The organism is Bradyrhizobium denitrificans (assembly GCF_013179005.1).
Lineage (GTDB): Bacteria > Pseudomonadota > Alphaproteobacteria > Rhizobiales > Xanthobacteraceae > Bradyrhizobium > Bradyrhizobium denitrificans.
Genome location: NZ_JABFDP010000025.1, coordinates 1 through 55,947 on the forward strand (window position 1 = coordinate 1; position 55,947 = coordinate 55,947).

General features: G+C 60.5%; 61 protein-coding genes and 3 pseudogenes (1 of these 64 only partly in view). 33 read left to right on the plus strand and 31 right to left on the minus strand.

Going from position 1 to position 55,947, the window contains the following annotated elements; translation table 11 throughout:
* Positions 1–38: 38 nt before the first annotated feature.
* From HL671_RS26400 to HL671_RS26445, 10 genes and pseudogenes are all read right to left on the minus strand, one after another.
* Positions 39–344, minus strand: a pseudogene (locus HL671_RS26400) (ParB N-terminal domain-containing protein); the annotation flags it as partial.
* A gap of 295 nt (positions 345–639) precedes the next feature.
* Positions 640–5,739 (minus strand): helicase-related protein, encoded by a 5,100-nt coding sequence (locus HL671_RS26405; protein WP_172240165.1) that lies wholly within the window; start codon positions 5,737–5,739, stop codon positions 640–642.
* 102 nt (positions 5,740–5,841) lie between these two features.
* Positions 5,842–6,036 carry a hypothetical protein gene (locus tag HL671_RS26410; protein ID WP_172240168.1) on the minus strand — a complete coding sequence of 65 codons (195 nt, stop codon included), beginning with the start codon at positions 6,034–6,036 and terminating at the stop codon, positions 5,842–5,844.
* A gap of 16 nt (positions 6,037–6,052) precedes the next feature.
* Entirely contained in the window at positions 6,053–6,655 is a 603-nt protein-coding gene (locus tag HL671_RS26415; protein WP_172240171.1) for a DUF1419 domain-containing protein, read from the minus strand.
* 224 nt (positions 6,656–6,879) lie between these two features.
* Positions 6,880–7,188 carry a DUF4326 domain-containing protein gene (locus tag HL671_RS26420; RefSeq protein ID WP_172240174.1) on the minus strand — a complete coding sequence of 103 codons (309 nt, stop codon included), beginning with the start codon at positions 7,186–7,188 and terminating at the stop codon, positions 6,880–6,882.
* 195 nt (positions 7,189–7,383) lie between these two features.
* Positions 7,384–7,557: a hypothetical protein gene (locus HL671_RS26425; RefSeq protein WP_205733541.1), complete on the minus strand. Its 174-nt coding sequence runs from the start codon at positions 7,555–7,557 to the stop codon at positions 7,384–7,386.
* A gap of 112 nt (positions 7,558–7,669) precedes the next feature.
* Complete coding sequence (locus HL671_RS26430) at positions 7,670–8,083, minus strand: hypothetical protein (RefSeq protein WP_172240177.1); 414 nt, start codon at positions 8,081–8,083, stop codon at positions 7,670–7,672.
* A 126-nt stretch (positions 8,084–8,209) separates the two neighbouring features.
* The gene (locus HL671_RS26435) at positions 8,210–9,136 is read right to left on the minus strand and encodes a DUF3991 and toprim domain-containing protein (RefSeq protein ID WP_172240380.1); all 927 of its coding nucleotides are present in this window, start codon (positions 9,134–9,136) and stop codon (positions 8,210–8,212) included.
* A 202-nt stretch (positions 9,137–9,338) separates the two neighbouring features.
* Entirely contained in the window at positions 9,339–9,515 is a 177-nt protein-coding gene (locus HL671_RS26440; RefSeq protein ID WP_172240180.1) for a hypothetical protein, read from the minus strand.
* Positions 9,516–9,872: 357 nt separating this feature from the next.
* A complete protein-coding gene (locus HL671_RS26445) occupies positions 9,873–11,363 on the minus strand; it encodes a replicative DNA helicase (RefSeq protein WP_172240183.1) in 1,491 nt (496 codons plus the stop codon).
* A 303-nt stretch (positions 11,364–11,666) separates the two neighbouring features.
* Between HL671_RS26445 and HL671_RS26450 the strand changes: the two genes are divergently transcribed.
* The 8 genes from HL671_RS26450 to HL671_RS26485 all read left to right on the plus strand — a co-directional run bounded on the left by HL671_RS26450 (position 11,667) and on the right by HL671_RS26485 (position 16,349).
* Positions 11,667–12,275, plus strand: a complete 609-nt coding sequence (locus tag HL671_RS26450; RefSeq protein ID WP_172240186.1) for an SOS response-associated peptidase — start codon at positions 11,667–11,669, stop codon at positions 12,273–12,275.
* A gap of 478 nt (positions 12,276–12,753) precedes the next feature.
* A complete protein-coding gene (locus HL671_RS26455) occupies positions 12,754–13,062 on the plus strand; it encodes a hypothetical protein (RefSeq protein WP_172240189.1) in 309 nt (102 codons plus the stop codon).
* Between the two features lie 86 nt (positions 13,063–13,148).
* The gene (locus HL671_RS26460) at positions 13,149–13,811 is read left to right on the plus strand and encodes a hypothetical protein (protein WP_172240192.1); all 663 of its coding nucleotides are present in this window, start codon (positions 13,149–13,151) and stop codon (positions 13,809–13,811) included.
* Between the two features lie 80 nt (positions 13,812–13,891).
* Positions 13,892–14,434, plus strand: coding sequence for an RES family NAD+ phosphorylase (locus HL671_RS26465; RefSeq protein WP_246705970.1), 543 nt, complete (start codon positions 13,892–13,894; stop codon positions 14,432–14,434).
* Between the two features lie 45 nt (positions 14,435–14,479).
* Positions 14,480–14,932: a hypothetical protein gene (locus HL671_RS26470; RefSeq protein WP_172240195.1), complete on the plus strand. Its 453-nt coding sequence runs from the start codon at positions 14,480–14,482 to the stop codon at positions 14,930–14,932.
* Positions 14,933–15,128: 196 nt separating this feature from the next.
* On the plus strand, positions 15,129–15,329 hold the full coding sequence (locus HL671_RS26475; protein WP_246705971.1) for a WGR domain-containing protein: 201 nt from the start codon (positions 15,129–15,131) through the stop codon (positions 15,327–15,329).
* Positions 15,330–15,448: 119 nt separating this feature from the next.
* Positions 15,449–16,072, plus strand: a complete 624-nt coding sequence (locus HL671_RS26480) for an acyl-homoserine-lactone synthase (protein WP_172240201.1) — start codon at positions 15,449–15,451, stop codon at positions 16,070–16,072.
* 31 nt (positions 16,073–16,103) lie between these two features.
* A complete protein-coding gene (locus HL671_RS26485) occupies positions 16,104–16,349 on the plus strand; it encodes a hypothetical protein (protein ID WP_172240204.1) in 246 nt (81 codons plus the stop codon).
* A 5-nt stretch (positions 16,350–16,354) separates the two neighbouring features.
* Here HL671_RS26485 and HL671_RS26490 read toward each other — a convergent pair whose 3' ends face one another.
* From HL671_RS26490 to HL671_RS26525, 8 genes are all read right to left on the minus strand, one after another.
* Positions 16,355–17,047 carry an acyltransferase gene (locus tag HL671_RS26490; RefSeq protein WP_172240207.1) on the minus strand — a complete coding sequence of 231 codons (693 nt, stop codon included), beginning with the start codon at positions 17,045–17,047 and terminating at the stop codon, positions 16,355–16,357.
* Positions 17,044–17,526 carry a hypothetical protein gene (locus HL671_RS26495; RefSeq protein ID WP_172240210.1) on the minus strand — a complete coding sequence of 161 codons (483 nt, stop codon included), beginning with the start codon at positions 17,524–17,526 and terminating at the stop codon, positions 17,044–17,046. The genes HL671_RS26490 and HL671_RS26495 overlap by 4 nt, the downstream gene beginning before the upstream one ends.
* Before the next feature lie 43 nt (positions 17,527–17,569).
* Complete coding sequence (locus tag HL671_RS26500; protein WP_246705961.1) at positions 17,570–18,112, minus strand: hypothetical protein; 543 nt, start codon at positions 18,110–18,112, stop codon at positions 17,570–17,572.
* A gap of 111 nt (positions 18,113–18,223) precedes the next feature.
* Entirely contained in the window at positions 18,224–18,694 is a 471-nt protein-coding gene (locus HL671_RS26505) for a hypothetical protein (RefSeq protein WP_246705962.1), read from the minus strand.
* Between the two features lie 80 nt (positions 18,695–18,774).
* On the minus strand, positions 18,775–19,356 hold the full coding sequence (locus HL671_RS26510; RefSeq protein WP_172240219.1) for a nuclease: 582 nt from the start codon (positions 19,354–19,356) through the stop codon (positions 18,775–18,777).
* Positions 19,343–19,678 (minus strand): single-stranded DNA-binding protein, encoded by a 336-nt coding sequence (locus HL671_RS26515; protein WP_172240222.1) that lies wholly within the window; start codon positions 19,676–19,678, stop codon positions 19,343–19,345. Before HL671_RS26515 ends, HL671_RS26510 begins: the two co-directional genes overlap by 14 nt.
* A gap of 9 nt (positions 19,679–19,687) precedes the next feature.
* Positions 19,688–20,311, minus strand: coding sequence for a thermonuclease family protein (locus HL671_RS26520; protein WP_409862235.1), 624 nt, complete (start codon positions 20,309–20,311; stop codon positions 19,688–19,690).
* 1 nt (position 20,312) lies between these two features.
* Positions 20,313–20,810 carry a hypothetical protein gene (locus tag HL671_RS26525; RefSeq protein WP_172240225.1) on the minus strand — a complete coding sequence of 166 codons (498 nt, stop codon included), beginning with the start codon at positions 20,808–20,810 and terminating at the stop codon, positions 20,313–20,315.
* A gap of 102 nt (positions 20,811–20,912) precedes the next feature.
* On the opposite strand from HL671_RS26525, the gene HL671_RS26530 reads away from it, so the two are divergent.
* The 15 genes and pseudogenes from HL671_RS26530 to HL671_RS26600 form a co-directional block, all read left to right on the plus strand.
* Complete coding sequence (locus tag HL671_RS26530; RefSeq protein WP_172240227.1) at positions 20,913–21,641, plus strand: lytic transglycosylase domain-containing protein; 729 nt, start codon at positions 20,913–20,915, stop codon at positions 21,639–21,641.
* Positions 21,642–21,654: 13 nt separating this feature from the next.
* Entirely contained in the window at positions 21,655–21,960 is a 306-nt protein-coding gene (locus HL671_RS26535; protein ID WP_172240229.1) for a TrbC/VirB2 family type IV secretion system protein, read from the plus strand.
* Complete coding sequence (locus HL671_RS26540) at positions 21,957–22,253, plus strand: VirB3 family type IV secretion system protein (RefSeq protein WP_172240231.1); 297 nt, start codon at positions 21,957–21,959, stop codon at positions 22,251–22,253. The genes HL671_RS26535 and HL671_RS26540 overlap by 4 nt, the downstream gene beginning before the upstream one ends.
* A 10-nt stretch (positions 22,254–22,263) precedes the next feature.
* Positions 22,264–24,675, plus strand: coding sequence for a VirB4 family type IV secretion/conjugal transfer ATPase (locus HL671_RS26545; protein ID WP_172240233.1), 2,412 nt, complete (start codon positions 22,264–22,266; stop codon positions 24,673–24,675).
* A complete protein-coding gene (locus HL671_RS26550; protein ID WP_172240235.1) occupies positions 24,672–25,520 on the plus strand; it encodes a hypothetical protein in 849 nt (282 codons plus the stop codon). Before HL671_RS26545 ends, HL671_RS26550 begins: the two co-directional genes overlap by 4 nt.
* Positions 25,521–25,530: 10 nt before the next feature.
* Positions 25,531–26,244, plus strand: a complete 714-nt coding sequence (locus HL671_RS26555) for a type IV secretion system protein (RefSeq protein ID WP_172240237.1) — start codon at positions 25,531–25,533, stop codon at positions 26,242–26,244.
* Positions 26,245–26,263: 19 nt separating this feature from the next.
* Positions 26,264–26,458 carry a hypothetical protein gene (locus HL671_RS26560; RefSeq protein WP_172240239.1) on the plus strand — a complete coding sequence of 65 codons (195 nt, stop codon included), beginning with the start codon at positions 26,264–26,266 and terminating at the stop codon, positions 26,456–26,458.
* Positions 26,455–26,649, plus strand: coding sequence for a hypothetical protein (locus HL671_RS26565; RefSeq protein WP_136655280.1), 195 nt, complete (start codon positions 26,455–26,457; stop codon positions 26,647–26,649). Before HL671_RS26560 ends, HL671_RS26565 begins: the two co-directional genes overlap by 4 nt.
* 9 nt (positions 26,650–26,658) lie before the next feature.
* Complete coding sequence (locus HL671_RS26570; RefSeq protein ID WP_172240241.1) at positions 26,659–27,789, plus strand: TrbL/VirB6 family protein; 1,131 nt, start codon at positions 26,659–26,661, stop codon at positions 27,787–27,789.
* Complete coding sequence (locus tag HL671_RS26575; protein ID WP_172240243.1) at positions 27,786–28,502, plus strand: VirB8 family type IV secretion system protein; 717 nt, start codon at positions 27,786–27,788, stop codon at positions 28,500–28,502. Before HL671_RS26570 ends, HL671_RS26575 begins: the two co-directional genes overlap by 4 nt.
* A complete protein-coding gene (virB9, locus tag HL671_RS26580; RefSeq protein ID WP_172240245.1) occupies positions 28,499–29,302 on the plus strand; it encodes a P-type conjugative transfer protein VirB9 in 804 nt (267 codons plus the stop codon). Before HL671_RS26575 ends, virB9 begins: the two co-directional genes overlap by 4 nt.
* Positions 29,303–29,307: 5 nt before the next feature.
* Positions 29,308–30,651 (plus strand): type IV secretion system protein VirB10, encoded by a 1,344-nt coding sequence (gene virB10 / locus HL671_RS26585; RefSeq protein WP_172240247.1) that lies wholly within the window; start codon positions 29,308–29,310, stop codon positions 30,649–30,651.
* Complete coding sequence (gene virB11, locus HL671_RS26590; RefSeq protein WP_210264114.1) at positions 30,623–31,687, plus strand: P-type DNA transfer ATPase VirB11; 1,065 nt, start codon at positions 30,623–30,625, stop codon at positions 31,685–31,687. Before virB10 ends, virB11 begins: the two co-directional genes overlap by 29 nt.
* Positions 31,665–33,821: a type IV secretory system conjugative DNA transfer family protein gene (locus HL671_RS26595; RefSeq protein WP_172240251.1), complete on the plus strand. Its 2,157-nt coding sequence runs from the start codon at positions 31,665–31,667 to the stop codon at positions 33,819–33,821. The genes virB11 and HL671_RS26595 overlap by 23 nt, the downstream gene beginning before the upstream one ends.
* A 292-nt stretch (positions 33,822–34,113) precedes the next feature.
* Positions 34,114–34,945 (plus strand): annotated as a pseudogene (locus tag HL671_RS26600) (ISNCY family transposase); the annotation flags it as partial.
* A 246-nt stretch (positions 34,946–35,191) separates the two neighbouring features.
* On the opposite strand, the gene HL671_RS26605 reads toward HL671_RS26600, so the two are convergent.
* Both HL671_RS26605 and HL671_RS26610 read right to left on the minus strand, forming a co-directional pair.
* Positions 35,192–35,650, minus strand: a complete 459-nt coding sequence (locus tag HL671_RS26605; protein WP_172240253.1) for a host attachment protein — start codon at positions 35,648–35,650, stop codon at positions 35,192–35,194.
* A 483-nt stretch (positions 35,651–36,133) separates the two neighbouring features.
* A complete protein-coding gene (locus HL671_RS26610) occupies positions 36,134–36,904 on the minus strand; it encodes an SDR family NAD(P)-dependent oxidoreductase (RefSeq protein ID WP_172240255.1) in 771 nt (256 codons plus the stop codon).
* Positions 36,905–37,081: 177 nt separating this feature from the next.
* Here HL671_RS26610 and HL671_RS26615 point away from each other — a divergent pair, with 177 nt between their 5' ends.
* Positions 37,082–37,735, plus strand: coding sequence for a BON domain-containing protein (locus tag HL671_RS26615; RefSeq protein ID WP_172240257.1), 654 nt, complete (start codon positions 37,082–37,084; stop codon positions 37,733–37,735).
* A gap of 268 nt (positions 37,736–38,003) precedes the next feature.
* Here HL671_RS26615 and HL671_RS26620 read toward each other — a convergent pair whose 3' ends face one another.
* Positions 38,004–38,444 carry a helix-turn-helix domain-containing protein gene (locus tag HL671_RS26620; RefSeq protein WP_109269543.1) on the minus strand — a complete coding sequence of 147 codons (441 nt, stop codon included), beginning with the start codon at positions 38,442–38,444 and terminating at the stop codon, positions 38,004–38,006.
* Positions 38,445–38,457: 13 nt separating this feature from the next.
* Between HL671_RS26620 and HL671_RS26625 the strand changes: the two genes are divergently transcribed.
* Positions 38,458–39,066, plus strand: a complete 609-nt coding sequence (locus HL671_RS26625) for an adenylate kinase (protein ID WP_172240259.1) — start codon at positions 38,458–38,460, stop codon at positions 39,064–39,066.
* Positions 39,067–39,123: 57 nt separating this feature from the next.
* On the opposite strand, the gene HL671_RS26630 is transcribed toward HL671_RS26625, so the two are convergent.
* Entirely contained in the window at positions 39,124–39,831 is a 708-nt protein-coding gene (locus HL671_RS26630; protein WP_172240261.1) for a helix-turn-helix domain-containing protein, read from the minus strand.
* 239 nt (positions 39,832–40,070) lie between these two features.
* On the opposite strand from HL671_RS26630, the gene HL671_RS26635 reads away from it, so the two are divergent.
* Positions 40,071–40,337 (plus strand): hypothetical protein, encoded by a 267-nt coding sequence (locus HL671_RS26635; protein WP_172240263.1) that lies wholly within the window; start codon positions 40,071–40,073, stop codon positions 40,335–40,337.
* A 241-nt stretch (positions 40,338–40,578) separates the two neighbouring features.
* On the opposite strand, the pseudogene HL671_RS26640 reads toward HL671_RS26635, so the two are convergent.
* A pseudogene (locus HL671_RS26640) lies at positions 40,579–41,244 on the minus strand (HAD-IC family P-type ATPase); the annotation flags it as partial.
* Between the two features lie 89 nt (positions 41,245–41,333).
* A complete protein-coding gene (locus HL671_RS26645; protein WP_172240265.1) occupies positions 41,334–41,945 on the minus strand; it encodes a BON domain-containing protein in 612 nt (203 codons plus the stop codon).
* A 257-nt stretch (positions 41,946–42,202) separates the two neighbouring features.
* Between HL671_RS26645 and HL671_RS26650 the strand changes: the two genes are divergently transcribed.
* The 4 genes from HL671_RS26650 (at position 42,203) to HL671_RS26665 (ending at position 46,232) form a co-directional block, all read left to right on the plus strand.
* On the plus strand, positions 42,203–42,688 hold the full coding sequence (locus HL671_RS26650; protein ID WP_172240267.1) for a hypothetical protein: 486 nt from the start codon (positions 42,203–42,205) through the stop codon (positions 42,686–42,688).
* Between the two features lie 181 nt (positions 42,689–42,869).
* Entirely contained in the window at positions 42,870–43,526 is a 657-nt protein-coding gene (locus HL671_RS26655) for a hypothetical protein (RefSeq protein WP_058756978.1), read from the plus strand.
* A gap of 184 nt (positions 43,527–43,710) precedes the next feature.
* Positions 43,711–44,259: an NADPH-dependent FMN reductase gene (locus tag HL671_RS26660; RefSeq protein ID WP_172240269.1), complete on the plus strand. Its 549-nt coding sequence runs from the start codon at positions 43,711–43,713 to the stop codon at positions 44,257–44,259.
* Between the two features lie 134 nt (positions 44,260–44,393).
* Positions 44,394–46,232: a PHA/PHB synthase family protein gene (locus HL671_RS26665; RefSeq protein WP_246705964.1), complete on the plus strand. Its 1,839-nt coding sequence runs from the start codon at positions 44,394–44,396 to the stop codon at positions 46,230–46,232.
* 79 nt (positions 46,233–46,311) lie between these two features.
* Here the strand turns inward: HL671_RS26665 and HL671_RS26670 are convergent, their stop codons facing one another.
* The 4 genes from HL671_RS26670 to ligD (HL671_RS26685) form a co-directional block, all read right to left on the minus strand.
* Complete coding sequence (locus tag HL671_RS26670) at positions 46,312–47,145, minus strand: universal stress protein (protein ID WP_041751148.1); 834 nt, start codon at positions 47,143–47,145, stop codon at positions 46,312–46,314.
* A 164-nt stretch (positions 47,146–47,309) separates the two neighbouring features.
* A complete protein-coding gene (locus tag HL671_RS26675) occupies positions 47,310–47,912 on the minus strand; it encodes a DNA polymerase ligase N-terminal domain-containing protein (protein ID WP_083780747.1) in 603 nt (200 codons plus the stop codon).
* Entirely contained in the window at positions 47,872–48,825 is a 954-nt protein-coding gene (gene ligD, locus HL671_RS26680; protein WP_210264108.1) for a non-homologous end-joining DNA ligase, read from the minus strand. The genes HL671_RS26675 and ligD (HL671_RS26680) overlap by 41 nt, the downstream gene beginning before the upstream one ends.
* A complete protein-coding gene (gene ligD / locus HL671_RS26685) occupies positions 48,826–49,824 on the minus strand; it encodes a non-homologous end-joining DNA ligase (protein WP_172240271.1) in 999 nt (332 codons plus the stop codon).
* A 205-nt stretch (positions 49,825–50,029) separates the two neighbouring features.
* Between ligD (HL671_RS26685) and HL671_RS26690 the strand changes: the two genes are divergently transcribed.
* From HL671_RS26690 to HL671_RS26700, 3 genes are all read left to right on the plus strand, one after another.
* Positions 50,030–50,692 (plus strand): BON domain-containing protein, encoded by a 663-nt coding sequence (locus HL671_RS26690; RefSeq protein ID WP_172240273.1) that lies wholly within the window; start codon positions 50,030–50,032, stop codon positions 50,690–50,692.
* A 265-nt stretch (positions 50,693–50,957) separates the two neighbouring features.
* Positions 50,958–51,611, plus strand: a complete 654-nt coding sequence (locus HL671_RS26695; RefSeq protein ID WP_172240276.1) for a BON domain-containing protein — start codon at positions 50,958–50,960, stop codon at positions 51,609–51,611.
* A 103-nt stretch (positions 51,612–51,714) separates the two neighbouring features.
* Positions 51,715–52,257 (plus strand): Hsp20/alpha crystallin family protein, encoded by a 543-nt coding sequence (locus tag HL671_RS26700; RefSeq protein ID WP_172240279.1) that lies wholly within the window; start codon positions 51,715–51,717, stop codon positions 52,255–52,257.
* 295 nt (positions 52,258–52,552) lie between these two features.
* On the opposite strand, the gene HL671_RS26705 is transcribed toward HL671_RS26700, so the two are convergent.
* The 3 genes in view from HL671_RS26705 to clpB are tightly spaced (at most 11 nt apart) and all read right to left on the minus strand, a layout consistent with a single transcriptional unit that may run on beyond the window.
* The gene (locus tag HL671_RS26705) at positions 52,553–53,017 is read right to left on the minus strand and encodes an ETC complex I subunit (protein ID WP_172240282.1); all 465 of its coding nucleotides are present in this window, start codon (positions 53,015–53,017) and stop codon (positions 52,553–52,555) included.
* Between the two features lie 6 nt (positions 53,018–53,023).
* Positions 53,024–53,563, minus strand: coding sequence for a nucleotide exchange factor GrpE (locus tag HL671_RS26710; RefSeq protein WP_210264110.1), 540 nt, complete (start codon positions 53,561–53,563; stop codon positions 53,024–53,026).
* Positions 53,564–53,574: 11 nt separating this feature from the next.
* Positions 53,575–55,947, minus strand: the 3' portion of a protein-coding gene (gene clpB, locus HL671_RS26715) for an ATP-dependent chaperone ClpB (protein ID WP_172240288.1). 216 nt of this gene lie beyond the right edge of the window; the window shows 2,373 of its 2,589 coding nt (coding positions 217–2,589); its start codon lies beyond the right edge, outside the window; the stop codon is at positions 53,575–53,577.

Consider the following 55,947-nt stretch of genomic DNA (forward strand, 5'->3'; position numbering starts at 1 on the left):
CTACGACTCTAAGAGGACAGTTGCGATACAGAACCTAACAGCGGTTCGCGCGCAACGTTTTCAATCAGGCTGCGCAGCGCGTCCTTCTCCTCGTCGGGATCGGCGACAAGCACTTCAATCTCGTCGAGCTTCGCGGCAATCGCCTGCGCAACGCGGCGATGACCGATCTCAATGGTGAAGCCATTGCCCCGACCGCGCTGCGCGGTGACGATCGGCGGCTGGATGATACCCACGGCCTTCACGGTTGCGAGCAGCAACGCGTCGCTTTGCGGCGTGGACTTGGTGCGGCGCGTCGGATCGGGATTCTCCGTGAGCGCACGCGGGTCGACCTTGATCAGTTTCATGGGATGATCTCCATTTCAGGGCTTGCGGACCGCGCCATTTCGCCGGTCCTTCTTCGTCTTCTTCTCGAAGACCCCTGCGCCGCCGCAGGGCGCGAGTGGCCGGCGCAACTGCCGGCGAGCATCCCTGCCCGGCGACCAAGCGGGGCTGACAGCCCTGCGCCGGGCGCCGCGGCCGGGATCGCGGAGGCGGCGGTTGAGGCTGCGTCGGCGGCCCGAGTGCCCTGCGAGGCCTTTTTCCTTTTTCGGTTCGATTGCTTTTTGCGACGCCGGCGCAACGCCGCGCGCGGAGGCTCGCCTAGGCCGCGATCGCTTTCGCTTCGTCCGCGCCCGCGACGTCCGAGGCGAGTGCCTTCTCCACCTCGGCAAGCTGCCTTCGCTTGTCGGTAAGCTCGGCGGCGAAGGCGAAGTCGCCGCCTTCCCGCGACTGGTAGGCGGCCAGGCGGCGGCGCGCATCCGTGAGACGTTGGCGAAGACGTTCCTGCTCACCCTCGAAATCGGCCACTGCATGCTCGAGCCGCGAGATCGCGCCGAGCGGCGTCACCGTCACCGGAAGATCGATCTCATCATCGGTGCCGGTGCGCATCAGCGCAGTCGCGTAGCGGTAGCTGTCGCGGCCGACGCGCGCGCCGGAATATTGGAGATCGAAGCCGCCGATCGAAGCGATCATGGTCTCGCCCTCCTGCTGAAGCTGGACCAGGGTGAGGATCTCTTTCAGCAGCGCACGTCCCGCCTCTTTGCGCTCGGCGTAGCGCCTGCCCGTCACGCTCATTGCGAAGGCCTCGCCCGTGGTCGGGACGAGACGCGCAATATCGTGGCCGATCTCCGCGATGCGCCGGGTCGAGAATTCGATGTCGCGCTCCGCGTCGCGAATTTGGCGTCGGATCGCGTGCTGGCCGTCGATATGGGCGGCGCGGAGACGTTCGAGCCGCGCGATGTCGGCCTCGAGACCCGCCTTCAGCATCAGTCTCGGATCCCCCGAGGCGATTGCCTTGGCCATGGCGAACTGGTTCGCCTGGGTTTCGCCCATATCCTCTAGCCGACGGATCGAGGTGTCGCCGGACAATGCGGCCGCGATGAAGCGCGCCTTCCGCTCGTTGTTCTGCCACATCTGCGCATCGAGACTGCCTTCGGTCGCGTAGGCGAAGATGTCGACTTCATCGTGCTGGTTGCCCTGTCGCACGATGCGGCCTTCGCGTTGCTCGATCTGCGACGGAAGCCACGGCACGTCGAGATGGTGCAGCGCTCTCAATCGGAGCTGCGCATTGACGCCAGTGCCCATCGTATCTGACGAGCCGAGCAGGAACCGAACCTTGCCGGCCCGCACATCGCCGAACAATCTCTGTTTGGCTTCAGTCTTCTTGTGATCCTGGATGAACGCGACCTGGCCGGCTGGGACGCCCATGCGGATCAGTTCGTCCCTAATCCAGCGGTACGCGGAGAAACCTCTCGTCTTCTCGACGTTGATGGTGCCAAGATCTGAGAAGATCATCTGCGCGGCGCCGGAAAGCTCGAACGGCTTGCCGTCGGGGCGCACATAGCTGTTTTCCGCCGTCTCCTGCCAGATGCGGAAGGCGTTGGAGATCAGCTTGTTGAGCTTGTTCTCCGGCTCATTGTCGTTATCCGAGTCGACCAGGCGCAGGTCGATCGCGGCGTGGCGGCCGTCCGTAATGACTGAGAGCAGGATATCGTCGCCCGGCTCCGGCGGACGGTCGCGCTCCTCAATCGCCTTGATGCGCGCGTCGAGCAGCACCTGGTAGCGCTTGAACGCATCGGTCGGCTTCGCGGTCAGGATCTGGCGTCGGCCGGTCGAGATCGCCGGCACCTTTACATACTGCCGCAGATCCTCGGGCATCACCACGTCCGCGAAGGAGCGGAACATGGCGATCAGCTCCGGGACGTTGACAAAGGTGGCGAAGCGCGTAACCGGCTTGTATTTGCCGGAGGGTTGGAGCTCGAGTTCGGTCGACACGTCGCCGAAGGTCGAGGCCCAGGCATCGAACTCGTGCAGTCCACGCTCGAGCAGCGCAGCGTAACCGAGATAGCGCTGCACGGAGAACATCTCGCCAAGCGTGTTGGTGATCGGCGTGCCGGAGGCGAGGACGAGCGCCCGGCCTGGGTTTTTCGTTTGGACGAAGCGCGACTTCACATAGAGGTCCCAGGCGCGCTGCGAGCCGTTGGGGTCTATCCCCTTCAACGTCGACATGTTGGTGGCGAAGGAGAGCTTCCTGAACTCCTGCGCTTCGTCGACGATGATCTGGTCGACGCCGATCTCCGAGATCGTCAGGAGATCGTCCTTGCGTGTGGCAAGGGATTCGAGCCGCTCCTGCAGGCCCTCCTTCAACCGCTCGAGCCGCTTGCGCGAGACGCGGTCCTCGCTCTCAACCTTGGTCAGCAGCGTCTCGTAGAGCTCGAGCTCGTCCTGAATCATCTGCTGCTCGAAGGCCGACGGCACGCCGATGAAGCGAAACGCAGAATGCGTGATGATGATCGCGTCCCAGGTCGCCGTCGCCGCACGCGACAGGAAGCGATGCCGCTTGTCTTTGGTGAAGTTGGTCTCGTCGGCGACGAGGATGCGAGCGTTGGGATAGAGCGCGAGAAATTCGCGCGCCGCCTGCGCCAGGCAGTGGCCGGGAACGACGAGCATGGCCTTGGCGATCAAGCCCAGTCGGCGCTGTTCCATGACCGCGGCCGCCATGGTCATAGTCTTGCCGGCGCCGACGGCGTGGGCGAGATAGGTCGAACCGGCCGAGACGATGCGCCAGATGCCGCGCTTCTGGTGCCCATAAAGAACAAAGGCGCCAGAGGCGCCAGGGAGCTTCAGATGAGACCCATCGAAGGCTCGTGGGGCGATATTGTTGAAGCGATCGTTATACACCCGCGCCAGCCGGTCGGTCCGATCAGGGTCGGACCAGATCCAGCGCTGGAAGGCGTCCTTGATCTTCTGCAGCTTGGTCTTTGCCGCCTCGGTATCAACGACATTGAGAACGCGTCGCTCGCTCTCGCCATCCTTGACGATATCGAAGATCTGCGGAATGGCGCTGTTCAGCGCATCCGAGAGAAGCTGACCAGCATGTCGGCGGTCAGTACCCCATTCCGAGGTGCCGGCGGCCATCCACCCAAGCTGGCGCGCCTCCACGGTCCATGAGGCAAGCTCGGGCATGTGGTGGATTTTAATCTCGGCATCCATCGCCTCCTTGACGAAGGCGACGATGTCGGCCGCGGGAATCCACGGCGCGCCAAGCCGTGCGGTGATGTCGGACGGGCGAAGATCGGCGGGCTGGACGCTCTGCAGCGCGGTGACGTTGCGCTCGTAGGCCGGATCGAGCGCCGCGGCAGCCTCCGCGGCCTTCAGCCGATCACGCACGGGACCGGACAGATAAGCGTCAGCGGTTTGCCACGACCCGTCAGCCGGATCGCGGAAGATGGCGCCACCGAGTTCGGCAACAACATCGTCGCAATCGCGATGCAAGAGCTCGGCGATGTGATCGACATCGACGCGGCCACGCTCGTTGAGAACAACAGCAAGCGCATCGGCCGCGCTGGCGATCACGGGCGCGGAAGGCGGCGCGATCACCCGCTCGGTAAAGATCGGGCCTGGCTTCGCGGTATTGGTCTCGAGGTCATAGTCCTCGATCGAGGCGACCAGCCAACAATCGGGATCGTCGAGAAACGGCTGGATGTTGGCGCGGCGGTGCGTTTCGCGCACCTCGCCGGTCTCTTCATCCTCGGTCAAAGAGACCGTCGTGAAATTGATCGGGCCAAAATCGCTCACGAAATTCGACCAGGCGATGCGCAGCCGGACCTGCGCGTCTTTCCACGGCCGGTCGTGCTCCTGCGCCTTCAGCACCTCGCGAACTGCATCGCGGATCGGGATCAGCTTTCGGACGATGCGGACATATTTCTCCGGAATGCCCTCGGCGCTGCGGCCCTTCCGGGCCTTGATCGGGACCGGCTGGCCGTCGACCATCTGCATCAACCCGTGGGCCTTGTCGAAGAAATAGCTGCCCTCCCGCACATGCCGGTCGGATGGCAGATCGGCACCGGGATCGCTGAGCGCCTCCAGATGTGCATCGATCATCTCCGGCTCGCCGTCATAAACGGCTTCCGGGAGGAGAGAGACCGCGGCCGAGATGGCGACTGTGAGGTCATCGCCGACGCGAGGAAGGCATGTGTAGGTTTCACCGAAGGGACCGGAAGTGAGGGCGTGAGTGCCCAGCACCAGATGCGGATGCTTCGCGAACCAGCGGTTCACGCGGATCGCGCCTTCGTCGGCCGTTGCCGGTCGGACCTCGTCGAGATCGAGCCACGATAGATCGCCTTCCGCATCGCCGATTTTGCGCTTGCGGAAGAACAGGATGTCGACGACCACATCGGTGCCGGCACTTGCGCGAAAGCTGCCTTCGGGCAACCGGATCGCGGCGACTAGGTCGGCCGACCTGGCGATATGCTCGCGTGCGGCGGTATCCGCCTTGTCCATCGTGCCCGAGCTCGTGACGAAAGCGGCCAACGCCCCCGGCTTCAGCAGGTCGATCGCTCGCGCGATGAAGTAATCATGCAGTCGCAGACCCATGGATCGATACGCACGATCCGACCGCACGGTCCGATCGGAGAACGGCGGATTACCGATCGCGAGGTCGAAATTCGCCGGCAATTCGGCTCGCGCAAAATCAGCGACGATGATGCGCGCCCGCGGCTGCAGTAGCCGCACGATGCGCGCCGTCACGGGATCGAGCTCAATGCCGGTGACGTGCGAAGCCTCGTGCAGCCCCTCCGGCATCAGCGCCGGGAACAAACCCGTGCCAATGCCGGGCTCGACCACGCGGCCACCGCGCCAGCCGAGCCGCTGCAAGCCGGCCCAGATCGCGCGAACGATGAACTCCGGCGTGAAGTGGGCATACTGCGTGCAACGGGCAAGCGAAGCATGGTCGAGATCACCGACGGCGTCCTGCAGGTCCTCGCCGATCGCTTCCCATCCACTCCGGAAATCCGTCTCGCCAGGGCGGCGGAAGACAAAGTTGGCGAGGTCGGAGGCACCGAAGCCGGTGAAGCGTATGAGCTGCGCCTGCTCATCAGCGGTCGCGGGACGCGCGCCAGCGTCAATGGCCGCAGCAAGCCGGATCGCCGCGATGTTGTCGCGAGCGCGGTCCTTCCAGCCTTTTGCCAGTACGCGGTCGCCGGCGAGATGAAAGTTCATTCCGCGTTCGCGGTGTGCGGATGACGTCGCGCGCGCGACTGCCGTGACAGGCCTCGCGGGCGTGATTGCCGACGGGGCGGGATCGTCCCCGTCTGGGCCCGCCGCTGGGCCATCGGCGAAGGCGGTTACGCCGAGGCCGAGACCGGATGACAGCGCGGTGCTGCCGAAGAGATCGAGGGTAAAGGGATCATCTTGCGCCATTGGAAGTCTCCTTGAGATGAAGGCGCGCGTCATCGTCCCGCCGCCTTGTGCGGCGGGATGCGAGACGTGCCGGGATGGAAGGGGAGCGGCCCTGGTCGGGGTTCAGAGCCGGAAGGTGCGAACGAGCTCCTGATGCCTTTGGTGGCATCCGAGCATCTCGCGATAGAAGCGCTTGCGTGCTTCTCTCATCGTCAGGCCGCGGCGATGCTTCTTGGCGATGCGGGTGTTCGCGGCCCGCACAACGTCGCGCCATGATGCGAAGACATGGACGCGAAGCCGGTCGTAGCTGCCTTGCATGGGAGCGCTCCCGTGGTTACGCCGCGAGCGCCGGGAGATGGCGCAATTGTACAGGCAGTTTGGCCGCGATCTCGTCGTCTGTCAGATCGCAAAGCGGCTTGAGAACGGTGCCAAGGCCGCCGCAATAGACGAGAACCGTACGCCGGCCCTGCAGAGGCGCCGGCCAGCCTTTGCCGGCATAGCCGCGATAGTCGTCATGGGTGCTCGACCAGATGTGTTCGAGACGCTCATCCCGCGTCATCGCCTTCGCCGGCCGCGATTCACGCGCGATGATCGCAGCGCGCATGCGCTCGACCGAGCCCTTATCGAATAGATTGCAATAAGCGTGGAAGAAGCGCTTGCGGCCGTCGACCAGTAACGCGAAGAAGATACTGGTAACGTTGTCCGTCATGAACTCCCGCATCGCGAACATGTCGGCGCGCATCCACAGCGGCGGCAGGATCTCGAGCATGTAATCATGCTCGCGTTCGGCGATCTCGAACCACTCGCCGGCGAAAAGGTGCTCGGCATCGCTCTCGACCACGGCCGGATCGCCGCGATGGCGGTTGAACATGCGAAACATCTCGGCGCGCGTGGCGACGCCTTCGAAGATCTTGCGGATTGTGGGTAAGGTGTGCATCGGCGGCTCCTCTTGGCCTGGCCGGACTGATGCGCGAGCAATCCGTCTGATCCCTCATCACTTCAGTCCTTCTTGACACCTTTCCGGCGGCCGCCTCTCCGGTCCGGCGGGTCAAGGGCCGCGGCACGCGGGCGAAGCTTTACCCTTGACGCGCCGGCCGGGCATGCGGCAGCGGTTCATCCCCCATTTCCCATTTCCTGTTTCTTCGGCTGGCCGCGCGGGCATCACGCGGCCGCCTTGAGCGCTCGCCACCAGGCGATGCGCTCTTCGCGCGTCGCATTGGCAAGCCGAAGGAGAAGATCGCCATGGCATGGCCGTGGCGCGCAGAAGCAGACGAGGTTGCGGCCGCGTAGCTCGTCGAGGGCGCGCAACAGATCGTGCTGGTCGGCGAGCCAGCGCTCGTATTTCGCGATGACAGCCGCGCGATCGCCATCCGGGCCGATCCGGAATGGATTGCCCCATCGCGAGCCTCGATCGATATAGACGGCGCCCGCCGGCACACCCGAATGATGCTTGTTGAGAACCTTGCACATCGTCTTCGCTCCTGATCCCGTTGCGATGGATCAGCGGCCAGGCGCAGACAGGCTTCGCCTGTCACGCATCGCCTGCGATGCGGGAACGGCTTGCCCGTTGACAGGCGAGAGGCTGCGCCCAGCGCTTTCCGAAGCTATGGGTCAGGTTGCGATGGCCAGCAGGGTTACGAACGGGCGAGCGCGGTTTCGCTGAAACTATCGCTGGCCGCCGTGGGCATCGTCCGCAACCGGATGGATGCGATCGTCGTCGAATGCGACGTCCTCGATCACGGTTTGCCTACCGTCCTGGGTAACGCGGTCGATAAAGGCGATGACGCCTTCCCTCCGCTCGTCGAGGTCGATGTGTTCAGGATGCGCCACGAACGTCATGGCCGCCTTCGCGGCGGTCTTCGCTTTCTCGATCGCCTCGGCGTCCGTGGCCGCTTCAACTTGAAACCGTCATAGGCGCGCAGCCAGAATCCGATCTTCACATTGTACTCCGTCACGATGCGCCTCCCTCGCTATCGGGATCGCGCGCTCCAGCGAGAATGGCTTCCGCCTTGGCGATCGCCGGTTGGGCGCGTTCGCGCCAGAAGACTGGATCGGGCGGCGTCCCACCTGGACTTGCCAAAACCTTGACGAGACCGAGCAACACCTCGAACTGCTTTGCGATCCGCTCCGCGGTCTCGGTGTAGTGTGAGGGGATCGGTTGCGCTGCGCCGGAATAGGCGGCGTCTGCGCCGGACCAGATTCCCGTCACATGGGTTTCGCCGGCCGACTCGTAATCGCGCTTTTCGTGATCCCAATCATCGTCCTCAATGGCGAGCCGACAGGCTTGCGCCAGTGTCCCCGCTTCGTAGGTCTTGTGCCGATAGACCGGCAGGCGATAGGTGGTTTCGATGGTCCACAGAGGCATCGGTCGATCCTTCCCTTTGGGTGTTGCAAACACCTCGGGGCGGCCGCCTCTCCGGTTCGGTGGGTCAAGGGCCGCGGTACGCGGGCGAAGCTTCCCTTGACGCACCGACTGGCAGGCGGCATCGACCTATGCGCTGACCTGAGCCAATTCGTTCTCCAGTCGTGCAACCAGATTCTTCAGATCCTCATTCCAGTCGCCTGCACGCGGCTGCGATCGCGCGTAGAGAGCTGACGCCTCCGCCGCAATGGCGTGAATTCGATCGGCATAGACGTCGCCTTGCCGGTTGTTGTCGGTCGCGGCGACAAGCCGGGCGTCAGCGCGCCTCGCTAAACTGCGGATCGCCTGGTCCGTTGCCGGCGACCAGCCGCCGCCCGTGCTCACATACAGGGTGTCGGAGCGCAGAACCTCGATCGCAGCGAGGCTCAGGGCGTCGATCGCGGCCTCGGTGACGCAGATCCGCAGGGCGCCGATCGGGCCGAGGCGGAAGAGCTGTTTGCTCCCATTGGTGGCGAAGCCGCGCCAATGCGGACCACGCTCTTCCCAGCCGATGACATGGCCGGCGAGGTCGTGGTGCGCAGCCCACATGCTGCCCTGCGGTCCCTCCCGCAGGCAGCGTTGAGCGACGGCTGCGGCGATCACGCTATCGGGAATACAGCGCTCGCCGGCGAGATACCGCCAGGTGGCGGAGCCCGGTCTGGGCAATGAGCGGCGGGACCAACGGCTGGCAATGGAGACCATCGGCGTCGGTTTCGGAGCTTGCGTCCAGACCGGCGCTGTCGGGACGAACCCGACCAGGCCGGCGATACGATCGCAAGCCTCGGGGAAACCCTTGGCGCCGAGATGCTCAGCCAGATCGAAGACATCGCCTTTGGCCGACGACAATGGATCAAACCAACCGCGACCTTCGTGAATCACGATGACGATGTCGGCCCCACGCCGATATTTGAGCGCGCGCCGCGTGCTTTCCTTGAGGTCGATCTTCCAACCATCTTTCTCAAGCACGGCTGCGCACGTCACCTTGGTGCGCAGCTCTTCAATATCGTTCTTCTCCATATCCTCACACCGGGCGCGCTGCCGCCACCCGGTCCTTTCTTCGGTTGGTTCTTCTGGTTCCACAGGCTCGGAACGGGACCGACCGGCCGCGAAGCCTGCCGGAGGCAAGGGCGCGATGACAAGCGGTCCAACACGTTGGATTCCAGCCGCGGCGCAGCTTCCCTTGCCTGCGGCAAGGCGCCAGCGGCACCGGTCTCCCGGCTCAATGAGCCGGGGTCCATGGGTCGTATTCGTGGATGACTGTCACTTCATCCTGCTCGAGCTCCGCCGTCGGCATCACGCCGAACGCGCCGTCAACCTCGAACAGCGTCACCGGCACCATGAGCGTGCGGGCGAGATCGAGGGCGTGATCCTGAGCGAGGGTGAGATTCTGAGACATCGTGAGGCTCCCGTCTTGGTGCGGGGACCATCCCCGCTCGACAGGCGCCGATGTGTTCGGGCACGGTCGCGGTCACCTCGCAGGCGCAGCCGAAGAGGTCGCACGCTTGCGTAGCGAACCCCTCGCGGGTTGATCGTGGAAGGCCGCGCCCGGACCAAGGAAAGCCCATTCGAGAGCGGGGTGGTCCTTTCCCGGAAGCAGGGCCCCGAATGTCACGGTCTCAACGAACGATGCTTCGCCCACGCAACGTCATGCGACATCCGCGCTGTCCTTTTGAGACGAGGACGGCTCCTGCTGATTGATCGCTGCGAATGAAAGAGATCCGTATCTCGCGAAGCGCGGCTCAAGCCGCGTCGGCTAGTCAGATCGCTGCGGCAACTGGTTCTGGCTCGCCAGATCGAAAAACCGGGTGAACTCTCCTTGAAACGTCATCGCCACCGTCCCTGTCGGGCCGTGCCGCTGCTTAGCGATGATCACCTCCGCTTTGCCGCGCGCCTCTCGCATTTCGGCTTCCCAGGTGAAATGCTCGTCGGTGCCGGGCCTCGGTTCATTGTTCTTGAGATAGTACTCTTCGCGATAGACAAACATCACGACGTCGGCGTCTTGCTCAATTGAGCCGGACTCCCGAAGATCGGAGAGTTGCGGGCGTTTCTCATCGCGGTTTTCGACACCGCGTGAGAGCTGCGATAGCGCGATGACCGGGACGTTGAGCTCCTTGGCCAGCGCTTTCAGCCCCGTCGTAATCTCGGTGATCTCCTGCACACGGTTCTGCGCCGCGCGCGCGGATTTGCCCTGCATGAGCTGAATGTAGTCGACGACGATGAGGTGGAGACCTCGCTGTCGCTTCAGGCGGCGGGCTCGCGCCGCGAGCTGGGCGATCGAGATAGCGCCGGTCTGATCGATGAAGAGGGGTATCCGGCGCATTTTCTGGCGCCGGTCGAGGAGCCGGTTAAATTCGGTCTCGCCGATTTCGCCGCGCCTGATGCTGGAGGAGGAAATCTCGGCCTGCTCGGCGAGCACCCGCGTCGCAAGCTGCTCCGACGACATCTCCAGGGAGAAGAAAGCGACGATGCCGCCGGCGGTGGGCTGCGGCGCGCGGTCGACCTGCCGTGTCGAATCATAGGCGCTTGCGACATTGAACGCGATATTGGTGGCGAGGGCGGTCTTTCCCATGCCGGGCCGCCCTGCGACGACAATGAGATCGGTCGGTTGAAGACCACCGAGCCTGGCGTCCAAATCCTTCAGCCCGGTTGCCAGCCCCGAGAGCTTGCCGTCGGATTCATAAGCCTGCGCCGCTCTGTCTATGGCGCTGTCGAGCGCGGTTTCGAACGTCTCGAAGCCTCCGCCATAGCGGCCGGTTTCCGCGATCTCATAGAGGAGCTGCTCGGCATGCTGAATCTGCTCTTGCGGCGCGCTATCGACCGCCGCTTCGAATGCGCTGCTGAGCATGTCTTCGGCGACCTTGATCAATTCACGTCGCACGGCGAGATCGTAGATGGTCCGGCCGTAGTCGGGGGCATTGATGACCGTCGTCGCTTCCGCCGCCAGGCGCGCGAGATACTGAGCGACGGAGAAGCCTACTATCTCAATCGTCGTCGGAAGGAAGGCCTTCAGCGTAATCGGATTGGCGACCCGGTTGGAGCGGATCAATTCGCCCATGACTTCGAAAATGTGGCCGTGCAGGGGCTCGAAGAAATGGTTCGCCTTCAGAAAGTCGACAACCCGGTAATAGGCGTCATTGTTGATGAGGATGGCGCCAAGCAACGCCTGCTCAGCCTCAATGTTTTGCGGCAGCTCGCGGTATGTCGAGCCGGCCGGTGCTGCGAGTTTGAATGCGGCTTCCGCCATGTTTGTCTGTGACCCGAGACCAATTGACGTGCAGGACCTACGCGGCACAGATGATCATGCGGGAGAAGCACCGACAGAATCGGATTTGTCGGGCGAAGTTTAGCGGTTGGGACAGCAAATCCAATCGTTAAGCTGGGGCTGGTCTGGAATTAGCGACATTGTGCTCTTTCGCGTCAGGGATGGCCGCCCGCAAGGGGGAAGACCCGCTTCGGGGCTTCCGCGCAGCCGCCAGCCCGACCCCGAAGGGGTGACGCCCAACTGCACGCTTCAAGAATGCTCAAACGCACATATGTATGTGGAACCATGTGCAACGATTATGAGCAGCACATTTTGTGGGGTGAATACTGCAAAATGATGCAGACGCTGGAGCTCGGCACCCCGACACAACAGTCGGAACGTGATCTTCCGGTTTCCGACGACATTCGAATCAACGATCTCGGTCCTGTGATGCGGGCGGCGGGCAACGGCATCGAGCTGGTGGCGATGAACTTTGGATTTCCGCCTCCGCGGCCTCGTGCTGGTCCGGTTTTCAATTTCCGCTCCGAGAACCGACGCTTTGCAAACAGCAATCGCTGCCTGATTCCGGCTTCTGCGTTTTTCGAGTTCACGGGCAATAAATATCCGAAGGCAAAGCATCGCTTTACGCTGAAGGATGCGGCTTTCATGGCAATTGCCGGCATTTGGCGCGAGGGGAAGGGCAATGAGGCGCCTGCCTTCACCATGTTGACGACATCGCCGGCGCCGGACGTCGAGCTCTTTCATGATCGACAGGTCGTGGTGCTACGACCAACGGATTGGGCGCACTGGATCTATCTGACGCGTCCAGAGAAGGACTTGCTGCGACCGCTGCCCGAAGGCTCCCTGCAAGTCGAGACCGTGCGGCCGGGGAAAGATGAAGCGGGAGCTATCTGATCGTCGGTTCCTCTGATACGAGCGCGGTGCAGCACGCGAGGGGGGCAGACGCACCAAGCCAATGGACGGCGGCGAAGATGAAGGTTGCGAATCACCACGCGGCCCATTGCCCCTCGCCAGCGTGAGCCGAAAGGACCGGCCGGCGCCTCCCTTTGGACGGCACCAGAAACAATCCGTAATCAGCCATTTGCCGAAGGGACCTAGAATGCCGGCCGACGAGCGGTTATGAATCGGGCGGGGCGGTACGCGCCGCCCTGGGGCTTGGAAAACCCCTGTTAGCGGTTGGTGCCGGCCGTGACGGCACCGCACTCCTTGACCTTATGGTCGGGGAGCCTGTGGCGTATGCAACAGGTTCACCCGAACTAAAGGCCACAGGGCCGTCTAACAGCGGTTTTCCAACTCCCCGATCACCAAGAGTCAGAGAGGGTTCGTTTGCGGGGGCGTACCGCAGACATTGTCCTCATCGGGGAGGGAAGAGATGGGCAGGGCCTGGAACGAAAACAAGAAGGGGCTGGAAACGCAGGCCGTCGCCGCGCACCGCGCTTATGTCGAGGCGCTGGTGGCCTGGGAACGGACAATCCATCGCGCAACCTGCCCGATTTGCCGCCCGAAAGGGGTGTCCGACGCGGAGCAAGGACGACGGTGCGAGCTCGCCGAGGCTAAAAAGGAGCGTTGCCGGGCGGCCTTTCGCGATCTTTGCGACGAGCTGGGTTACGTACCCACCGGATACGGCGTCCACATGCCGCCGGAAGATCAGAGCCGTTTCTGCCGCAAGTGCGACAACTAAGCGTCCTCTGGCGAGGTAATTTTGCCACCCCTGACAAAGTTGACGAACCTGACGAAAGCCCCCATATTGGGGGTCGGAGGTGGCTCATGCCGGTTACACGGAAAAAGGGCGGCGAGTCCCGCGGACGTGCTGGTCGGCGCGAACCGCTGACGCTCAAATTTGCAACATCGCTGGCCTCGGGTTTTGTCACCCGGAAGACCACGCGCGGTCTCCTCTCCGGCTTTGTCGACGCCGTGAAGCGCGCGGAACGGACCGGCAAATCGGTTCGCATGACGGTCGAGGTCGACCCGGCGGCCGCAACTCCGCGCATTGCGGTGGAGGAGGTTGCAGCCGCGCCGTCGGACGAGCTCGACGTCGCGCTGGCAGCCGCACGCCAGCGGGGATCGGTGCGGGTCGCGCAAATCCTGAACAGCCCCGACATGCTGTCGGCCGATGCTTTCGCCGATGAGATCGGGGCGACGCGGGAGACGGTGCACAAGAAGCGCCGGCGCCATGAAGTTCTGGGCCTTGAGGGCCCGAAGCGCGGCGTCCGATTCCCAAAATGGCAGGTCAGCGGGTCCGGCGAGTTGATTCCTAGCCTGCCAGAGCTCTTCGAAGCCCTCGGCGATCATCCGTGGTCGGTGTACCGTTTCTTGCTGGAAGAGCACAGCGAGCTCGCCGGCCGCACGGGGCTTGAGGCCCTCAGGGCGGGGCAGGTCGCCGATGTGCTGGCGGCTGCGGAGTCGGCCGGTCGGGGCGCCTTCCCCTGACGAAAGCTCCGACAGATCCGCTGCCGCCGCCTGGTTTCGAGTCGCGCCCGCTCGTCCTAACCGAGGTCGGGCGCGGCGCGCTGTGGCGCCGGCTCTACCAGACGCGGTTTCGCGATCCGCTCGGCTATGGCTTCGGGCCTAGCCGATTCAGCGATCCGGAGACCGGTTTGGTTCCTCCCGAACGCTTCGGGGTGGTTTATCTCGGCAGCAGCGTCAAAGTATGCTTCGTTGAAGCCATCCTTCGCGATCGCGGTGCAGGGCGCACTCAAACGTTTCCGATCGAATGGCGCGAGCTCGAAGCCTGGACCTGCGCCGAGATCCGCGTCGCGGCGCCGCTCAATCTCGTCGACTTTCGTGGCGACGGGCTTATTCGCATGGGCATTCCAACCGACGTCGCTCGTGCGCGCTCACAGGACCTGGGACGCGCCTGGTCGCGCGCCGTCTGGTCGCACCAGGCGCAGCCCGACGGGATCATCTACGACTCGCGGCTCAACGGCGAAACGAACGTCGTCGTATTCGACAGAGCGTTGCCGAAGCTCGCTGGCCACGGAACACCGCGTTTGGTTGAGTGTCGCAGCGACTTGGCCGCAATCATCACCGCGTTCGATCTTGCGATCATCTGATCGAGATTTACCGACTACCCGCAGCGAACGAGACGGGAGGCACAGTTGGACGACATCACTCTGAAAGGCCGCCTGTTCAAGGCGCTCGGCGGTTTCGGCGACAAACGCATCAAGGATTTGAGGAAGAGCGATTTCTTCATTTGCGATGATCGCGACCATGCTGCGCGCGACGCGAGAGGCGAACTCTTCCTCTGGTATTGCACGGTCGGGCTCCGGGTCATCGCCGGCGAGCTCGTTCACATCGAATTGGGCAAGGCCATGCCCAGGAATGACGCCGTGAATAAATGGTGGACGGAGAACACCGTCGACGGAAAATACGGAATAAAGGTCATCGCGATCGCCAAGGGCGAGGAGCACAAGCTCGGCGAGCTGGCGAAGCTCATCGCGGCCATCACCAAGAAGCCGTATTCTGTAAAAGCTTACAAATACGTTTGCCCCGAGGTTGCGTCGGTTCTCAGAAACACCGAGAAAGTGCTTGGCGCGGCGTGGGCGGATTAGATTGATGCTGCGCCCTCCACCCGCAGCCTCGCGCGCGTGATCGATCGGTCCGACGAATCAATCCTGCGGCTTTGATTCAAAATATCAATTGGACTTCGCGCATTGGCTGGTGCGACGATTCGCTATGTCATCCCCTCATTTCGTCGATCTCGGTCGGGTCCACATCGTGCTGGAGCGCATCGATCCGGCCAAGAACATGGCGCGGTTTTACGTGCTGTCCGTTGAACAGACATTGTTCGGCAACAGCGCGTTGGTACGAGAATGGGGATGTATTGGAAGGCTCGGCCGTCGTCGCAGCGAATTCTTCGGTCAGGTCGCTGACGCGCGCGTTGCGCTCGACACATGGCTTGCCCGCAAGAGAAAACGTGGTTACGTCCAACGCCGCACGCGTCCTTAGAATACCTCCGAATTTGTGGAATCACGCAGCGCGGCGCGCCGCAATGGTGGTTTGTAGCCATACCGCCTTGGCGCCGACCGTGACCAACTCGGCTTGTTGCAACAGCCGAGGAGTTCCCCATGCTGATGGTTATTTCCGGTTCGGACGTCAGTCGACATGCCGCCCTGATGGATCGCGCTTACCGCTTTCGCCACGCGATCTTTGTCGACGAGAAGGGCTGGGACGAGTTGCGTCAAGCTGACGGTTTGGAGCGCGATCGCTTCGATGACCCCCATGCGATTCATCAAATCTGCCTACGCGGCAATGACATCGTGGGTTATCAGCGTCTACTGCCCACGACCCGGCCGCATCTCCTGAGCGACGTGCTCAGCGACTTGTGCCGCCGGCGCCCGCCCCGCGGCCCACGTGTTTTCGAATGGACGCGGTTTTGCGTCGCGCCCGGCCAACGCGAAATGCGCCCACGCGGCGACAGTCCGTTCCTCGAGTTGGCGCAAGGCGTGGTCGAATGGGGAATGGCGAATCGCGTGGACACCGTCACAGTCGCCATCGACTGGCGCCTGATGGTGATTGCAATGCAACTCCGCTTCTTCGTGCGGCCGCTCGGATTCCCCAAACGTATTGGCCGTGACGAAGTGGTCGCGCTGCGCATGTCGTTCAATCGTGAGACCTTGGCCGCGATCCACGATGCGCGCGGTTGCGATGCGCCAGTGCTGACGACGGCGCCTTGGCCGTCGGCAGCCTAACAACAAGAGAAGCGCAACAGGAGGAAGTAAGGTGATTCGGACTGCCGATACAAAGATCGTCGCTCATGAACTGCACACACGATACGATCATGTTCGTGCTGTCACGTTGATCGGGCGAACCTTGCAGAAGGCCCTGTTTGCGGGCCGATCAGACGAGGTGGTTTTTTGGGCCTTGGTGCATGCTCACTACCGGGGCGGCGATCTTTGTGCGACGACTGAAGAGCAGCTCAACTTTTTCGCGCCATTCATCATCCGCGACCCGTCGGAGATCAACTGACCGGCTTAGACGTCGTTCGGGCCCACGATAACCGATGCCGAGGAAGCGCTCGGCGGATTCGCGGCAACGCCGGTCGAAGTCGGAAAGTCGCCTGGCCCCGTTGGCGCCTGGACGCAGACGGTCGAGTTCTGTCCGGTGAAACAGGAGACATCGTAGCCCGCACCGCGCACCAAATAGGTGCAAACGCTCACACCGTTTCCATCCTTGACATTGCGTGCGTTACAATCCCCGCTCGCCACGTAATTCGCGAGCTTGCCGTTCGACCCGCAACCGAACTGGCAAGCCATCAGGATCGACGACTGGTCGATTGTCGCACATTTCGAGCCCGAGCAAACTTGCTGGCCGACGATCGAGGTCAGCCCGTTCTTTTGTGCCTGGGCCCAGGAATTCTGTTCGTATTGCGTCCAGGCAGCCGTCTGCGCGGAGGGATTGTTGAGGAAACTTTGGGCGCTGCCGCTGTAGTAGCGCTCGAAGGTGCCCGGGCAGAACTGGAACGCGCCGAGGCACCCGAACTGATTGACCGTTCCGAAATTCCCCTCGCTGCCTGAGACCTTGGATGCGAAGTCCGCGCAGTTCGACGGGATGCCGGCCGCCGTCAGATTTGCGGCCGACTCGCCAGCAAACGCCGCCGCTGCCGACAGGCAGAGGAGAAGACCCGCGTCGGCGATGGCGCGACGGACTGCATGTCGCGCATTCATGGCTTCGCTCCGGTGATCGCGAATTTGTAGTCCCCGTTGACGAGCGTCATTCCGTCCTCGCTGAGCGCGAACGGGTGTTGGGCAAATTGGGTGAGCGTCTTATTTGCAGCCAGATCGGCGAAACGCGGATCGTCGGGTGGTACGATTTGATGCATCAGATCGGCGACAAGCACCGTTCGGCGTCCATCGGAGTCGACGCGGACAAGGCGCGTCGGGCAGGTGCCGGACGAGCAGTCCTCGTTCCAGATCTGCGAGACGATCAGTTCGCCCTTGGGCGTGCGCAGAACAAATTCGTGGATCGTCACAGTGCCCTTCGGGCCAATCGCAAGATCGTTCCCTGTCCAGATCCCGTCGGGATCCTTCGCGACGTTGCGATACGAGGTCTTGTAGGCAAAACTCATCTCCGCCGCGCTCGACGGCGAAGCAAGGATCAATCCGGCAAGGCCGAGGCAGCTCAGCCATGAGGCGGTGGCGCGCATGGTCGGATTTCTCCTGCGAACGGTTCGTGCCGATTGACCGGTGCTAGTGCAGGGGCACATTGAAAGAACACCCGTCGACGGCCGCATGATTGACGATCATTCCGATCTTCACCGTCCTGGTCGGAACGTCATAGGAGGCGTAAGCGGCCGTCGCGGTCGTATCGACGCCCGCGCCGGCTTCGGGTTCGAGAAAACAGGCACGGCCGGCCTCCAGCGTGCGCACCTGCACGCCTTCATAGATGGCCATGCGCAAAGGGCAGAGCTTGATCGTCACATGAGCGACCCGATCGACTCTCTTGACCTCGCAGGCGGTCGCGGTGTTGAGGGCGCTGAGAACGACCGAGCGTCGCGCACTCCAGATGACGAAATGGGCTTCGGTAACCGGTGCATTACCGGCCGCAAAGCGCTCGTCGCCCCGCGCGCGATAGTTCCGATTGTTCTCCTCGATCGCGTCCTTCCAAATGTCGGTGTAGGTGGCTGTCACCTGTGACGGCCGTTGCAGATCCGCGTAGGACATCGGCCGCCAGGTCCCTGGATCGGGGGTCAGCGACTGTGCTTTGGCTACCGTGAACGCCTCGCCCGTCATCAGTCCCATCCCCATGAGCAGCACGGCTCCGAGCCGCCTTCGCTTAGAACGACATCTAATATACTGTCTTTCGCTTGTCGACACATTTGCGGGTTGCACGGACGAGCGGTCCTACTCGTATCGTGGCCGGCCGGGCAGCCACCCCCAGAAATCCTTCGGGGACCTTTCGCGATTGCGCCAAGGAACCGCGGCGAGCGGCGGATAGACCGGCTGCATCGTCCAAATAGCGTCGTAATAATAGAAGTTCGCGGTCTCTCGCCGCATACGCCGACCTGAGCCATCGAGAAAATCTGTCGCGCAATGGACGACGGGGCCGCGATAGCGGGTCACGCGAGCGGTTTGCTGGTCGAGCATCCCGGGCTTGCAGCCGAAGAGCCAGATCGAGACGGGATAGCTGCGATTCCCCGGCGCGGTCGCCAACAAGCGCAGATAGGCGGCATTGGCTTCGACCTGTGTCGGATAGGGGAAGCGCTCGGTCAGGATCGGCGCGAACGTCGACCGGTCGGGCGCATATTCCAATCGCCCAGGCTTGACTTGTTCAGGTGCGAAGAGCGGTTCCGGACCAAGCGGCGGTCCGTTCACGACAGGACCTGCCGGAGCAGCGCAACCGGCTAGGAGGAGAAGAAGCGGAAGGACGAGGGCGTTTGGCCGCGATTGTGTTGTCACCGGCGGACCTCATTATCCAATGCCGATTGCCGGTCCCGTCGCGTCCGCCAGTCCCATGGCATTTCGAAAGTGCTCGACCACAAGCCGCGATAAGCTTTGCGCGCGTCCGCTTGGGCGGCGGCGTAAGAGGGGATCTTCAGATCGTCCGGCGCCAGCGGTGCGAGGACCGCAACGCCGTCGTGGAGCATGTCGGCGGCGAGGTCGGCATGGCCGGCAGTCGCGCAGCGGACAAGCTGCTCGTCACCCTCCGCGCGCACGCTGCCGCACGCAAGCCATCTGTTGAGGGTTGCGGTGACGAGCCAGGCTACGGCCATGGCGCCGCAAGGCCACGGCTGCCGTCCGAGCCGGGCCGTTTGATCAGGCGCGCAGGCCTCGATACCATAAAGCCGGTAAACCGTGCGGGTTTCAATGTCCCGGAAGCGGGTGCCGTCGATCACCTCGACACGAAGGGGCTGCGGTTGCGGCTGCGTTTTCGGAGTGTAGATGCTCGACGGCGCGTTCGCGGACTGGGCTCCCGCATTGCCGGGCAATAGCACCAACCCGGCAACTGCGATCAGGATCGCACTAAGCCGCGTCATCGCGCGATCCGAGATCGAGCTTGTGGAAGACGTTGGCGATGATATCGGTCGTGTAGACGGTCTCGCCGTCCTTCTTGTAGCTGCCGTCGGCGATACGACATTCGGCATACACCGCATCGCCTTTCGCGATGTTGGCGATCGCCCATTGGGCCGCCTTTTCGTTGAGGATCGTGACGGTCACCCAGTGGGTTTCTTCGCGTCGCTCACCCTTTGCATCCGTCCAGGCGCGGTCGGTCGCCACATTGATTTTCGCAGCCTTGTTGAAGGCCTTCGGCGCTTGGCCGACGCGGCCGCGCAGAATGAAGAGGTTCGTACTTCGCAAGGCTGTCTCCTATGGTTGCTGTGGGGTATTGGACGACGGCGCCACGGCGGGCGCTGGCAATGTCAGCTCTGAGGCGGCCGGGCGCTGCAGCGTCTTAAGAATGATCGCATTCGGATCGGGGAGATCCGCAAACGCCCAGAGACCGGCCTTGCTTTGTGCTGCGATCTCTTGGGCGACCCAATATGGCGGATGGACCGGTTGGCCATCGGGTTTGAGCGAGGCGAACGCGAATCCGGTTGCGATCAATGCCGTCCCAAGATCGATGCGGGAGCCAGCGCCTGCGCCTGTCGTCGGGATGGCGACACAAAAGACGAAGATGGTGCGTGTCTGCGGCACTTCGACGGCATTGTAGCATTGCGGTCGCAGATCGCGGGTCAGCGCGACGAGCATCGCGAGCGAAGCTTCCCCGCAATCGCGCTTCAGCCCGTGGCCGTTGGTGAAACTCGTGCCGCGAAGACAGGCTTGGACGCCGTAAAGGCGATAGGTCACAGCATCGGCCGACCAACTGTCCCCCGTCAGGTAGATCGCGTTTGGCGGCACGGGAAACCAAGCCGGAGACGATGTCTGAGCGTTCGCGGCGAGCGGCATACTGCAGAAGGTCAGCACGGTGAGGAGCCGCCGCAGATGCCGCATGTCAGTAGCCCTGCAGCGAGAAGTAGACACGTTGCACGCCGTTGGCCGTCGTGATGTCAACGAAATATGGATCGTCGCGCGCCTGCCGGGGCGTGGTCGGATAGTCCGTGGTGCAGCCGTTGTCTCCCGAGCATGTCTGCGAGGGCCTCGACAAATCGGCGCATAGATTGCCGTTCAGCGCCGCCGAATAGCCTGCGTCGCCGTCGGAACCCAACTGCACCGCCGTCAACCCGGCTGGACAGGCCTGATAAGGCTCATATCCAAGACCGCTCGCATTGCCTTCCGAGCAGCTCGGCCAACTCCCTCCATGCGCCAGGCTGTGAAACAGGCTCTGCATCACGGGCACGCAATAGGGAATCCCTGACCAGCTCGGATTGCCGGCGGCCGCGCACAGCAGCACCTTGCATCCAAAGGAGGCGTCCTGCGCCTCGCCGCGGCCCGCGCCGGCCAGCATCGCCGCGCCAGCCACGCCGATCAACAAAGCTGCACAGCGCGTCATCGTCCCTCCGCAAGCGAGCCTGGTGTGGATCGATCATCTCTCCTGTTGCCAGAGTATCAACATTCAATATATTGTCTATTCGAAAATGCGGGGCGGGGTGGCATGTCGAGACGCGCCATAGCAATAGGTTTCGGCCTTCTGGCTGTGGTGTCCAGCGCCCAAGCGCAGGACACCCGGCTCGCAGCCGTCGACGGATCCGGTCGGATTTTGCCGGTCGCGTCGCCGGTCGCCGTCGTTCAAACCATCGGCACCGTCAGGGGCGCCACGCCGTGTCCGAAGGCGAAGGCGATGACGCCCGAGGACGCGCGCGCTTTGATCGGCCGGATCGCGGCCGAGGAGCGTTTCTCGCCCGACTTCACGCTCTCGGTCGCCAAGAACGAGAGCCATTTCGACGCGATCGCGCTGTCGGATAAGGGCGCTTTCGGGTTGATGCAATTGATGCCTGACACGGCACGGCGCTTCAAAGTCGATCTGTGCGATCCGGCCGACAATGTCCGTGGCGGCGTCCGCTATCTCCAGGCGCTCACCACCCGATACCGCAATCCCCTCTATATCGTTGCGGCCTATAACGCCGGCGAGGACCCGGTGGACAAGAACCGCGGCCTGCCGCCTTACCCCGAAACCGTGCGCTTCGTCGCGCAAGTCATCAACGACTTCTACGCCTGGCCGAGCCCAAGCGCGGCTGTGTCGCGTCCAACGCGCGACAAGTCCGCTGCGGTCGCCGACCTGATCGAGCCTCCGCAAACCGGCTCCGTCACTGAGACAAAACCCGCCGCCCAGTCGCGCGATCCGGCGCAGTGGAGCGACGGGTTCGTCATGCATGTCGACTAACGGGAGGGAGCCGATGAGACGATCGCTATCGAGACCAATTCTGGGCGGAAGCCTATTTCTCTTGAGCATGGTGAATGCGCAAGCGCAGTCGAGCGGGGGCACGCTGCAGCCTGTTCAATCGACCTTGACGCAATTGGTGTCTGCGCTCACAGGGCCGATCGCCACCGCATTGGCGACCCTCGCCGTCATCGCCTGCGGGTTTTTCGCCTGGTCTGGCCGGCTCACTTGGGGCATCGCCGGCAGCGTCATCTTTGGCATCGTGCTGGTGTTCGGCTCGGCGCAGATCGTCCAGTTCTTCCAATCGGCGGTCGGACAATGACAGAAGACGAGCTCGAGGACCCGCTGATCACGCCGCTCGTCAAGGCGCTGACCCGCGCGCCGACACTGATGGGTGTGCCGTACATGTATTTCATGTTCAACGGCGTGGTCTCGAGCGTCTGCTTTCTTGTCTCGCACAACCTCTTCATGTTGCTGGTCGCGATCCCGCTGCATCTCTTCGGCTTCGTGATGACGCTGCGCGACGACCGCATCTTCGAAATTCTTTTCGTAAAGTCGACCAAATGCCCCCCGCGCTCGCGCGGATTCTGGGGCGCCGACAGCTACGCGGCATGAGGTGACGGCAATGGTGGCGCGCGCACTCCTCGATGAACTGACCTTCGGCACGATCTCCCGGCGTGAGCGCCCGGTCGCCTCGCATGTGCCGTATACCCGCCATGTCGATGACAACATCATCAAGACGCGCGACGGCCTCGTTATGACCGTGCTCAAGCTCGACGGCTACTCGTTCGAGACCTCGGATATGAGCGAGGTGAATGCTCGGCTTCTCGGCCGCAATGACGTCGTGCGGACGCTGGCAAACTCGCGTTTCGCGCTGACGGCGCATATCATTCGCCGCGAGGTCCAGCCGCGCATCGAATCGACCTTCGACAACGTGCTCTGTCGCGAGCTCGACGAACGCTACGACGCCGCGCTTTCGAAGCGTCGGATGTTCGTCAACGATCTTTATCTGACCATCATCAGGCGCCCGCTGCAGGGACAGGCGGGAACCTTCGATGCCATGCTGACGAAGGTGCTGGGCCGCAAGGACGCGGGTGGCGAATCAGTTGCGCGACAAACGGCGCTCAACGAACTACGCGACGCCGCGACGGCTGTGCGTGAAAATCTCGCCGGCTATGGCGCACGTCAGCTTGGCGTCGTGCGCCGCGAGGGCGTCTGGTTCTCCGAGCCGCTGGAATTTCTGGTGCAGATTCTGAACGGCGGCATCCCGCGGCCGATGGCGCTGCCGCGCATGGACATCGCCGACGCCTTGTCGTTGAAGCGCCTCTTCTTTGGCCGTAACGCCATCGAGGTCCGCGGCGCCGGGCCGGAAGACAGCCGCTTTGCCGCCATGGTGGCGATTCGGGAATACCCGGCTCAAACCGGACCAGGCTCGTTCGACAATTTGCTGCGCGTGCCGCACGAGTTCATCGCGGCGCAGAGCTTTGCGATCGTGGACCGGCCGGAGGCCGCCAAGCAGATCGACCGCGTCTCGCGCCAGGTCGACATGTCGGATGAGGCCGGGTCGATCGTCGCCGAACATCTCGATGACGCACGCGACGAATTGCTCGCCTCGGAGGCGATCTACGGCGAACACCACATGACGGTGATGTGCCTCGGCCGGGATCTCGCCGAGGTTGGCGCTGCGGTGACGGCGGTCGGCGCTGCGCTAACCGATCGCTCAGTAATCTGGGTGCGCGAGGATCTCAACTGCGAGCCCTCGTTCTGGGCGCAGCTTCCGGGTAATTTCGGCTACATCGCACGCAAGGCGATCATCTCGTCGAAGAATTTCGCGGGCTTCACGTCGCTGCACAATTACCCGAGCGGCCGGCCGGACGGCAATCATTGGGGACCGGCGATCTCGGTGTTCGAGACCACGTCGCAGACGGCTTACTATTACAATCATCACGTCCGCGATATCGGCAACTTCACCGTGGTCGGTCCCACCGGCTCCGGCAAAACGGTGTTCCTGTCCTTCATCGCGGCGCAAACCCAGCGCATCGAACCGCGGCCGAAGCTCGTCTTCGTCGACAAGGACCGCGGGGCGGAAATCTTCCTGCGCGCGCTGGGCGGCCAATATGAGACGCTGGTGCCGGGTGAGCCGACCGGATTCAACCCTCTGTCGCTTCCTGATACCGCGCCCAATCGTGAGTTTCTTTACCAGCTCTTCGCCTTCATGCTGCGGCCGGCGAATGGCGCAGAGCTGACGGCCTCGGAAGAGCAGGTGATTCGCAACGCCATCGCAGCGGCGCTCAGCGCCGGCCCCGAGGGGCGGACGTTGAAAGCCTTCTCGACCTTGCTGCGCGGCCGCATCCGCGCGGGCGAGGGCGATCTCCTAGCCCGGCTCGAAAGCTGGTTGCGTGCCGATCAGAGAGGCTGGCTGTTTAACAACGAACAGGACCAATTCTCGCTTTCGACCGTGTTCGGCTTCGACATGACGCGCGTGCTCGACGATCCCGTCGTGCGCACCGCGGCGCTAATGTACATCTTCCACCGCATCGACGAGCTCCTGACCGGCGATCCCGTCATGATCTTCCTCGACGAGGGCTGGCGGCTCCTCGACGACGAGGTTTTCGCCTTCTTTATCCGTGACAAGCTCAAGACCATTCGCAAACAGAACGGCATTGTCGGCTTCGGCACCCAGTCGGCGGCCGACATCGTGCGCTCCAAGGCCTCCAATACGCTGATCGAGCAGACCAGCACCAACATCTTCTTTCCCAATCCGAAAGCCGACGACGAGAGCTATCGGCAAGCCTTCCGTTTGTCGGGACGCGAAGTCACCTGGATCCGTTCGACCGCGCCCGAGAGCCGGTCCTTTTTGATCAAGCATGGCCGCGACAGCGTCGTCGCGCGTCTCAACCTCGCCGGCATGCCGGACCTGATCAAGGTCCTGTCGGGGCGCACCGAGACGGTCGCCGAACTGGACGCGCTGCGCGCCAAGCTGGGAGACGATCCGGCAGCATGGTTGCCGGTCTTCATGGGGAGGGCGGCGTCATGATCGGACGCATGGTTCTGGTTGCGGGCCTTATCGTTGGGGGCGCGGTCCCGGCGCTGGCCGACATTCCGGTGAATGACGCCGCTCAATTGACGCAGAAATCGCTGACCGCGGGCACGACCGTCAAATTGGTGCCGGTGACAACGCAGCGGCAGGATGCGAACAACGGCGTTCATTGCGCGGTCACGACCGGCAAGAAAGCCAGCGTGACCAACCCGACGGTGCAGCCGCAGAGCGGAGCCGGCGCGCAGGCCATCCAATCTTATGCCCCGGATCAGCCGACGACCCCGGATACGACCGCCCAGGGCGCGGCGCTCAACGACCAGACTCTCTTTCAGTCGAGCGGCAATGTCGTGGCCGGACTCAATGCCAGCGGTTCGACCATGACCGCAGCGAAATCCGCCTTCCAGTCCGCGAGCCAGCAGGTGGGCACCGCCCAGACCGTCATGGCGTCGATCGACATGAACAGCGCGGCGCGGCTGCAGAACAATCTCGCCTGGAACGGCGCGATCGGGTCGGCGAATCTCTGGGTGACCGCGATCAACGCACTCAACCTCGCCATGACAAGCGACATGAGCCGCGCGGCGCTCGGCATGCGTGCGACGTCAAACACCAATAGCCAGCCGATTTCGGGACCGGCGTGCCCGGCCGGACTGATCGGCTCGGGAACTCCATCGGATCCGTGCCGCACGCCGTCGACCTGCTCGACCACGCCGCCCGGCTCGCCGCCTGATCCCGCCTGCGTCAGCGCGCGCTACGTCGATACTGACGGGAATGTTCTGTTCTATCTGGCGCAGATCCAGAACGCGGCCAATGCAGCGGCGCTGATCTCCAGCAACAGCCACTAGGGAGGCTTTGATGCGCATTCATCTCGCAATTGCGGTCTTCGTCATCGGGCTCGCCGTCGCCCCGCAAGCCAATGCGCAGGTCCCGGTGATCGACAGCGCCAATCTCACCAAGGCGCAACAGATCGCGACCAGCACGCAGCAGATCCTCACAGCGGATCAGCAGATTCTGCAATTCACGCAAAAGACGCTGCAGGCCGTCACCGGCGATCGGTCGTCGCAAGCGCAAGGCTCTCTCGCTCAGATGGCGCTGGGAGGCGGTTTTTCGATGGCGCAAGCGCCATCGCTCGGCTCGGTGATTTCGGGTGGCGCGCTCTCCTTCGCGGGTATGGGCGCTGGGTCGCAGAACATCGTCTCGACGCTGATCAACGGCTTGCAGCTCGTGCAGACGATCACGGGGCTAGCGAACGGACAGACCAATCCTGTGGACACGGCTTACAAGAACTCGGTCAATGTCGCCGCGACGCTCTCCGGTTTGATCAATTCGACGCAAACCGCGATGCAGACGCGATCTCAGGCCTTCACGCAGGGCGGGCAGCAGATCGGCACCGCCCAGGACCTCAAGGGCAGCGTCGATCAGAACACGCAGGTCCAGATCCAGACGGGCCAGACGATCAACGAGCTGAACGGCGTTGTGAACAATGCCGCGACCGCCGCGAACCAGGCCAATCTCGACCGGATCGCGGCGCAGTCGGCGGCCGCGCGCGCCATGAAATTCACCCAGTGAGAGACATCGGGGAGCGACCGTGTCGAAACGAGCAGCGATCGTCATAGCCGTCGTCGCCCTGGCGATCGGCCTTTTAGCCGGGCGATTCCTGCTCTCCCGGCCTCCTTCTCCGGTCGCGAGCAACCCCGGCGGTCAGAGCGCGTCCGATGATGATGCGGCCGCGTCGGCCTCGCGCGCCATGACCTTCACGCAGCCAAAGGCGCCGACGAAATGAGACTGAGCTGGCGTGTGGTGTTCATTGTCCTGGTCGCGGGTGCGCTCGCCGGTTGCGCTTACCGGCCGCTCAAGGCGCCCTGTTCTCCCGACGAAGGCGGAACGCCGCTGGCCTATAGCGAGATGCCCCAACCTGCCGTGCTGCCCGCCCTCGAGGCGCTCGATCGCTGCGGCCCGATGCGGCCGATCTGAGAGGCGGCGATGGGGAACACATTCAACATTACGACATTGTTGCAAACCGTCGATCAGCTTGGTCAGAACTATGTTTCGAGCGCCTATCAGGCCCTGGCCAGCGCGGCGACCTCAGGCGGCGGGACCGGCGTCGCCGGCCTGCTCTTGACGCTCTATGTCATCTTTTGGGGCGTCGGCATCTGGCAGGGGACCGCGACGGGCGGTCCGGCCGACCATGCCTTCCGTCTGTTCCGGGCGTTCCTCATCTACGCAATGGCGACGAGTTGGGGCGATTTCCAGACCTTCGCCTACAACGCCCTGAACAGCGGTCCCTCGGCGATCGGCAATGCCTTGCTCAATGTCGTGACCACGGCCAACAACACCGGCACGGCCGCCAATCTCAATTCAGTGAACGGCGTGCAGTCGGCCCTGCAGAACATGTGGAACACCACGAACAGCGCTACGGAAGCGTTCCTGCAGAATGCCGGAATCACCAATTGGGGGCCCTACATCTTCGCCGCGGTCTTCTATGTGGTGATGGCGTTGTTGATCGGCTTCGCGATCTTCCTGATCATCTTGTCGAAGATGTTCATGTGGCTCTTGCTCGCGCTGGCGCCGGTCTTCATCATCCTGTTGCTGTTTGGCGCGACGACGCGTTTTTTTGGCGGCTGGATGAGCGCGCTGGTTCAGTATTTCGTCGTCCAAGTGCTGGTTTATGCTTTTCTCGCCTTCTATGTCTCGCTGATCCAGCAATCAATCGACACATTGAACGGCGTCGCCAATTCGAAATCGGCGACCTGGGCCACCATCGGTCCCGTCGTGCTGATGGCGATCATCGGCGTCCTGCTGCTCAGCCAGATCAACAATGTCGCGGCCGCGATCGCCGGCGGAGTTCCGATTTTCGCGCCGCGGATCGGATCCGTCATCGCGACCGCCACGGGCTTCCGCCTCGGGGCCGCGGCCAATCGTGCGCGGCTCGCCTTCCGCAACCCGTTGAACCCCGCATCGATGTCGCGCCGCGAGGAGCTCGCCTCCCGCCAGCGGGCGCGAGTCGGACTGCGGGCCGCCTCCTGGGCGCAATCCGCGGAATTTCGCCGCTTGGCTGACCAGCTCCGCAATCCGGGAGTGCCGCCGGCGCCTAGCAGCGGAGGTCGCCCGTGACGGAGACGGCAGCCTCGGAGCCGGCGCGGGTCGATCCGCGGTACTACGCGGACGGCGCGACATGGGAACACGACATCGCGCGCCGGAACCGCAATTCGCGAGCCCTCGCCTGGATCGTTGCGAGCGTCATGAGCGTCGTCGCGATCGTCGCACTGGGCGTTCTTGCCCTGCTGGTGCCGCTCAAGACCTACGAGCCCTACATGGTCGTTGTGGACAAGGCGACGGGCTTCGTCGAGGTCAAGCGGCCAATGGCCGAAGGCGCGCTGACCCAGGACGAGGCCGTCACGATGTTCAACGTCGTGCGCTACATCAAGGCGCGTGAGACTTACGATCCGAAGGCGCTCAAGGACAATTTCGACCTGGCGCAACTGCTCGCATCAGGTGACGCTGCGCGCGAGCTGACCGAAATCTACTCTCCTGCCAATCCCAATAACCCGGTCAAGATTTACGGCACCAACACCGAGGTCGCCGTGAACATCAAGTCAGTTACGTTCCCGAACAATCGTACCGCGCTCGTCCGGTTCTCGACGGACGAGAAGTCGGCCACCAACACGATCACCCGCCATTGGGTTTCGCTTGTGCGCTTCCGCTACACCGGCGCACCGATGCGCAACGAATGGAGGTTCGAAAATCCGCTCGGCTTCCAGGCGCTGGAATATCGCCGCGATCAGGAAACGGCGCCTTCGCCTGGAACGGCGGAGGCGAAGCCATGATCGGACGCTGCGTTGCGTTGAGTCTGCTTCTGGTGCTTCCCGCCGGATCGGCCTTCGCGGAGGCCACGCCGCGGCCTGGTCATCTCGATCCTCGTGTTCGCGATGTCATCTATAACAAAGACAACGTCACCGCCGTCGACGCCACCTACGGCACCTCGACGATGATCGAGCTGCAGCCGGATGAGAAGATCGAGACGCTGGCGCTCGGCGATTCGGTCGCCTGGAAGGTCGAGCCCAACCGCAAGGGCAATATCATCTTCGTCAAGCCGGTCGAAAAGAACGCGCAGTCGAACCTCAATGTCGTCACGGACAGACGTATCTACAGTTTCATTCTCCGGTCGAATACGCGCCCGCCATCATCGCAGATCTACGAAGTTCGCTTTCGCTTTCCCGAGAACGAAGCGAGCGCCGGGCTCCTTGCGGCAGCAAAGGAGCGCGCCGCCAACCCGAATCTGAAAGACCTCAACATCGCGAATGCCAACAGCGACTATGGTTACAAGGGCTCATCCGCCAACAAGCCGGTTACCGTCTTCGACGATGGCGTGAAGACCTGGTTTCGCTTCGAAGGCGAGGTGCCGGCGGTCTATATCGTCGACGCCGATCGCAACGAGAGCCTCGTCAACTATCGGACCGAAGGTCCCTATGTCGTCGTCGATAAGGTCTCGCCGCAGTGGACGCTGCGCAACGGCCAGGAGTCGACGTGTATCTTCAACCGCCGCCTGACCAATGTGCATGAGCCCAACGGGCTTGAGCCGTATGCGCCGCAGCGTGTCGGTGCGGCGTCACTCGCTGGGGGCTGAAGCGCATGCCGACACCGGAGGACTATCGCTCGTTCGAAATGGAAGCCGCCGCGGCGACCTCCGTCGCACGCGGGCGCACGGCACTCGGTCGTTTTTTGAAATTCGGCGTGCCGCTCGGCGCGGTGATGGTAGCCACCTGGATGATCTACAGTTCGACGCAGCGGCGCACTCCGACCATGACGACGCCCGACAAGGAGGAGTTCACAACCACCCAATTTCCCGCGCCGTCGCTGTCGACCCCGCGTCCGCAGACCAATCAGGGCACGATCGTGATCCCGCAGGCCCCGCCTGAGCCAGCGCCGCCGCCGCCAGCTCCCCCCGTGACCTTGCAGCCGCCGGCGGCGCCCGCGCCACCGCTCACCATGGTGCCACCGAACGACGACGAGGCGCGGCGGCTTGCAGAACTCGAGCGTCTGCGACAGGAGGAGGAGCGCCGAAAATGGGAGCGTCTGCGTGCTCCGCAAGTGATCGCCGACAACGCGAGTGCCACTGCGGCCGCCGCGAATCCTAACGATACTAATCAAGCCGCTGGCGCGCCTGACGATGATCCCAACCGGCGTTTCCTGGCATCCGTCTCGGCCGCAGGCGTCGACGTCTCGCGCGCCACGAAAAATAACCGGATCGACGCGCTGGTCGCACAGGGAACATTTATCCGGGGCGTACTCGAGACTGCCGTTCAGAGCGACTTGCCTGGAATGGTGCGCGCGACCGTCACCGAGAATGTCTGGTCGTTCGACGGACGACGCGTGCTGATTCCGGCGGGCAGCCGTCTCATCGGCGAATATAAATCGGGAATCGCGCAAGGACAGACGCGGGTCTTCGTCGTCTGGACGAGGCTGTTGCGGTCGGATGGCGTCTCCGTGCAACTCGGCTCGAACGGCGCCGACGATCTCGGCCGGGCCGGGAATGCCGGCTTCGTCGACAATCACTACGTTGAACGGTTCGGCGCTGCGATCATGTTGTCGATCGTTGGCGGCGCCGCGCAATTCCTCAGCGCCTATGGCCAGAATACCAACGGCTATGGCAACGGAACCGTCATCACGACGACGGATCCGGTCACCGGCATCGTCACGCAGACCCAGACAGGTGTGAACCAGAATCAGCTCAGCCTGCAGGCGCGCCAGATCGCGGCTCAGAACGTTTCACAGACCTTGACCAATATCGCGCAGGAAGCGCTTCGCAATTCCATCAACATCCCGCCGACGATCTATCTCGACCAGGGCAGCCGGATCATCGTCTTCGTTCGGCGCGACTTGGACTTCTCTTCCTTTTATCCAGATCCGGTCAAGGAAGCTCTGACGGAGTTGAAGCGTGAGCGCGCTGTCACGAAACCTGACCGTCTTCATTGATCGGGCGCTCGATCCGATTCGCGAGTGGCTCGCGGACGATCAGACCGTCGAGATCTGCGCGAACGGACCGGGCGAGGTCTGGATCGAACGCTTCGGTCAATCCGCGATGGAACGCCATGAGGTGCCGAGCCTGACCGAGCATGCAATCCGCCATCTTGCCGAGCGCGTCGCCGGCCACTCCGGCCAGAGCGTGAACGAGGAGCATCCGCTGCTTTCGGCCGCGCTGCCGTCGGGCGAGCGATTCCAGGGTGTGATGCCGCCAGCGACAACTGCCGGCGGAGCCTTTGCCATCCGCAAGCAGGTCATCAAGGAGATGCGCCTCGACGACTACCGCCGCCTCGGGTCGTTCAAGAAGGTCGAGACGGCCGGGGAGGGGGCTTTGACCGCGACCGACCGTCAGCTTTGCGAGCATCTCGAGGCGGGCCGCATCGAGGACTTTATCCGCCTGGCCGTGATCAGCCGCTATTCGATCCTGCTGTCGGGCGGAACGAGCTCGGGCAAAACGACGTTCCTGAACGCGATTCTCAAGGAGGTGCCGGAGGACGAGCGCATCCTCACGATCGAGGACACGCGCGAGGTCAATCCGATCCAGAAGAATTACCTGCCGCTTGTGGCGTCGAAGGGGGACCAGGGCGAGGCGCGCGTGACCGTCGAAATGCTCTTGCAGGCCTCGCTGCGGCTGCGGCCAGACCGCATCTTCCTCGGTGAGATTCGCGGCGCAGAGGCCTACTCTTTCCTCCGAGCGATCAATACCGGGCATCCCGGAAGCATCACGACCGTCCATGCCGACAGTCCGTCCGGGGCGTTCGAGCAACTGGCGCTGATGGTGATGCAGGCCGGCCTCGGGCTGAAGCGCGAGGAGATCGTCGCCTACATTCGCTCGGTGCTGCCGATCGTAATCCAGCAGACCAAGATCGGGGGCTGGCGGGGGACCTCGGCGGTCCATTTCTCGCGCATGGCCGAATGGCGGCAGGAGCGCGAAGCAGCGGAGCTTGGGGCAGGAAGGGGACGGCATGGCCCGCGTCGTCGCCTATAGAGTCGCAATTGCCATCCTTCTGCTGCTGGCGTTCTGTCTGCTTTGGAGCCTGGCCTACGAAATTGCCGTGGCGCTGCGTTGGGCGCCTGGACGCTTTCCGGGTGAGGGCGCCAGCCGGTGGGCCCTGTTTCGGCAGCAGAACGCGGACCGCTCGGCGGAGTTTTTCCTGATCGCCTGGCGTCACTTCTACGAACGGTTGATCTATCCGCCGACACGCGTCGAAGCCCTGATCCGCGCCGGCTACGGCGTGGCCACCGTCCTAGCGTTGGGTATCGGCGGATTGATCTTCGGCTTCGTCAATCGCCGCCAGATGCCCTATGGGGCGGCCCGGTTCGGCACGATCATGGGAGCGGCCAAGCAAGGACTGATCGCCAAGCAGGGGATCATTCTGGGCACGCTGAACGGCTCTACGATTCGCTCCGACGAACCGGCCCACATCCTCGTGGTCGGCCCGTCGCGATCCGGCAAGGGGACCGGCTTCGTCCTGCCGAACGGTTATCTCTGGCAAGGTTCGGCGGTGTTCTTCGATCCAAAGCGGGAGAACTTCGATGCGTTGGCGAACCATCGCACGACGATGGGCAACAAGGTGTTCATGTTTTCACCGGGGTCGAGCGATACCCATCGATACAATCCGCTTGATTTCGTGCGCCGCGACGAGCGGATGGCGACCGACTGCTTGGTCGTCGCATCCTTCGTCATTCCGGAGAAGGCCGACGACACCTGGGCCGGCGCCGGGCGGCTGCTGCTCTCAGCCCTGATCGGTTATGTGCTGGCGTCGCCCCTGACCACCACGGCGCAACACATGCGCACAGTGGCGCGAATGACCACGACGGGCAAAGATATCTCCACGGTGCTGCGCGCGATCGTCAAGACAGAGCGCGATCATCTGCCGACCTGGGTGATCGACAGCTTCAACCAGTACATCGCGCTCGAGCCGGAGACCCGAAACAGCGCCGTCTTCAACGTCAATATGGCGATGAGCCTGTGGAACAACGGACTGATCTCGGCCGCGACAGAGACATCCGACTTCGACATTCGCGAGCTGCGCCGGCAGCCGATGACAATCTTCATCGGCTGCACCATCGCGGAGCTCTCGATCTTCCGGCCGCTCATTCGCATCCTGTTTCAGCAGATCCATGACCTCTTGATGGAGAAAATCCCGGGGCCGGACGAACCGCACCAGGTCCTGTTAATGCTGGATGAATTCTTCCACGTCGGCCGGATGGACTCGCTGATCTCGAAAATCACGATCAGCGCCGGTTACGGGTTCCGGATGGCGATCGTCATGCAGGACATCGCCCAGCTCGACGAGCTCTATGGTCGCCATACCCGCATCACGACGGTCTCGGGCTCACAGATCAAGCTGTTCATCCAGATCAACGATCTCGAGACATCGGAATTCGTGTCCGAGATGCTGGGCGAGACGACGCAAGTCTACAAAACCCCCATTCAGCGTCCGGACCAAGGCATCTTCGCGCCGCGCGTCTGGGCGCCCCATTACACGCCGCGCCCGCTGCGCAGCCCGCTCGAACTCAGGGAAATGTCGTCGCGGCTGTCGATCCTGATGGTGAAGAACTCGCCATCGTTCGAACTTACGAAGATCCGTCACTACCTCGACAAACCCTACCGTTCCTTTTACGAGCGCGCCAAGGCGGCACCACCGCCTCTGCCAAAGTTGCGGGCCTGGCAGGATGAGGCACTGCGGGGAGCCATCAATCCGGCGCCGGAGGCGCCGCAGGCAGCGCCCGAAGCCCCGCCGCCCATCATCACCCCGGCAGCGGGGAGCGCGCCGGCGCGCAGGGCGCCTTCCCCTCGGCGGGCAAAGGTCGCGACGACCAAAGCGAAGGCGTCTGCGTCTCCGCCACCGGAGCCTGCGCCTCTAACACTGGTCTCGCGATCGGCTCCTCCACAAACACAACCGCGCAAGACGTTATCGCTGGGCGCGGTGCCTGCTGCCCCTCCGGGAGAGAACTGCGACGTGCGCGATATTCTGTCCTCCGCCACTGCAGGACAGCATGAAAGCTTCGCGGCAATGATGAGCGTGTTGCGCGCCGCGCCGAATGCCAAGGTTCACAAAGTGATAGAGACGCTTACGTCTTTGCACGAGTCGTTCGGAGAGGACGAAGAAACATAACGTCGCGCTTTTGCACCCGCTGTGATCCGACGATTGCCGACACCGCTAGAACTCAACGTTGAGACCAGCACCTGCAAGATGTCGAAGCCAAATAGCCACGTGTGGCCTAGTCCAATAATCTGAAACAGTGCTATCATTTGACAATATTATTTTCTATATTCAGCAGCTTATGTTCCCTAAGCTAGATTCTGCGACTCAGCTTTGTAGCAGCTCAGTTAAAATGTCCGGATCTGGCAAAGTAGGAATGTCGCTCCTGCGTTGCCAATCTGTCCGCGTTTGAGAGCGCGGGAGATTGCAGATTGTGGTTTTGATGAGCGAACGCGAGCTGCGACGTATCGAGGTTTTGTCGAAGAGTGTCGAGCGGCGAATGACAAGCTTGCGGCGGCACGCCTGCTCGACGTTTTAGTTCGTCAGGTCCAGCGACTCTTGAAGACGTTCCAGCCGGATGGCGCTGCGGCTCTCCGGCACAAGGCGCGCGGCCGACATTCCAACAACCGCATCGTCGATGGCGTTCGCGACTTTGCGCTGGAGCTAATCCGCGAACACTACGTCGACTTCGGACCGACGCTTGCCCGCGAGAAACTGATCGAACGGCATCAGCTCGTCAGCTCGCGGTCAGTAGTCAGTAAGGAGACGCTGCGCAAATGGATGACGGAAGCTGGAATCTGGACGTCACGCCGTGAGCGGAAGCGGCGGCTGCATCAGCCGCGCGGGCAGCGCGACTGCTTGGGTGAGATGGTGCAGATCGACGGCTCGCACCATTGGTGGTTCGAGAACCGTGGCGCCAAATGCGCCCTGCATCGTCTTCATCGACGATGCGACCGGCAAGCTGCTTCATTTGCGCTTTGCCGGCTCCGAGAACACGTTCGACTACTTCCATCCGGCCAGGGCGTATCTGCGGGAATGGGGCAAGCCGTTGGCTTTCTATAGCGACAAGCACGGCATCTTCCGAACGACCCACGGTTCTGAGCAGGACCCCCACCAGCGGCCTGGCGCAGTTTGGCCGCGCGCTCTATGAGCTCAACATCGACATCATTTGCGCCAATACGCCACAGGTCAAGGGGCGCGTCGAGCGCGCCAATCAGACCCTGCAGGACCGGCTTGTCGCTTCGGCTGCGTTCAGAGTTTGCCAGCCGACACAACGACGTCCAACCGCACAGCCGGCTCGGGCACCGTCCGCACGGGAGTATATCAGGGTCATGTCACAGCCTGCGCGTGTCGGCTCTAATGCGGTCAACTCCAATCCTTTGATGCCGTTGGCTACCCGGACGGCATCAGCCAATCGACACACACGCACGGTCACGTTAGCTCATAGGCCTCAGAAGGCCACTTTATGAAATACCGCAAGACGCAGACCCAAGCATTGGACTTCAGTCAACAAAATGGTGCAAGTGTTTCTCGATCTCATAGATGGGATATTTGGTCAGATCCTTTCCGATTTCGGCGATGATGCGTTTTTTAATGTCAGGATGGAGCGCCTCGCGCACGTCTGCCAACGTTCGTGCTGGCGCAACAACCACCAGCGCTCTTGCGTTACGGTCGCGTGCCAGGTCTTCCATGGCCGTCGCTACTCGTTTGGCAAAGCGATGCTCCTCTAGTTCGTGCCAGTCGGTCTGTGCCACAGCGCTGCGCAAATTCGTTCGAGCACGCTTGAAAACGCGCCCAGGTCGATCTCTGCCCTGCTCATGTGCTGGGGGATTGTCGTCGACAAATACGCGCTCAGTCTTCAAGTCCAGATATTGTTCGTCGCCGTCATTCCGCAAAAATAGAGCTTTACGGCCGTCGCCAACGAAGACAAAGGCGCCATGCGGGATTTTTAGCTTCGTCATCGGGCGTCTCTCAAAGGACAAACACTTCCGGTCACTATCTGCGAAAGAGCCTATTGCTGACTCATTCTTTCAGACTGGTTGTTGCTACGAACGGCTCGGTATGTCAGTGCTATCCCTCGCGCATCTTCATCGGAAGCGACTGGCTTCAGGAGGACATTGAATTATGTCCCTTTCACGCTTTCTGCAGCTTCAAGCGCAAGCCGCGCCTCGTGAACAAACGTCTCCCAACGCTTATAGGGTGTAGTACGGTGAGGCTGCTTGTGATCGACAACGTCCTCGTCCGGCCATTGATCGGCGCTACAATTTCTTTCGGTTGCGGGAATCTGAAAATAGACCGTCCGACAGAGCACGCGGGCTGCGGCCTCTATTTCAGCTTGCGTCGGCATTGAGGCTTCTCCGTGGCTGTTCAGCAGAACATTCTGAAATGGTGCAAGGGTTCGCCTTGACAGTTGTCAATAAGGTCATTGCACCACCTCAACCGGATCATAAGCGTAGCCCGCCATCGACCTCAAGGACGCGGCCGTTGTAGTAGTCATTTTGCAAGATAAACGCCGCTGCATGACTTATTTCCGCAGGAGTCGCCAGCCGTCGCATCGGTATTCCCGAAACAATTTTTTCTCGAATTCTTGATGGGATCTCGGCCACCATTGTTGTATCGACAAAACCCGGCGCGATACCAGCGACGCGAATGTTATAGCGTGCAAGCTCCTTGGCCCACGTCACGGTCATAGCTGCCACGCCCGCCTTGGCGGCTGAGTATTTTGTTTGTCCGACATTGCCGTAGCGAGAGATGCTTGAAACGTTAATGATCAGCCCGCCGCGTTGCCCCTCGATCATATGAAGGGCTGCTTCGCGCCCGCACAGGAACACGCCAATCAGATCGACGGCGATCACCTTCTTGAACTCTGAAAGCGACATTTTCCGCTGCACCTTGTGGTCGACGGCCTTGACCAGAAGCGCATCGCTCACCACGCCGGCGTTGTTGATCAATCCGTCGATGGAGCCAAATTCAAGACGGATTTTGCGGAACGCATTTTCAACCGCCGGCTCGTCGGTAACGTCGAGCGTGAAGAATTTGTTCATGCCGTCCAAGCCAGCCAAGCCAGCACATTGCCGCAGTGTCTCCTCGAGCATGGAAGCGTCGCGATTGATGATCGCAAGGTTTGCTTTGCACTGAGCCAGGGTCTTTGCCAATTCTCGGTCGATGCCTTGACCAGCTCCGGTGATGACAATCGTCTTGCCGCGGATGTCCAAAATGGGGACTCACCGGTTCCAATTATTGAAGTCACCATAGAAGATGCATCCAGCTAGGAAATTGACGGCGGTCAATGCGCAACAAGCCGCGACCTGAACAATTCTGATCTGCGAAAGCCCCGCTTTTCGGAAATCGAGATAGGGATCAGCAACCGAGCTGAAGCTTTGGAGATGACAATGCGTACGGACAATGAAATTGAACGTGACGTGAAGGACGAGCTGCAATGGAACCCGGACCTTGACGCGACCGATATCGCGGTCTCGGTCAAACAGGGGGTCGTAACGCTGGCTGGATTCGTCAAAAGCTGGAGCGACAAGTACGAAGCAGAAATGGCAGCCAAGCGCGTGTCTGGCGTCCGCGGCATCGCCAACGATCTGGAGGTGCGCCTCCCGAACGTCGACGAACGTCCCGACCCGGATATCGCTCGTGATGCCGTTTCCGCGCTCAAGAGCCAGCTACCGCTTTCGTCCGAAAATACCCGCGTGGTCGTCAAGAACGGCTGGATTACTCTCGAAGGAAATGTCGAGTGGTACTATCAGAAAAGTATCGCGGAATCGGCCGTGCGCCGGCTCAAGGGTGTCCGTGGCGTGATCAATTCGATCGTCATCAAGCCGCGCGTGGAGCCGTCGGAAATCAAACGTAAGATCGAAGACGCGTTCACGCGCTCTGCCGAGATCGACGCGAACCGGATCACCGTGGAAGCCAAGGGTGGCGAGGTGATCCTCAAAGGCACCGTTCGGTCGTGGGCGGAGCGAGAGGAAGCGGGGAGGCAAGCGTGGGCTGCGCCTGGTGTTACCAAGGTTGACAACCGCATCGTTGTCAGCCCGTAGGTTGACGGCCCAGGAGTACGCGCGGCTGGTCGCACTGCCGCCCTCCTCCACGTGTGCCTGACGAGATGACTGGCCTTTATTCGACGGAGAACTCGAATGCGCGCATTTCTATGCGCGGTCGCCGCTGCGGTCGCCTTGGCAATCGTGGCGTATTTAGTTCTTGCTTCAGTTCAAAAGACCGCAGACCAAGCATTCAGGACTGAGGCGGTTCGCCTATGATTGGCACGCTCATGAAAGAACAAGCGAAGCCTGCGGGGCGCTGCGGGCACTAGGGCCTCCGAGGGCCACGATCGATCGGCTGAGTGAGTTTCACTTGGCGAGTCCCGTCAAATTCAATGATGCCGCGCTCTTTCAATTCCGTCAGTGCGCGACTGACTGTTTCGATGGAACGCCCAAGGTGGTCTGCCATGTCATGACGGCTCATTGGCAACGAAAAGAAATTATCTGGCGCTTGCCGCAAACGTGTCTGCATTTGAGTGAGAAATGGAAGCACTTTGTCGATTGAACGCTGATTCCAACGATTATCGATGTGGTTATCCATGTGAAATGCCGCACGGACAGTCGCATCCCGAACCATTTCAGCCATGGCGCCGTCTTTTTGTGCGGGGCCCTCGATATCTTCGCGGTCGTAGCGTCCTAGGATTGCGCCATCGCCGATTGCCTCTATGACGAGGTCTGCGCGGGCATCAGTATCCGCGGCAAGATGCAAAGGAGGTCAGCCGATGCGGCTTGTCATCTTGGGGCCGCCGGGCGCGGGCAAAAGCACACAGGCGCGGCGCGTGGCTGAAAAGTACGGTACCGTACACCTCTCGGTCGGCGATCTACTGCGGGCAGCGGTCGCATCGGACAAGTCGGTCGGACCGCTAATTAAGGATGCCATGGCGCGCGGCGATCTTGTATCGGACGACGTCGTGAAACCTATCGTCTTGAAGCAACTTGACGGTCCCGATGCCGCGAAAGGATTCATTCTTGATGGTTTCCCGCGGACGATACCGCAGGCTGAGGCGCTCGGCCGTTGGCTCAAGGAACGAGGCCCCGATCTCGACGCGGTGATTGAGCTGAAGGCGGATGACCGGTTACTGATTGATCGGATTGCCGCGCGGAACGAAAACACTGGGAGCCGAGGAGAGTTGCGTCGGGTCGATGACAATGCCGAGGTGCTGCGGTCGCGGATCGATACCTACCATAGACAGACAGCTCCGCTTCTCGATTATTATCGGGGACAAGGCCTTTTGAAGTCCGTAAACGGCATGCTTTCGATTGCCGAGGCCGAACAAGAGATTGACCGAGCTCTCGCGTACCTTCCCACCCAGAAGGGGTCTCGACTCTGACGCTTAATGTCCTGCCCTCAGTGATCGGCGCAAGATAAGCTTATCGTGATGCATCAATCATGCTGCTGCCGAAAGGAACTTTACCCTCTGACCACACTTTGCACCAATTTTCCCGGGGGGGGGGGGGGGCAGCATCCGGAGAGTGCGCAGTCGCCGAACGCCATCGAACTCCACAATATGGCGGGCTTGCAGGTCACCTAGCGCCCGACTGACTGTTTCGACGGATAGACCAAGATAATCGGCGATGTCGTAACGCGACATCGGTAACGATACAAATCCGTCGGCTCCCAACGGGATACGCGCGCTCATCTGATCGAGAAAGACCCGCACCTTGTCGACAGAACGCTGATGCCAGAGATTGAAAATGTGCTCCTCCGCTCTGGCGGTAAGTCGAAGCCGAGCCTTGCGTAACGTTTGCGCAATCGAGGAGTCCTCCTCGGAAAGACCCTCAAGATCGGCGCGATTGTACCGACCGAGTATAGTTCCGTCGCAGATGGCTTCGGCAACCGTGTCTTCGCCTGCGTTGTCGCAAACGAACCACTCATTCGGGAGAAAGAATTCGTGTATGCATCGCAAGCCATTGCTTTGCAGACGGGCCTGCCTGACCGCGCCGGATTCGATATGCCACCAGTAGTCTGCCAATCGGCCCGGTTCGCAAATCGGTTGGCCCTTCGAAGCTGCTACGACCGTTCGCCATTTTGTAAGTCGAGAATGGAACTTACCACGATCGAAGGCCGGATCGTGTGTTGCCGCACGCATGACCATGATGAACTCCCTATGGACTTCAACTTGGCAGAGTTTCTGGCTTTATGCTACTCTCATTATTATCTATGTCAACGTAGTTGCCTTGCTGGCGCAAGTGGGAAAAACCTTGCCGGCGTGCGGCTTCGCAAGATCAAGATCGCTCCCAAACATTTTGATTTTACACTGCGAAAAGTTGCTGATGGCACAATTACCTGAAACGACTCCGCCCGCGCATCGACCGTCACCGCGGAGGATAGAGCATGTCCCCCATGATTGAACTGCAAATCAAACCGGTCATCATCGTCAAAGACACGCCGAAGCCGCGGCGACTGGCGACGCTTTCTCAGGCCAAGGCCTTCGTCGAAGAGGAACTTCGCCGCGGGCGGCCGCCGGCTTGGAGGGATTTGCACCGCCGCCTTTTATCGGCCGCCAGCGCTGAAGATGCAGTCGAGGCAATCGGTGCCTTGCGCGAAGTGCTGCAGCTCGAGGACTTGCTCGTAGTGCACGATCCGAAAGGACACCCTTGAATTTGCCGGGAAACGAAAATCTCAATGACGGCCGTCAATCGACCGCTTCTGCGTCACATTCAAAGGGACTGCGCGGCGAAGATAATCCGATGCCGTGCACAATGCGCCGCGCTATGCTGCCGTTCCCCCATTTTCTAACTGCAGATCCAATCTGCGCATAATGAATTTCTCAACCTCAGAAACGCCACGCGCGGTGCTATGATGAACAATCATCCGCAACGGAGATCACGCGTGCTGCAAAGATCGTCAGTCCGCGTCCGACCGCGGTGACCATGTTGATCCACAGAATTTGGACGGGAGTTAGCGGTAGCGTCAAACCAGTCAGGATCGCCACGATGACCGTCATTGCTTCACCGGCGTTCGTCGGCAAAGTCCAGCCGATTACTTTTCGTCAAGTTGTCATGACCCGTGCGTCCCTCGCGGACTGCGGCGATGATCGTGGCGAAATTATCATTGGCCAGCACTACCTCGGCAGCCTCCTTCGCTACCTCGATGCCCTTGCGGCCCATGGCAATCCCGACATCCGCCCGCCTGAGCGCCGGGGCATCATTGACGCCATCTCCCGTCATGGCAACGATTGCGCCGTCCGCCTGAAGTGCCTCCACCAAGCGCAATTTGTGTTCGGGGGTCGTGCGCGCGAAAACAGTCGTCTCTTTGATCGCCAGACGGAATGCCTCATCATCCAGGGAATCCAGCCGATCCCCAGTGAAGACTGCATTGGCCGCTCCAGACCGAGTTGGCGCGCAACGGCTGTAGCGGTCGCAGCATGGTCTCCGGTGATCATTTTGACCCGAATACAGGCGGTTAAGCACTCTGCGACAGCGGTAATGGCCTGCTCACGTGGCGGGTCAATCAGTCCGGCCAAACCGATCAGGACCAGATCTCGTTCGACGTCCCGAAATGTGAGGCCATGAGCGCCGTGCGGTCATTCACATAAGTGTTTCGTTGTAGCGCGTTCATCGAACTGCGACGGCGCATTATTGAATTGGTTGCTGCTCACCTTGATGGGCGGGGGGCGCCCCTCGCTGCCCAAAAGCGAACCGCTCCAAGCAAAACAAATTCGTCGTGATCGGAGTTACTCGATTGGCTATTTGCGTCGAAGGCCGCCGCCTCCAGGAGCGCTTGGCTGACCTTCTGCCTGATCTCGCCGGACTGAACGTAGGACTGAGCGTCTAGCTTGTTGACCACGCCACTGGCGCCACGTACCGCTTCCGAAAGTTCCTCGGCGGCCTCGCTCTGGTAGGCCCATTCCACTTGACCTTCCAAGCATATCAGTCCGTCCTCAACCACGAGGCGTATCCGGTCCCCCGAGTACGGCAAGCGCCGGTTAATCGCTTCCAGTGCGTCCCGAGCAATTTCTGGATCGGGCCGACGCTGCAACAATGGCAAGCGCACCTGGATGTCATTGACAAGGCCATTTATGCCCGCGATGCTTTTGGCCAACAGTTCCACTTTCCGTTTTTGACGAAAGCTGCGCACAAAGCCCGTCAGTGTGACGATCTGGTCTTTGACGGTTGTTGCAATGTCGGCGTTATTCGTATCGGGATCGGACTGAATGCGTCGTTTCAGCTCTCGTTCGATGTCAGGATCTGACCGCAATACCAACACCTCCGCTTATTTTCGCCAACCTGGAACACTTGCCTTTGCCGACACTGGAAGCCCCAGTTTGGCGCCTCCGTGAATAGTCAAAGGTCTGGGATCAGCCCTGACAATTGTCAATTTTTCGCCGGATTGGGAATGATTTACTTGTCTTCATTCCACGATGGATGCGCAATGTTCGCGCTGTCGAAAACGCGACGACGTGCATTGCAGACAGCGAGTGCCTGCGCTAGCGAAATGGAGACTGGAGACGAGCTCGATTCGGGATGAGTATGCTTCCGCGTGTCACCGAAGAAACTCGAGAGTTAATTGCCCGCGAGTTCGACACACGCGGGCCTGATGTCTGTACGGCAGAAGTCGTGGCGCATTTAAAACAGCACAATCCGGAACTTTTGGATATGGCGACGCGGTGCGCTGCAGACATCGGAGATTCACAGAAGGTCATGTTGGGATTTGCGATATTCTTCCGTCTGCTCGTCCCGAGGTTGCCGACGTCAGGCAATCTATCACCGCTTCCCGCTGTCAGCGAGGAAACGCGCGCGCGGCTGGTGCAGGAAATTGACACGCAACGCACTGAAACGTTCACGATGGAAGCGATTGCGGAATTTGAACGCAGCAATCCGGAGCTGCTTCAAATGGCCCACAATTTCGCGACACGGTTGCGCCAGTATCTGCTTGCGATGCAGGGTTTTGCCTTGATGTACAGGGCGCTCGTCTTGCAATGTTCCGATCAGCGCGCTCGGTTGCATTGAGCGCCACGAACCTCGGCTCAGTTCACGTCGCTGACAATTTGTCGCTGCTTTTTGGCTGCGGCGGCTCAATATTGACCGTTGTCATGGCGGCATATGCGCCGATCCAAACATCCTTGCTGCGGGAAACTCGGCAGGCAGAGATGGGCAATCGTGCCGTTCAGCATAACCAGGGCGAGAACTTATGACCGATAGTCGTTCCGCGAATGAAGTCCTCGATACCATCCGCGTTCGAGAAGTTGTGGGGACGCTCAAGAGTCGCGAGGCCCTCGATCGGCTCGTCGACGATCTGACTCGATCCGGATTCGACCGAGGCGATATCGACCTTATGGCGAGCCCAATGACGGTCATGCGCGCTCTGGGAGCATACTATTCGGCGCCGATCGTAGCGGCAGAGCATCCCGATGCCCCCCGACGTGAGTTGATCAAACCGGATGATGAAACCACTGCGACCGCCTTGGTGTTCGGAACCCTGATAACGATTGGCACCGTGGGAGCCGCGCTCCCAATCGTGGCATCAGGTGGAGCTTTGGCTGCCGCAGCTGCTGCGGCGCTTGCCGGCGGTGCTACCGCGGCCGGCCTGGCCAAGATCATCAAAAATCGCCTTGTCAGTACTGGGGAGAGTATTGACTTGGAGGACGAGTTGCGGATGAGCGGTCTAGTCGTATTGGTGCGCGTTCGCGACCCAGAAGCAGAACACAAGGCGCAGGAAATCATGCGCCGGTGCGGCGCGGAACACGTTCACGTTCACGAGGTGGAGCTCAAGAAGACCTTGGCCGACGTTCCGCTATCTTCCATCAATCCTGACCCGTGGCTCGGCGATGACAGAAGCGGCACTTGATTGGCTGGGCAATGTGCGACCTCACAACAGAATCTTTGACGAGAAACATTGACTGTCGTCAATTCAATGCTTGCTCCGAGCTGTATGGTTCTATTTGACCAAGAGTAGACGGGCTTTAGGAGAATTGACCACTGGGTACATAAGCCGGGGCAATTGACTTGAAACTACGACTAGGATCGCTTTCATGGCTCGCACAGTTGCAATCATTGTTGGAAGCATCCGCAAGGAGTCAATCAATCTGAAGCTCGCCAAGGCTTTGGTGAAGCTCGCACCAAACGACTTCGATTGCGACTTCATCCGAATCGATGACCTACCGGTATACAATCAGGATCTCGATCAATCGCCGCCCGAAGCGGTATCGCGCACAAAATCGCAAATCGCCGCAGCAAAAGCCCTTCTGTTCGTGACGCCCGAGCACAATCGCTCGCTTCCGACCGCGCTTAAGAATGTTCTGGATTGGGTATCGCGGCCATACGGAAAGAATCTGTGGGCTGGCAAGCCTGCCGGCATTGCGGGTGCATCGATCGGAGCGATCGGCACCGCAGTCGCTCAAGCCCATCTACGCAGTGTGCTTGGTTATCTTGACGTCCCGACGCTCGGACAGCCGGAAGTGTATATTCATTTCTCCCAGGGCTTGGTCGATGAGGACGGCAACATCACCAACGAATCAACGAAAAGCCTCCTTCAGAACTTCGTGAAGTGTTACGCGGAATGGATTTCGAAATACAGTTGAAAGTACGATCAAATAGACAGAACGACGCTGTTTGCATCTATCAATATTGCCTCGCTCCGGATCGTCCCAATGAGTGACGTGTCGCTGTGGCCATCCTTGATAATCGGGACCTGACGATTGTTGGAGCGCTAGCCATGAACGACACGAGTAAAACGCCTTCGCTTGAGGGTGGCGCTCGGGTGACAACAAAGCCTGTCCAGACCGATGTGCAAACACGGCCTGCGGATGCAAGCCAAGACATGGATCGAACATTCGACGTCGCTTGGCGCAGTATCGACCGTGTCTTTAGATCTCGTATTGGGCGGCTTACCGCCGGCATAAGTCCGGTTGGGTTATCGGAAGCCTACTTTGATTGGTTCGGGCATCTTTGGATGTCGCCGGGGAAACAGGCACAGCTTGTCGAGAAGGCATGGCGGAAGGCGGGCCGAATCGGGATGTATTGGATGCAATGTGTCAGTGCATCCAACCCTTCGCCCTGTATCGATCCCCTTCCGCAGGACGACCGCTTCGTTGCCGAGGAATGGCAACAGTGGCCGCACAAATTGATTTATCAGAACTTCTTGTTGCACCAGCAATGGTGGCACAATGCCACCACAGGTGTCGACGGAGTCGATAAACATCACGAGCGGGTTGTCGAATTCGTCACTCGCCAGCTCCTCGACGTTGTATCGCCTTCAAATATTCCATGGCTCAATCCGGAGGTCAGCACTGCTACAATTCAGCAGGGCGGATTGAATCTGTTCAGGGGGATCCAGCATTTCCATGAGGATTGGTTGCGTCTGGTCGACGGCAGGCCTCCAGTCGGAGCGGAGCAATTCAAAGTTGGCGTGAACGTCGCCGTTACGCCGGGCAAAGTAGTCTATCGCAATCGTCTGATTGAGCTCATTCAATATTCGCCGACTACAGATGATGTCTATGCCGAACCCGTACTCATCGTTCCGGCATGGATCATGAAATACTATATCCTCGATCTTTCCCCGCACAATTCCCTTGTTCGATATTTGGTCGAGCGCGGGCACACGGTTTTTATGATCTCATGGAAAAATCCGGCCGGATCGGATCGCGATCTTGGTATGGACGACTATCGCGAACTTGGCATAGTCGCCGCACTCAGGGCGATCGACGAAATCTGCGATCATCGCAAAACGCACGCGGTCGGCTATTGCCTTGGCGGAACATTATTGGCGATCGCTGCGGCCGCGATGACGCGAAGCGGGATCAATCAGCTCGCAAGCATCACATTGCTGGCAACGCTGGTCGATTTCACAGATCCTGGCGAGCTAGGATTGTTCATCAGCGAGAGCGAAGTTGCGTTTCTTGAGGGCATAACATGGGAGCAAGGCTATCTCGACACGCATCAGATGGCCGGTGCGTTCCATCTGCTCCGATCGAACGATTTGATCTGGTCGCGGGCGCTGCGGAGCTATCTATTGGGCGTAAGGCCGCCGATGAACGACCTAATGGCATGGAACGCCGACGCGACCCGACTGCCTTATCGCATGCATTCTGAGTATCTCCGCCATCTTTATCTGGATAATGATCTCGTCAGCGGCCGCTATAAAGTTGGCGGTCGGACGATCTTCCTGACGGACATTCTCGTTCCGATTTTCGCAGTCGGAACGGAAAAAGATCATGTCGCACCTTGGAGGTCTGTGTTTAAACTCCACCATTTGACCGATACGGATGTTACGTTTGTGCTTACGACAGGCGGACACAATGCCGGTATCGTCAGTGAACCTGGCCATAAGAATCGCAGTTTCCAGATGGCGACAAAGAATTCAGCCGACCGCGATACTGATCCTGAGACATGGCGGACTACCGCACCGCGCTTTGAAGGGAGCTGGTGGCCTGTGTGGCAGTCCTGGCTGGCTCGTCACTCGACCGGGCGGATCGCGCCGCCTCCACTCGGGAACCCGGCAACCGGCCTTGCGCCAATTGCCGATGCGCCCGGCACCTATGTACTTGAACGCTAGATCGACTGTTGCCACAACGCCACAACGTGAGTGTGGAACATTTGATCGTCTCTTGCGTCCTGAATTTGTATTCGTTTAATTAGTGCGCCATGAGAAGCGGCACCGGCGAATTGTGCATCAAATGATAGGTTACACCGCCGAGAAGCATCTCGCGAAGGCGAGTATGGCCGTATCCACCTAGAACGATCAGGTCACTTCTCGCTTTCTTGGCTTCCGCAAGCAATGTTTCGCCTACATTACCGTTCCGGCATTTGACCCGATGGAGTTCCGCCGCAACGCCGTGATGCTTCAAATGCTTTTTGATCGCGTCACCCACGGATCCTTCCATCTGTTTGCGAGGCTCTTCGGTAACCATCACGACCGAGACGTCCTTCGCTATCCGCAAATAGGGCATTGCTTCGGCCACAGCCCGCGTCGATTCGCGGCTCGCGTTCCACGCGACCAAAATCCGGTTGAAAACAATGGATTTCGGGCGCTCGACTTCGGGGACCAACAAAATATGCCGGCCTGATCCAAACAGAATGCCCTCGACGAGGCGATCGGGATCTTGCGAGCCGTTTGGTCTGATCAAGACGAAGGCGTCGGCGCACCTCGCTTCGCGAGCGGCAACATCTGCAATGTCTGATCTTAGAACGTCGAACCTGCGAAGCTCGATGGCCACGCCGTACCGCTTTAACCGGTCGACAATGGTCTTTTCCATTTTATCGCCTGAGGCACGCGCCTGATCCATCAGGGCCGCGATGCCAAGTGCGCCTGTGAGGTCGCCTTCAATGGGTGCTGGAGGTGGAGGTAATACGCTAAAAAACAAGCCTGTCGCATGACCTTCGAATTGCCGGACGATATCGAGAGCGGCGCTCATACGAATTTCGTCCGAGACGCTTCCGTCGAGCCAAGTGAATACATCTTTGATCATCAGGGTTCTCGTGAATCGATGCGTTAACACACCCCACTGAGGACAACAACATGATGGCATGAGAGCCGAGCGCGAGTCCTTGATGACTGTCAAGACGGGGGTCCGCCGGTTCCGCTCGTCTTGGGGGCTAGCCAACCCCCACTGCAACCTACATATTTGGCAGGTCAAAGTCCCCGCTGTCGGCGCGAACGACCCTCCGCAATTTCCTCAAGAGTGCGTCCGGTCATCACTGAGCGATCAGGAGCCGCCTGTTCGATATTCCACGAAGTGGCGGCGAATTCGTCCTTTTGCTTAATCAGCAGCCAAGCATCTCCTTGATTAGGTCTGCCGGACCGGACGGCAATCTGTATCAATGTAAATCCGCCCCGGAGCTTGACGCCGCTAAGCACAAGATCAATTTTGCCGCGAGCCAACTGAACCTCAATCGACTTGTCGTGTTGCGGGCGATAGTCGCCTTTATCCCATACCATCACTACGCCGGCACCATATTCACCCTCCGGGATTACGCCTTCAAATGTCGCATATTCCAGAGGATGATCTTCAGTTCTGAGGGCAAGACGTTTCTGTCTGGGGTTCATCGAGGGGCCCTTGGGGATCGCCCATGATGCCAACACACCGCCGACCTCAAGCCTGAAATCGTAATGCAGACGGCTTGCACAATGCTTCTGTACAACAAATAGGCGCCCGCGGCGCCGGGCGCGCAAACGCCCCGCCGGTTCTGGCGTTTTAGCGAAATTTCGCCTTTTGCGGTACTCTGACAGAGACACCGAGCAACTCCAATTTACGCCGTGCACTCCCGAGTGCGCTTGCGCGGCGCCAAAAGTCAGCCCATGGATCAATCATTCCATCGAGCCTTTTGCGTATGTCTCGAAGAGTTACGCCATCCGGCCGCAATGTTTTGGAGCGCACCTCTTCCCAGAAGAGCGGAATCGACAACGAAGCGTTGGGCCGCGCTCTCACCGCATACGGCGGCGCAACGGTCTGTGCGTAAGCATTGCGGTTGATGTCGAAGAACACGCGTCCATGCCGCGAGCCAGTGCGCTGCTGCAGAGTTCGCTGACTTGGTTCCTCCATGACAACACGCATCGCGACCGCGCGAGCGAAGGCGCGCACTGACTCGAATGACTCAGTCCGCTTAAGAGGCACGATGACATGCAATCCTCGCGAACCGGTCGATTTGACATAGGCCGACAGCGTCAATTCTTGAAGGAGTTCATTGAGAGCTAATGCCGCTGCCCTAACCCAGTCGAACGCATCGGCTGAAGGGTCGAGGTCAAACACCATTTGATCTGGGCATTCGAGCTTGTCGACCCGGCTGATCCATATATGTGGCGTGATGCATGCCTGATTTGCCAAATACACCAGCACGGCCCCGTTATTGCAGATCACATGACGGGTTACGCCTCCTTGTTTCTTTTCAACTTCAATCGTTTTGACCCAGTCAGGAAAATAGGAGGGCACAGACTTCTGAAAAAACCCAACTTGTCCGATGCTATTCGGATATCGCTCCAAGGCAATTGGCCGATCACGCAGAAACGGAAGCATCCGCGGTGCCACCCACCGGTAATAGTCAATGAGCTCGTACTTGCTGATATGATCGTCCGAAAACAGCAACTTGGCCGGGTTTGTAACCGCTATTTCGTGTACTTCAACACGCAATCGCAATTCGCTCGCGCCCACTCAACCCTCCCGTATCACTTCTGACGGCAGCTTGTCGTCACGCAAACCGCGAAACCGTGGATGGCGGAGCCGGCCATCCTTGGTCCATTCCGTGAAGGCAATCTGTGCGACGAGCTCCGGTTTGACCCAGTAGACGCCTCGTTGCGGGATATCGTAGTCGGCAAATGGCGAGACATTCGTTTCGATACTTCGAAGTCGCTGCGCAAGAACTTTCAACATCGCGCTATCGAATCCGGTTCCAACCTTTCCCGCATAATGAAGTCGCTCGTCTCGGTACACTCCTAGCAGCAAAGCCCCGAAGCCAATCCGATGTCCCTGGGGCTCTGTGTATCCGCCGACAACAAACTCCTGACCTTGCTCACACTTGAACTTCAGCCAGTCTCGCGTTCGTTTTGAGACATATTGGCTGTTGCCATTCTTAGCGATAATCCCTTCCCAGCCCTTGCGGCACGCTTCGCGGTAATAGGCTTCGCCATCCTTCTCACGATGCGCGGTGAATCTCAATCGGCGCCCGAATGGGAATGCGTCGTGAAGCAGTGCTTTACGATGCCGAAGGGGTACGCGCCGCAAATCGTAACCGTTCCAGTACAGAAGGTCGAACAGGTACATATAGACCGGCAGTCGCAACAAGGAGCGAGATGGATTCTCGACCTGCATGCGCTTTTGGAGCTGCATGAAGCTCGTTATGCCGCCCGTGAATGCAACGATTTCACCATCAGCAATGAAAGAGTTCATCGCACACTGATTGAATGCCGGTGCAAGCTCGGGATATCTTTCATTCAGACGTGTCCTGTTACGTGACAACAATTCCAATTCGGTGCCGTGACTGAACACCAGGCAGCGCTCGCCGTCCCATTTCGGTTCGAAGAGCCAGTCCTCCCTGGAAAATCGCTCTTGCGTCAAGCTCGCCAGCATCGGCGCTATCCAACTTGGTTGCCGCCTCTTGCGTGCCCCGGTCCTTACCTCTTCAGGTAGCGCGGCCGAAAGCATGCCTGCCATGACATCTAATCCTATGCAGCGGCAGCGCCCGTGCTCACCAGGAATGAGTTGCATGATCGCCGCGATCCGGCCGCGGTGTCACGACATGTGGCAAATCATCCACCTATTCGAGCGCATAATATTGACCAGGAGAGCCGGTTGGCTGCGAAGCTGTGTGAAAAAACGTATGGGACAATCCTGTCCGGTTCAACGTGGAGACGCCACCATGGTTTCCATTTTTCACACGGATTCAACAATCAAGCGTGATGTCGAAGATGAGATCAAGTACGATCCTTCAATCGACGACAGCAGCCATATTGCCGTTACTGTCAAGGATGGCGTGGTAACCCTTACGGGGTTCACGAAGAGCTACATGGACTCCTACTACGCCGAGAAAGCGGCAAAGCGGGTGTCCGGCGTCAAAGGAGTGGCTAACGACATTCAGGTGCGGCTAGCCAGCGAACGGACCGACCCAGAAATTGCCGAAGAGGCTGTGAAGGCGATCAAGCGGGATTTGCCGGCCACCGGCGACGATATCAAGGTCGTCGTAAAGAACGGTTACCTGACACTCGAAGGTGACGTGGAATGGTTCTATCAAAAGGAATGGGCTGAGCGTGCGGTTCGCTCGATCAAGGGCATCAAGTCAATTTCGAATCTCATTCACGTCAAGCCGCGCGTAAGTCCAAGCGACGTCAAACGCAAGATCGAGGATGCGTTGGTCCGCAGCGCCAAAGTCGACGCTGACAAGATTGTCGTTGACGTCGACGGCAGCAAGGTCACCTTGAGAGGAACGGTGCGATCCTGGGCGGAACGGCAGGAAGCGGAGCGCTCCGCGTGGGCCGCTCCTGGGGTCAGCAGCGTCACCAACAACATCGTGATCTCACCGTAGTGTGCGCTTCTTTGTCGCTCCCGTCCCGAGACAACGGGGCGGGAGCGATTTTGATCAAACTGCGCGCGTCAGGTGGGGCGATTGGGAGCGACGTCTCGCCGAATCGTGAATGGTTGCCGGTCAAATCGTGTGTTCGACCATGCGGGGCAAATGCCGATCACTGACCTGTCAAAACGGTGCCCACATGAAATTGATTAGCGTCAATGTCTGACAAGAAACAGTTGGGGTATGAGTTTCAGTGAACCTGTGTTCGGAGGGGCTGTCCATGCGCGATGATCACGAGATCAAACGGGACGTCGAGGAAGAACTTCAGTGGGACCCCGCCATCGAAGCAACAGACGTCGCCGTTGCGGTCAAAGATGGTGTTGTGACGCTCACGGGCTTTGTGCGAAGCTACAACGAAAAGCTGGAAGCGGAGGTGGCAGCGAAGCGCGTAACAGGCGTCCATGCAGTCGCCAATGATATCGAGGTGCGATTGCCGAGTATCACGGAGAGACCTGACCCGGAAATCGCCCGGGATGCCGTCGCGGCAATCAAGGCTCAACTACCGGGTTCCTGGGAGAACATCAAAGTTGTGGTAAAGGCGGGCTGGGTCACACTCGAAGGTGAAGTCAAGTGGGATTATCAACGAAATATTGCGGCGAACTCAATCCGCCGGCTGCGCGGCGTCAAGGGCATAAGCAACCTGATCACGCTGAAGGGCAACATCGCTCCCAAAGAGGTGAAAAGACGCATTGTTTCCGCGCTACACAGGAGTGCCCAGGTCGATGCTGAGCGCATTACGGTCGATACAAGCGGAAGCAAGGTCGTTCTCAGAGGTACTGTTCGTTCCTGGGCGGAGCGAGAGGAAGCAGAACGAGCCGCGTGGGCCGCTCCGGCAGTTACCGACGTCGAAAACCACATCACGGTTAGCAATTAAGTATGGCGGCCGGCACGCTGAGTTGTGGCGACGCGGACGTGGGCCGAGGGTCTATTTTGCAATGACACACCAAGATACTCAACCATCGTAGGAGGGCTCAGTCATGGCTGAAGCGGAAAAAAATCTGCCGGTTCAAAGCGAAACGAAAACGAGCGAAAAGGGCGCGTTGGCTCAAACGTGGCGACCGTTTGAGAGCCTGCGCCGCGAGGTTGACCGCCTTTTCGACGAGTTTGATCGAGGTTCCTGGCGCCTTCCCTTCCGTCGTTCGCTTTTCGATGCCGACCCTTTTTGGCGGCGGGAGCTGACTCTGGCCGCAACTCCGGCCGTTGATGTTGTCGAAAAAGACAATGCCTACGAAATCAGCGCGGAGCTTCCAGGACTCGATGAGAACAATATCGAGGTCAAAGTGTCCAACAATACCTTGACCATCCGCGGCGAAAAACAAGAGGACAAGGAAGAAAAGAAGAAGGGATATCATCTACGCGAGCGGCATTTCGGCTCGTTTGAGCGTCACTTCCGAATACCCGAGGGCATTGACGCCGACAAAATCGATGCCAGCTTCAAAAAGGGCGTGCTCACCGTAACGCTTCCGAAGGCACCCGGGGCGCAGAAGCCGGAAAAGAAGATCGAAGTGAAGGCCGTTTAGTGGCGATCCCTGCAAATTGTCCGTGTTTTCTGGGCAGATCGGAGTAAGCTCGGCGGCTCATTGGCGACCCTTGCCAATGACGGATGAGGTGCACGCCGCCTTCGCGGATCGACGGACCTCCGTTGATGGTCCATGAACATCGTGGCTCCGGTACAAGCGGGGGCTCGTGAACCGGCGGAACAGCCGCAAGCGCTCTCACGCGCCTTGCGCCAATCATCAGGGCTGCACCGATAAACCATCGGTGTGGCCTGTTCCTGCTCCGTGAAAGTGGCGCAATGACGGGCTGATTACGCGATTACTTCCGGTTGGGCCGGCCGCTCGGAGATCCCGTTCCGGTCGTGCTCGGTTGTTCCAAGCATTTTGATCCACCGTCACCGGCGCGAGCAATCGCATCGGCAAGCTCATATTTGAACCGATCCGCGTAACCTTTGACCAGCGGCTTTCGAGTTTGAGGATCGATCACCCGATAGTCCCACCCATTCTTTTCCGCAAAACCGACGGCACGTTCGCAATCCGGGAACTCGAGCCGAATCGATGCAAAGGGATCACTGCTTCCAGTCCATCCCATCAACGGCTCGATGAACGGCGCGGCGCTTCGCTCAAATTCCAGTATCCAACGGCGCCGACCCGGAGCAGACTGGGTCACCGAGCGTTCGGTTCTATATATCAGCACCGGCGGAACGCCTCCCGGCACGGCCATGTCGGTGCCAGGCAGCTTCGGCCATCCCTTGGAGCGATTGTGATCTCGATCCGCCGACATGAGGTATCAATCCTGCAATATGGACCCGTGGTCGGTGGATGGGTGCCTTTTTGACACGACCACTCGTGCTGGCCTCAACAACCGATCATGGATCATATAACCATCTTCCAGCACCCGCGTTACCATTCCCGGTGGATGCGATGCATCCTCTGCTTCCATCAGCGCGTCATGCAGGGATGGGTCGAATCGTTGCCCGGACGCAGCGATCTTCTTGACGCCAAATCGCTCCAGCGTCTGAAGAAATAGTCGCAAGGTCGTCTCGACGCCTTCCAATAGCGCATCATGCTGTGTAGATGGCACCGTCCTGCGTGCTTCGATCACACGCTGAAGGTTATCGATAACTGGCAATAGCTCGCGTGCGAATTCAGCGACGGAAAATTTGCGCGTATCCTCGGCCTTTCGATCAGCTTGTCGCCTCGCATTTTCGGCGTCGGCGAGCGCTCGCAGAAGACGATCCTTCAACGACGCATTTTCGGACAAAAGCGTCGCGACATCGGTGGCTTCGGTGGCAACCGCCTCGTCCTCTATGCTATGCGGTGATGACATCGTCACACACCCTATGCTGCCTGCGCCAATTTGGCGCCGTTCACTGCAATCTGGCCATCAAGCACGGTTACCTTGACCGTATCGCCATCTTTGATTTTTCCTGACAGCAGCATGCTGGCGAGCGGATTCTGGAGCTGGCGCTGAATGACGCGTTTGAGTGGTCGCGCGCCGTAGACTGGATCGTAACCGGTATTGCCGAGCCACGTCTTCGCCATGTCGTCGACTTCGAGCGTGATCTTACGATCCGCCAGCAGCGATTGCAGATGACGAAGCTGGATGTCGACAATCCGCTTCATTTCGCTGCGACCGAGCCGGTTGAACAAGATGATCTCATCGAGACGGTTGAGAAATTCCGGCCGGAAGGAATGCCGCACCACCTCCATCACCTGCTCGCGCGCCGCCTCGGCCGGTTTTCCTTCGGGGAGCGCGGCCAGATATTCGGCCCCCAGGTTTGAGGTGAGTACGATGATCGTGTTGCGGAAATCGACTGTGCGGCCTTGTCCGTCGGTGAGCCGCCCGTCGTCGAGCACCTGCAGCAGGATGTTGAAAACATCGCTATGTGCCTTCTCGACCTCATCGAACAGGATCACCTGATACGGGCGCCTGCGGACGGCTTCCGTCAAGGAACCTCCTTCCTCATAGCCGACATAGCCGGGAGGCGCGCCGATAAGTCGGGCTACCGAATGCTTTTCCATGTATTCGGACATGTCGATGCGAACCATTGCCTGTTCGTCATCGAACAGGAATTCCGCAAGCGCCTTGCAAAGCTCCGTCTTGCCGACGCCGGTGGGGCCCAAGAACAGGAATGAGCCGATCGGCCGATGGGGATCCTGAAGACCGGCCCGTGCTCGCCGCACGGCATCCGCGACGACGACAATGGCCTGGTCCTGCCCCACCACGCGTTCACGCAGCTTATCTTCCATGTGAAGCAGTTTTTCGCGCTCGCCCTCCATCATCTTGTCAACCGGAATTCCAGTCCACCGCGACACGACTTCTGCGATCTCCTCGGCGGTTACCTCCTGCTTGAACATCCGTCCTTGCGCGGGGGTCTCGGCGAGCTTCTTCTCCAGTTGCGGGATAATGGAATACATAAGCTCGCCAGCACGCGTGAGATCGCCGCGCCGCTGCACGCTCTCCAGTTCGCTGCGTGCCTGATCGAGTTGCTCTTTGATTTTCTGCACGGAGGCGAGCTTTTCCTTCTCCGCCTTCCAAATCGAGGTGAGATCGGCCGATTTCTTTTCCAACTCGGCGATTTCTTGGTCGACTTTCTTGAGGCGCTCCTTCGACGCTTCATCTGTCTCTTTCTTCAGGGCCTCACGCTCGATCTTAAGCTGAATGATGCGGCGGTCGATTTCGTCGACCTCCTCCGGCTTGGAATCGGCTTCCATGCGGACGCGGCTAGCCGCCTCGTCCACAAGGTCAATGGCTTTGTCCGGCAAAAATCTATCGGTGATGTAGCGATTGGACAGGGTCGCGGCGGCGACAATCGCACCATCGGTAATGCGAACGCCGTGATGGACCTCGTATTTTTCTTTGAGACCGCGCAAGATCGAAATCGTCTCCTCGACCGACGGCTCGCCAACAAACACCGGCTGGAAGCGTCGAGCGAGCGCCGCGTCCTTCTCGATATGCTTTCGGTACTCGTCCAGCGTCGTTGCGCCGATGCAGTGCAGTTCGCCACGCGCAAGCGCAGGCTTGAGCATATTGGAAGCATCCATCGCCCCTTCCGCCTTGCCGGCGCCAACCAGGGTGTGGAGTTCGTCAATGAACAGAATGACGTCGCCCGCGCTGCTAAGCTCCTGCAGCACGGCCTTGAGGCGCTCTTCAAATTCGCCTCGATATTTGGCCCCAGCCAGCAGCGCTCCAAGATCGAGCGCCAGCAGCCGACGGCTTTTCAAGGCTTCCGGCACATCACCCTTGACGATGCGTTGCGCCAGGCCTTCCACGATCGCCGTCTTTCCGACTCCTGGCTCGCCGATCAGAACAGGGTTGTTCTTGGTCCGTCGCGAAAGCACCTGAATGGTGCGCCGGACCTCTTCGTCACGACCAATAACCGGATCGAGCTTGTTCTGACGCGCCTCCTCGGTGAAATCACGCGTATATTTCTTGAGCGCGTCATAGCCCTGTTCGGCCGATGCCGTGTCCGCGGTTCGCCCTTTCCGGATGTCACCGATCGCCTTGTTGAGCGCCTGAGGCGTGACACCTGCGCGCTTGAGGAGGTCGCCAACGGCGCCGCTCGCCATCGCCAGAGCCATCAACATATATTCGACGGTGACGTAGGCATCGCCGGCTTTCTGCGATAGCTGTTCGGCTTGATCGAACAACCGCGCCGCCTCCGGAGCGAGATAAATCTGGCCTGCGCCGCTGCCTTCGACTTTGGGCAG

Coding starts and splice junctions, on each gene's coding strand:
- HL671_RS26405 (WP_172240165.1), bottom strand. CDS start 5,739: ATGGCGCAAGATGATCCCTTTACCCTCGATCTCTTCGGCAGCACCGCG.
- HL671_RS26410 (WP_172240168.1), bottom strand. CDS start 6,036: ATGCAAGGCAGCTACGACCGGCTTCGCGTCCATGTCTTCGCATCATGG.
- HL671_RS26415 (WP_172240171.1), bottom strand. CDS start 6,655: ATGCACACCTTACCCACAATCCGCAAGATCTTCGAAGGCGTCGCCACG.
- HL671_RS26420 (WP_172240174.1), bottom strand. CDS start 7,188: ATGTGCAAGGTTCTCAACAAGCATCATTCGGGTGTGCCGGCGGGCGCC.
- HL671_RS26425 (WP_205733541.1), bottom strand. CDS start 7,557: ATGACGTTCGTGGCGCATCCTGAACACATCGACCTCGACGAGCGGAGG.
- HL671_RS26430 (WP_172240177.1), bottom strand. CDS start 8,083: ATGCCTCTGTGGACCATCGAAACCACCTATCGCCTGCCGGTCTATCGG.
- HL671_RS26435 (WP_172240380.1), bottom strand. CDS start 9,136: ATGGAGAAGAACGATATTGAAGAGCTGCGCACCAAGGTGACGTGCGCA.
- HL671_RS26440 (WP_172240180.1), bottom strand. CDS start 9,515: ATGTCTCAGAATCTCACCCTCGCTCAGGATCACGCCCTCGATCTCGCC.
- HL671_RS26445 (WP_172240183.1), bottom strand. CDS start 11,363: ATGGCGGAAGCCGCATTCAAACTCGCAGCACCGGCCGGCTCGACATAC.
- HL671_RS26450 (WP_172240186.1), top strand. CDS start 11,667: ATGTGCAACGATTATGAGCAGCACATTTTGTGGGGTGAATACTGCAAA.
- HL671_RS26455 (WP_172240189.1), top strand. CDS start 12,754: ATGGGCAGGGCCTGGAACGAAAACAAGAAGGGGCTGGAAACGCAGGCC.
- HL671_RS26460 (WP_172240192.1), top strand. CDS start 13,149: ATGCCGGTTACACGGAAAAAGGGCGGCGAGTCCCGCGGACGTGCTGGT.
- HL671_RS26475 (WP_246705971.1), top strand. CDS start 15,129: ATGGCGCGGTTTTACGTGCTGTCCGTTGAACAGACATTGTTCGGCAAC.
- HL671_RS26480 (WP_172240201.1), top strand. CDS start 15,449: ATGCTGATGGTTATTTCCGGTTCGGACGTCAGTCGACATGCCGCCCTG.
- HL671_RS26490 (WP_172240207.1), bottom strand. CDS start 17,047: ATGAATGCGCGACATGCAGTCCGTCGCGCCATCGCCGACGCGGGTCTT.
- HL671_RS26495 (WP_172240210.1), bottom strand. CDS start 17,526: ATGCGCGCCACCGCCTCATGGCTGAGCTGCCTCGGCCTTGCCGGATTG.
- HL671_RS26500 (WP_246705961.1), bottom strand. CDS start 18,112: ATGACGGGCGAGGCGTTCACGGTAGCCAAAGCACAGTCGCTGACCCCC.
- HL671_RS26510 (WP_172240219.1), bottom strand. CDS start 19,356: ATGACGCGGCTTAGTGCGATCCTGATCGCAGTTGCCGGGTTGGTGCTA.
- HL671_RS26520 (WP_409862235.1), bottom strand. CDS start 20,311: ATGCGGCATCTGCGGCGGCTCCTCACCGTGCTGACCTTCTGCAGTATG.
- HL671_RS26525 (WP_172240225.1), bottom strand. CDS start 20,810: ATGACGCGCTGTGCAGCTTTGTTGATCGGCGTGGCTGGCGCGGCGATG.
- HL671_RS26530 (WP_172240227.1), top strand. CDS start 20,913: ATGTCGAGACGCGCCATAGCAATAGGTTTCGGCCTTCTGGCTGTGGTG.
- HL671_RS26535 (WP_172240229.1), top strand. CDS start 21,655: ATGAGACGATCGCTATCGAGACCAATTCTGGGCGGAAGCCTATTTCTC.
- HL671_RS26540 (WP_172240231.1), top strand. CDS start 21,957: ATGACAGAAGACGAGCTCGAGGACCCGCTGATCACGCCGCTCGTCAAG.
- HL671_RS26545 (WP_172240233.1), top strand. CDS start 22,264: ATGGTGGCGCGCGCACTCCTCGATGAACTGACCTTCGGCACGATCTCC.
- HL671_RS26550 (WP_172240235.1), top strand. CDS start 24,672: ATGATCGGACGCATGGTTCTGGTTGCGGGCCTTATCGTTGGGGGCGCG.
- HL671_RS26555 (WP_172240237.1), top strand. CDS start 25,531: ATGCGCATTCATCTCGCAATTGCGGTCTTCGTCATCGGGCTCGCCGTC.
- HL671_RS26565 (WP_136655280.1), top strand. CDS start 26,455: ATGAGACTGAGCTGGCGTGTGGTGTTCATTGTCCTGGTCGCGGGTGCG.
- HL671_RS26570 (WP_172240241.1), top strand. CDS start 26,659: ATGGGGAACACATTCAACATTACGACATTGTTGCAAACCGTCGATCAG.
- virB9 (WP_172240245.1), top strand. CDS start 28,499: ATGATCGGACGCTGCGTTGCGTTGAGTCTGCTTCTGGTGCTTCCCGCC.
- virB10 (WP_172240247.1), top strand. CDS start 29,308: ATGCCGACACCGGAGGACTATCGCTCGTTCGAAATGGAAGCCGCCGCG.
- HL671_RS26595 (WP_172240251.1), top strand. CDS start 31,665: ATGGCCCGCGTCGTCGCCTATAGAGTCGCAATTGCCATCCTTCTGCTG.
- HL671_RS26605 (WP_172240253.1), bottom strand. CDS start 35,650: ATGACGAAGCTAAAAATCCCGCATGGCGCCTTTGTCTTCGTTGGCGAC.
- HL671_RS26615 (WP_172240257.1), top strand. CDS start 37,082: ATGCGTACGGACAATGAAATTGAACGTGACGTGAAGGACGAGCTGCAA.
- HL671_RS26625 (WP_172240259.1), top strand. CDS start 38,458: ATGCGGCTTGTCATCTTGGGGCCGCCGGGCGCGGGCAAAAGCACACAG.
- HL671_RS26630 (WP_172240261.1), bottom strand. CDS start 39,831: ATGGTCATGCGTGCGGCAACACACGATCCGGCCTTCGATCGTGGTAAG.
- HL671_RS26635 (WP_172240263.1), top strand. CDS start 40,071: ATGTCCCCCATGATTGAACTGCAAATCAAACCGGTCATCATCGTCAAA.
- HL671_RS26650 (WP_172240267.1), top strand. CDS start 42,203: ATGAGTATGCTTCCGCGTGTCACCGAAGAAACTCGAGAGTTAATTGCC.
- HL671_RS26655 (WP_058756978.1), top strand. CDS start 42,870: ATGACCGATAGTCGTTCCGCGAATGAAGTCCTCGATACCATCCGCGTT.
- HL671_RS26660 (WP_172240269.1), top strand. CDS start 43,711: ATGGCTCGCACAGTTGCAATCATTGTTGGAAGCATCCGCAAGGAGTCA.
- HL671_RS26665 (WP_246705964.1), top strand. CDS start 44,394: ATGAACGACACGAGTAAAACGCCTTCGCTTGAGGGTGGCGCTCGGGTG.
- HL671_RS26670 (WP_041751148.1), bottom strand. CDS start 47,145: ATGATCAAAGATGTATTCACTTGGCTCGACGGAAGCGTCTCGGACGAA.
- ligD (WP_172240271.1), bottom strand. CDS start 49,824: ATGGCAGGCATGCTTTCGGCCGCGCTACCTGAAGAGGTAAGGACCGGG.
- HL671_RS26690 (WP_172240273.1), top strand. CDS start 50,030: ATGGTTTCCATTTTTCACACGGATTCAACAATCAAGCGTGATGTCGAA.
- HL671_RS26695 (WP_172240276.1), top strand. CDS start 50,958: ATGCGCGATGATCACGAGATCAAACGGGACGTCGAGGAAGAACTTCAG.
- HL671_RS26700 (WP_172240279.1), top strand. CDS start 51,715: ATGGCTGAAGCGGAAAAAAATCTGCCGGTTCAAAGCGAAACGAAAACG.
- HL671_RS26705 (WP_172240282.1), bottom strand. CDS start 53,017: ATGTCGGCGGATCGAGATCACAATCGCTCCAAGGGATGGCCGAAGCTG.
- HL671_RS26710 (WP_210264110.1), bottom strand. CDS start 53,563: ATGTCATCACCGCATAGCATAGAGGACGAGGCGGTTGCCACCGAAGCC.